The sequence below is a fragment of the Butyricicoccus sp. AF35-5AC genome (assembly GCF_003477715.1).
GTDB classification, from domain to species: domain Bacteria; phylum Bacillota; class Clostridia; order Oscillospirales; family Butyricicoccaceae; genus Agathobaculum; species Agathobaculum butyriciproducens.
On sequence record NZ_QUDX01000003.1, the window covers coordinates 230,687 to 287,964 of the forward strand.

Genomic DNA, 57,278 nt, shown 5'->3' on the forward strand with positions numbered 1-57,278 from the left:
ATGAAACAAAAATTAGGAATTATTCAAGCAATTATGGAGGATCCTTCCTTACTTCTTCTTGACGAACCATTCAATGCGCTTGATGCAGAGTCGGTAGATATTTTGCGAAGTATATTACTTCAATACAAAGAACAGGGAAAATTAATCATTTTAACTTCCCATCATCAAGAAGATATAATGTCAGTCTGTAATCAAGTTATCCATTTACAGGATGGATGCATATTAAACTGATAGCAAAAATATCATAAAGATAATGCCGCTTCAAGATGAGGCGGCATCATTTCTGTTATAAGTGGTTATAATGTATTCTACTAATTCCGGCGTTAGTCCGCATATATCGGCTATTTGATAAAGAGTATAGCCGCATTGAGCATAGTCCTGAATCTCAGTTGCTGGATGCAACAGCAGCGCCATAAAACGGTTCGCTTCTGTTTCCAGCTTGTTTACAGAATAGAGCGTGTTTGCTCTCAGAAATGGTGTATTGCTTTTCGGGTGTAAGATTGCATGTCCTAATTCGTGCGCGCATACTTGCCGCTGTCGCTCTTTTGAAAGGTCTTGATTGATATGTATGAACTTGATTCTGTGTGTGCGGCTGTAATATCCTCTGATACTTCCAAGGGGTTCGTGGAGAACTCGAATACCGAGTTTTGCAGCGATTGTGAACGGGTCTCTGGTATCACATTTTCGGCATAACATATCGACCTTATGCTTTATTGACAATATGCAGCACCTCTATTTCATTTCCGGTACTTTTTTATTTTAAACTTTTGCTTGGCAATCCGTTTGGAAATTTCAAGCTGGTTTTGCAGGCTAATGCGCAGGAGTTCCCGCGTTTCATCGTCGATTGGCTCACCATCAAACATCAGGCTTGCTTCGGCGTCGCCAAGATCACCTAAAATCATATCCAGTCTTTTTGCTATGTCACGCTCGTCCCGCCTTGTCAGGACGGGCGTTTCTTTTTGCTCCATGTTAAGTAAAAATTCAATCGGCACATTTAGGTAATCGGCAATTTTTGAAAGGTTTTTAGTAGAAAGGTTTTTCTTTCGTCCCACTTTGAGATCGGACAGCGATGCACGGCTTATTTTACATTGCCTGCATAGCTCTGTAACTGTAATTCCTTTTTCCGCGCACAATGCAGCTATTTTGTTGTACAACTCTGACATAAAATCACCCGTCCATTTGTAGTATATGCCAAAATTACGTAAAAACGAAATTTTACACGTTGACACTTACGCGACAGAATAATATAATTCACTCATAGATTTCGCTAAAACGTAATTTATAGAACAAATATATAATATTACACTTTTATGTAAATGTCAATAGAAAGGAAGTAGTTGACCATGAAAAAAAGGGAACTTTGCTCGTTTGGTAAAAAAATTAACCATCGGCTTATTGCTCTTGAGCAAAGCAAAGGCTGGCTGATCGAAGAAGTCAAGCGGCACACAGGGTTATATTTTGACCGCTCCTATCTTCGCAAAATCGAAACCGGACAGCTTGCGACGCCGAAAATCGTGGATGCGATATGCGAAATACTTGGCATCGCTGTTCAGGGTGATTATACCAAAAGGAAAGACCAATAAAATGTACTTTTTGAAAAAGGAAAGCGGATTACATATGCACCTTGAAAATTGAATATACAGGCAGCAGATACAAAACTGTTTGCGCCGAGCTGCGGTACCCATGCGCGGGGACGCCGGACAAGTCCGGCAGAGCGGTAAACCATGACGGTACGAAATACGGGGCGGCACCCGTAAAGCGACGACACGCAGACAGATAATGAGACTTCCGCCCAGCCACAGACACAAGCAATGGGGGCGGCTGATGTGAGAACCACGCAGAGGTAAAACGGCCTATGGAATCGTTCGCCAGCGATCATCTGTCTGCTTCCCCACAAGCCGGGGCGTTGAGAACAAATAGGCTTGGCAGCAGGAAAGGATGTGTCTAAAGTGTTTTAAGGTTTTGCGGCAGACGGGAGATTACTGTCTGTCGCGCGTACATCACAACAAGCAGACAGGATGTGAATGAAATGCCAGATTGGGAAATCCAACCAAAGAAACATAAATACGAGGTTGGCGAACGTGTATTAGTGCGGCCCGCAATCATAGATTGTATCTGGGCAAAAACCAGTTGCCGTAAGACCGTACCTGCTACTGTTATCTTTGTCCATCCGGACGACCGGTTCATTGTAGCAGAATATCAGGTATGTGCTTCGTTCTTTGGCAGGACGGTATCTACGATACGGGAAAGTTTTTTAATTCCAAAAGTTCAGTGTTTGGAGTGGGAGTGAAATAAATGTATAAACGTGGTGATGTGTTTTGGGCTGATCTCAGTCCTGTTATTGGTTCAGAACAGGACGGCGTGCGTCCTGTTGTAATTTTGCAAAATGATATTGGAAACAAATACTCGCCTACGGTGATTGTAGCGCCGCTTACAAGCAATTTGCATCGGGACAAGCATCTTGTTACTCATGTGCCCGTCTGTATGCAGGGCTTGCCGCAATATTCGGTTGTGTTGTTAGAACAGATACGGACAGTAGATAAAGCACGACTGGGGAATTTTGTCGGTGTAATGGATAAAGAGACATTGAATAAGATTGATGAAAGTGTGATGTGCAGTTTGGGGCTGACGGATGGATTTAGAACATAGAGCAATCGCCCGTCTGCGGTTGGCAGCGGAAATGAGCGAAGCCTATTACGGTAAGCCATTGATTATTACAGTGAGTGGCGGGAAAGACAGCGATATATGCCTGTACCTTGCCGCCGCTTCCGGTATCCGCTATGAGGTCATGCACAACCATACCAGCGTGGATGCACCGGAGACTGTATACCACGTGCGCGAGCAGTTCCGGCGTTTGGAGCTCGCCGGTGTGAAATGTACTGTCAATTACCCGACTTACAAGGGCGTACCGGTCAATATGTGGATGCTTATACCGCAAAAGCTGATGCCGCCCACAAGAACAGTAAGATACTGCTGTTCGGTGCTGAAAGAAAGCGGCGGCGCTGGCCGCATGATTACGACGGGTGTCCGCTGGGCGGAAAGCGCCAGCCGCCGTACCAAACGCGGCATTTACGAGAGTATGCCGCACGATCTCAGCAAAAAGGTCATTATCAACAACGATAATGCAGATACCCGCCTTTTGTTCGAGAGCTGCAAATTGCAGGCGAAGCGGGTCTGCAATCCCATTGTGGATTGGTCGGACTATGATGTGTGGTCGTATATCCATGCTGAGAGAATACCGATAAATCCGCTGTATTCGTGCGGCTTCCATAGGGTCGGTTGTGTGGGTTGCCCGATGGCAGGACGTCGAATGCGTCTGTTTGAGTTCGGCCGGTATCCCACGTATCAGCGCGCCTACATCCGTGCCTTTGAGCGAATGCTCGAAGAACGTGTTGCACGCGGCAAGCTCGACAGCACATGGCGTGCTGGGACAACTGGCGAGGATATATTCCGCTGGTGGATGCAGGACCGGAATATCGAGGGACAAATGAAGATTGAGGGCTTTGACGGATAGAGCCCAGGTATGTACCGTGCGGATTCCCGCGCGGTTTTATTATATACACGCCAAATTTCAAGGGGGTGGTTCCAGTGTGCTACTCGGTGCATGGTTAATCCATGCAGTATCGGTTTGGAAATAAGTTTGAGATGGAGGGATGAGGAAATGGATTTTTTGAAGAAACGGCTCAAGCGGCTTACGTCGATGGGGCTGGCATTGCTCTTGTCTGCGTCGGCGTTTCCGGCCACGGCCTTTGCCGCGTCGGACAGCACCAGCACGCTTGCCGAAGTAACGGCAAAGTATATCGACGCGGAAAACGGCAAGGAGATTGCCGAGCAAGAGATATATAGCGTAACACATGAGGAACGGCAGCCGCAGGAAATCGAGAACTACACCTACGTCGATTACACGGAAAACGTCGAGTACGTCTACTCCCATAAGGATCTGACTTATATTGTCGGCTACCCGGACGAAAGCGTGCGGCCGGATGCTTCCATGACCCGTGCAGAAGCAACTACGGTCTTTTACCGTCTCTATGACGGCGAGTATCCAGAGTTTGAGCGCCGCATGTCAAACGGCACGTTCGAGGACGTCAAGACGGATTACTGGTTCTACAAAGAAGTCGAAACGCTGTATAACATTGGAATTGTAGACGGCACGGATGAACACAAATTCTCGCCGGATGCGCCCGTCACCCGCGCGGAGTTTGCCGTCATGGCGGCGCGGTTCGCCAATTTGGACTACGAGGGCGGCAATCTCTTTGACGACGTTCCCAACGGCCATTGGGCGTACAGCTATATCAATGCAGCCGCAAACGCTGGCTGGGTAGAGGGCTACCCGGACGGCAGTTTCCGGCCGGATGAGCCGATCAGCCGTGCCGAGGTCGTGCGGCTGGTAAACGGTATGATTAACCGTAACGTCACGCTGGACAAGCTGAAAGAGCTGGGCATCGAATGTCCGTACAATGATCTGGTTGAGAATCACTGGGGTTACTGCGATCTGATAGAAGCCAGCATTCCGCACAGCGCGGAAGAATGGCACGGCCTCAGCTACAATGACGGTATTTACAACATCATCGTTGAAAAATTCATAGACCAGAACGGCAAGGAACTTGCTGAAACTGTCACCACAGCGGGCAAGGAAGAAAGTTCACCCAAGGTCATCCCGGCATACGAGTACCGCGGCTATATCCGCACGATCGTTTATCAGTACACGAACGGTGATGCGATCCCGTCCATTGAAAAGACGGCGAACGCCAAAACCGCCAATGTAGGCGATACCCTGACCTATACGGTGAAGCTGACGAATGATGAAGCAGCTTCTTCCGCGTGGAAAGAAGTCGTCCTCACCGACGAAATTCCGGACGGCTTGACTTTCGCGGATGGCAGCGTGTACGTAGAAAGCAAGGCGGCAAAGCACTCGTTTGAAAACGGATTGCTTTCTGTCCCTCTGGGCGACATTGCCGCAGGTCAGACGGTTTCAGTCACTTTCAAAGCAACCGTGAACAGCGATATGTACAACCAGACGATCTACAACACCGCAGTCGCCGAGGGCGCAAACGGTATCGTTAAGGATGAAAGCGGTAGCGAAACCGGCAAGTATGAGGACACAGACGACGGTGTTTATATCAACAAGGGCGACACCGCGCCCTATGTGGAAAAACGTGCGGACAAGCCTTCCGCCGAGGTCGGCGATAAGATCACCTATACCGTCACGCTCGGCAACGCAGAGGGTGCCGTTTATGAAATCGAAAACGCTTCCATGACCGACATTATCCCGGCGGAACTGGATTTTGTGGACGGCAGCGTGCAGGTAGACGGTGTAAGTACAGGTTATTCATTCGATAACGAGACCCGTACCCTGACCGTGCCGCTGGACAGAATTGCACCGAATACAAAAACGACGGTTACTTTTGCAGCGACCGTCAATGAATCGGCCTACGGCAAAACAGTTTACAACACTGCGGTCATGTCCGGTGACAATATTTCGGACACCGAGGGCACAGACGACGGTGTTGCCATCGGTGACGGTAAAGCCCGCCCCAGCATTGAGAAGTCGGCGGACAAGTCCTCTGCCAAGGTCGGCGACAAGATCACCTATATTCTGACGCTCTCTAACAGCGAGACCGCGACTGTACCCGTAGAAAATGCGGCCGTTACTGATGTTATCCCTGCTGGCCTGACGTTCGAGTACGGCTCGGTCATGCTGGACGGCAGCGGCACGAGTGATTTCACCTATGATGAAAATACCCGCCTGCTGACGGTAAACGTCGGCAGCATTGAGCCGGATACCAGCCGCACGGTTTCCTTTGTGGCGACCGTCAACGAAGATGCCTACAATACGACGATTCAGAACCTTGCCACCCTGACTTCGGACAACACCGAGCCGGTACAGGACAAGGACGACGGCGTTGTCGTTGCAGACGGTATGACCGACCTGTCCATCAACAAGAGTGTTGATAAATCTTCTGCTCGTGTCGGTGATACTCTGACCTACACGGTACAAGTCTCCAATGGTGCGGGTGCAGAGGTAAATATCCGCGACACGGTGATGCGGGATGCTATCCCGGATGGCCTGACCTTCCGCGGCAACGTCACAGTGGACGGCTACTCAACGGTATATCAGTATGACAATGAAAACCGAACCCTTTCTGTTCCGCTGGATGCGATCGCCCCCGGCCAGACGAAAACTATTTCGTTTGATGTGCTGGTGAACAGTGATGCCTACGGCATGATGATTGAGAACACGGCGGTCGCTTCCGGCAGCAATGCGCCGGATACGGAGGACACGGATGACGGCGTCACCATCGAGAACGGCACGCCGGACGGCCGTGCGGGTGCAAAGTCAGCCAATAAAATGACCGCGCGCGTGGGTGATACAATCACCTACACGATCACGCTGGAAAATAGCGCAATGGCAACGGCGGACTGGACCGGCGTTACCGTGACCGATGCTCTGCCGGATGGTGTGACTTTCACAGGCAACGTCCAGAAAGACGGTCAGGCAACGACGGAATATTCCTACGATTCATCTTCACGCACGCTGACGCTCACGCCTTACGCAATCGCACCGGATACGCAGGTGGTGTACACCTTTGATGTGACGGTAGACGAGGGTATGCAGGGCGAATTTATCGTCAATACGGCTATTCTGACGGATGGCAACGAGCAAACGCCGCTTCCGGATGCAGGCGTGCAGATCAACAAGGGCGAAGCCGACCCGATTGTAACTAAGTCCGCGAGCGTGACCAAAGCTGATATTGGCGATATGTTCACCTATGAGATCACGGTCAAAAATGGCGATAAGGCTACTGCGCCGTGGAAAAACGTCGTGGCATACGACACGCTTCCGGCTGGCGTGAAGTTGATCGGCAACGTGTATCTGGATGGTAAGGTGGCGCTGCATAAGCTGAACGGTAACGCGCTGTCCGTGCTGGTGGGTGATTTGGCTGCAGGCGAAAGCGTAGTAATCTCCTTTGATGTGCAGGTACTTGACACAGCGGCCGGTACGACCCTTCAAAACAGCGTGGATGTGACCGGCGATAACGGCATCGGCACGGCAACAGATGACGGCGTAACCGTACCGGAGGTTGAGCCGCAAAACCCTAATGATGCCACCGGCTTCTATGTCACAAAAGATGTGGATAAGACGGTGGTTGATGTAAGTAAGGATGCCGACGAAGTATCCAGAACGGCAACATTTACGGTTATTGTTGGAAATCACAGTGATATAATGTGGGAAAACGTCGTGCTGAAAGATACGCTGGATACCTCTGTGGTAACGCCTGTTTTGCAAAACAATGTTTATGTGAACGGAGTCCTAAGTAATAAATGGAGTTTTTCAGGCAAGGCATTCACTCTGGAATTGGGTGACATTGCACCCGGCCAATCGCATAAAATTTTGCTTACCGTCCGCTTTAAGAACGATGCAGGCGGCAAGACCTACGTCAACTATGCGACCGGAGAGGGCGATAACGGCAATGCTATCGGAAAGTCGCCGGAAGTTGAAATTATCAGCTCAGTTGCTGATTTGATAACTGATATTCATTATCAGCTTTATAATGGTTATGACGAAAATATGTGGCGACCCGCAGACCGTATTTCACTGCAAGAAGCGTGCATCGTAGCATATCGTCTGATTTCCAACGGCGGGAACACGTGGCTGGACCGTGGCACGGTGACGGTGCCGGACTACGAGTTCAGCATCCCCGAAGAAGCAAAATATTTTGTCTCTATCGGTGTGCTGCCCGCAAGCGTATTCGACACAACGAAAATGACCGAAGATGTTGATTACGAAATCAATTATGAGGTTTCGGAAAAAGGCTATCTGCGAATCTGGGCTACCTCGGAACAGCTTAATACGCTTGTGAAGTATATCACTGGCACGAATGCAGGGCTCAGCGGTGATGTGTCCCGCCTGAATTTTGCCAAGCTGATTTGCCAGCTTACCGGACGGGATACCGACCCGGATACCTCGGCTTACAGCGGCCATATCCAATATTTCACGGATAGTGGTTCTTCTGAGGACCTGATTACTGAAGTCTCGCACGAACACGATTATGTGCTTGACACAGACGGGAATGAGTATTGGATTTAACAATTTTATAGGAAAAGGCAATCCCTCGTTTCGTTGTGAAACGAGGGATTTGCTTACCGATTATTTAATTCTGTTATTGTTAGTTTATCAAAAAGCTGCAAAGCGTACACTTTCTCACCTTGGACATAGGCAGAGACAGCAGTAGTTTTTGAACGGGTGTTGAGCATATTTTCTCGATGACCTTGTGAGCCATACCATTTGTTTAAGTTTTCCTGCGCATTGGTTGTAATTAAACCTATGAGTGCATTTTCAGCATTGCATCCATAACCAACAGATGCGAACACCGAGCCATCCGGTCTTGTATGAGAAATATCCCCGTCTCGTTCGTCAACAATCCAGATTTCGCGGGAACGAGTGTCCGCCCATTCCTGTACTTTCAACGAGTAAGTCAGACGTGGCAAACCGTTTTCTTCGCGCAGGTCGTTGATGGCGTCAAAGGTGGCATTGGACAGGTCATAATCCCAATAGCCGCCGTACTCGTCTACCGCAGATTTGCCGATAGGGCGTAGACTGATTTCATCTGTTACGGTCTGGTTATCGTCTGCGGTTTCGTTGTCGGTATCATCCGGCACAGGCTGTCCGTCTGGTGAAACCGGTGTTTCCGGCTCCGTCGGTTCATTTGCGTCCAAGATGTTTTCCGCGTTCATCAGCATTGTTGCGACTTCGGCACGAGTAGCTGTCCCGTGCGGATTTAACTTTCCGTCCGAGCCGCTGACAATGCCCTTGTTGACGCACCAGCTCATGGCGTTTGTTGCGTAACGGGAAACTGATTGATAGTCCGAGAAATCATAGTATTTATCTGGTATAAAGCCGGTATCTGTATCAAGGCCAAGGTGGTCCGCGTAGCGGTACAGGATGGCCGTAAGCTGCTCGCGGGTGATCGCATCATTCGGGCCGAACTGCGTATCGCTGTACCCGGTAACGAGGTCATTCATGCGCGCCCAGTAGACAGGCGCGCTGTAATAGGCGTTTGTATCTACGTCTGCATAGGGGTATCCCCAGTTGCTTTCGGGCATATCAGGTGAACCTGCCAGTCGGTACAGGATGGTCACGATCATGCCGCGGCTGGTAGTTGCGTTCGGGCTGAACGCCGTATCCGATGTACCATTCATCAGCCCGTTTTCGCAAACATAGTTGACCGCATCGTGATACCAGTCCGACGGACGGACGTCCGAAAAGTTTGAAACATTGGCGGCGCCTGCCGAACAGGTAATAGCTGCCGCACACAAGATAGATGTGATTTCTTTTTTCATAAAGTCATACCCCACAATAAAGAACAGAAAAGTTTATCATGGTTTCATTATATCATGTTGCTGTCCGTTCCGGTAGCGGGCATGGCGCACAAAAACCATGTGGGGATTTTGAATTGCAAACGAGATGCAGTAAATTGTTGCTGCATAGATGATAACCAATACGCAGGAGGGCTGTGGTTTATGGATTATAAAATTTTGACGCAGGACGATTTGCTTGAGTTGTTCCCTTTTGGCAAAACCAAGCTAAAATGCCTGCTGGAAGCAGGCGTATTGCCTGTGGTGAAAGTGGGACGGGATTATTTGACGAATGAACGTGAACTTGACCGGTGGTTTGAAGCAAATAAAGGGAAAGAGATATTTTACTGATTGAATTGCCTTTACAGAGGGACGGCGTTATAATATATGCGTTAGCTGTTTATGCTGCCGCCCCTGTTTATTTGATAGGAGCGATACGCATGAATACAGTAGAAAATATCAATAAAGTTAAGAGAATCCGCGGATATGGGGAGGGTAGTGTATATCAGCGGAAAGATGGCCGCTGGGTCGGCAAATATAAGGACGAAAAGATGTTGAAACCGCGTTATGTCTATGGTAAGACAGAAGCGGAAGCAAGACGGAAATTGCGTGAATTTAAGAAAACAATAGTGCATGGCATTACGGATTGTAGAAAAGTATTGCTTAGCACTTATATTGAGCGATGGTTATATACTTTCAAGGCCGCAGCCGTGGAGAATACCAGCTTTGATCGGTTGGAGTCTGTCTATTACACGCATATCAAGCCGACGCTTGGCGGCTTCCAACTTGGGAATATCAAAGCGGTTGATATTCAAACACTGTTAAACCAGAAAAGCACTGAATATTCTTATACTATCGTCAAGATGATCCGGCAGATACTTTCTGAGGTTTTCCAACATGCCTATACTGAGGGTGACATTCTTAAAAACCCAATGGCAAATGTTATCATGGCAAAACGGAGCAAGTTTAAGCCAGAGCGGAAAATGCTGATATTAGAGGATGCAGAGGTTAAACGGTTGGAGGAAGCAGCCAGAGAGAAGTATGGTACAGGCCGTCCGCTTTTTGTTCACGGAAACCTGATCGTATTTATGCTGCATACCGGCCTGCGGTGTGGTGAACTGCTTGCGCTGGAATGGTCTGATATTGACTTTGAAAGCAAGACGGTATCCATAAATAAAAATCTGGCAAAGATCAAGAACAGGGATACCGGAAAAGATACGTCCAAAAGCACCTTACAGGTAAAAGGCACTAAGACATCCAGCAGCAACCGGATTATCCCACTAAATAGTAAAGCAATCAACGCACTTAGGGAATTGCAGATGATTTACAGGCAATGCGGCATCAAAAGCAAATATGTTGCCTGTTCGCAAAAAGGCGGCTTCCTCACTAATAACCGTATGCACAATTTACTTGAGCGTATGTTGAAGCACACGGGGATAGACAAGCCGCTCACGATCCATCAGCTACGTCACACTTTTGCAAGCCGTGCGTTAAATGCTGGCGTAAGCATCAGCGTAGTAAGCAAATGGATGGGGCATGCCAGTATTTCCACCACATATAATATCTACATTCACGCTATGGAACAGGAACGGCTGACAGCGTTAGACGTTCTTGAAGCTATGTAGCGAAAAGGTGTAACATTGGTGTACGCCTCTCGAAAAAACGACTTAAAGCCCAGTAATATAGGCGTTTAAGGGTGCAAGAGGGGGAAAACCGCAGGTTGTCTACCCTCTTGTGCGCCTGCCGCGCGCAGCGGCGCTCCCAGCCGCAGTCTGCGGCAAAAAGGCAAACCGTCTGCACGAGAGGACACTCTGTAACACAGACGTAACTTTACAAATGCGTGCAATCGTGTTATTATAAGATGTACCACGGTAAGGGAGGTTTCGCCATGGCTGTTGACAAAAAGGGCACAAAGCAGATTGCGGCCAACAAAAAGGCATGGCATGACTACTTTGTCGAGGAAAAGTATGAAGCGGGCATCGAGCTTGCGGGTACCGAGGTAAAGTCTATCCGTTTGGGACAGATCAATCTCAAGGATTCCTACTGTTCGTTCAAGGACGGTGAGATTTTCGTGCGTGGCATGCATATTTCGCCGTACGAAAAGGGCAATATCTTCAATAAGGACCCGTTGCGCGTGCGTAAGCTGCTTATGCACAAGCGTGAGATTGTCAACCTGTTCAGCAAGACCAAGCAGGACGGCTATTCGGTCATTCCGCTGGCGGTTTATTTCAAAAGCTCGCGCGTGAAGGTTGAAATCGGTTTGTGCAAGGGCAAAAAGCTGCATGATAAGCGTGACAGTATTGCCGCACGCGACGCAAAACGCGAGATGGACCGCGCGATGAAAGAGCGTAATCGTTAATTAAAAAATGGAAAAGCTGAGAGCAGAATATTCTCCAGTCTCAATTTTCCATTCTCCATTTCAAAATGGGGCCGTAACGGGTTCGACGGGGGTGTTGAAGCCGGGATAGCGGGCCGCAGTGGGGATCTGCGATAAAAGCTCCAACTGTTTATAAATTAAACAACAACAATTATACTCTTCAGGCTGCCTAATTAGGCTTAGCCCGTCGGCTCAGAGAGGACCACGGCTCAGAGACCCGGCGTCGATTAGTGGTGAACGTGTACGAGGTAAGAGTTGCCCTCGTCATGTAAAATGACTCTACCAAAACGGTAAGCCTGTTTGCCGGCGTGCCGCGGCGGGAATTTTAATCGACAAACTGCGCCCGGAGAAGTCCTCGTGGATGCGCTTTCGGACAGGGGTTCAACTCCCCTCGGCTCCACCATAAGTCCACCGTAATTTTGATAGAATTACGGTGGATTTTTTCTATGCTCGAAAACTGCATAAAATCAAGATTTTTCCGTTTCAGCTACATAAAAAGCAACCGCTGCGGAGCATTTTCACAGCGGTTTTTCTGCGATATCAGGTGCAGTGGCGGAACATCTTATCCATCATAATGCGGGCGAAGATGAGTCCGAGCGGCAGCGCAGGAATGATGCCGCTCGAGACCCGACCGCATATCCGACTTGACCATGGCGATGCCGCAGGTCATTTCGGCAATCTTGAGACAGCCTGCGTACACCGGACAGGCCGCCGCGGCCGAAACGGTTGTGCAGAGCACAAGAGTCCGGTAGTGCTTGGACCGCTTACAGCGCACGGCGTTGCCGATACCTGCACCGAAGAACGCGAGTATCATCTCGACCCAGGCGCCGCCGAGTAGAAATGTAAAGGCACAGCGGGCGAGTGCGGTAGCCAGACCGAGCATCAGCAACGAATTGCTCAAGTCGGCTGAGTTTTTAGGTGCTGACACCTGTGCTGGTCAGCGTAAGCGTCTGCGAAAACGCCTGCTCCGATGTTCCATCTGATAACATCGGAGCAGGCGATAAAAAAGGGGAGTCAGCGGGTAGCCTTCAGGCGTGCCATAGCACGGGCCAGAGCCGCTTTGGAGAGATGATATTCACGAATACTCTGCTTCTGGCGCAGCCGTTCTTCCGCGCGCTCTTTGGCGCGTTCGGCACGCGCACGGTCGATTTCGTCAGGACGTTCGGCGCTGGATACCAGAAGAATGCAGTAGTCCGGCATAATTTCTGCGAAGCCGTCGCTGACAACGACCTCGTGCGGTGTGCCGTCTGTCTGGAACCGCACCGTACCCGGACGGAGTGCGGTAACGACCGGCTCATGTCCCGGCTGCACGCCGTATTCACCGTCGAGTGCAGGCATAGTCAAATTGGTTGCCGATCCGGTGTAAAACTGCCGGTCCGGCGTGATGATCTCCAGATAGAAGGTGTTCTCCATCAGAGTGCCCCCATATCCTTGGCCTTTTTGTGGACCTCGTCTACCGTGCCGACCATGGAGAAGGCAGCCTCCGGATACTGGTCGAGTTCACCGCCGAGCAGCGCTTCAAAGCCGCTGATGGTATCATCAAGCGTTACGTAGCGCCCTTCCAGACCGGTAAACTGCTCGGCAACAGAGAACGGCTGCGAGAAATACTGCTGCATGCGGCGGGCACGATCGACAATGCGGCGGTCATCCGCGCCAAGCTCCTCCATACCGAGGATGGCGATGATATCCTGCAGTTCGCGGTAACGCTGCAGCAGCTCCTGTGCGCCGCGTGCGACCTTGTAATGCCGCTCGCCGACAATATCCGGCTCGAGGATACGCGAGGTGGAATCCAGCGGGTCAACGGCAGGATAGATGCCCTGCTCGACAATCTTACGGGAGAGGACGGTCTTGGCGTCCAGGTGGGTAAACGTGGTCGCCGGAGCCGGGTCGGTCAGGTCATCCGCCGGAACGTAGACCGCCTGCACGGACGTGATTGCGCCGTCCTTGGTGGAGGCGATACGCTCCTGCAGAGCACCGACCTCATCAGCCAGCGTCGGCTGGTAGCCGACCGCCGAGGGCATGCGGCCCATCAGTGCGGAAATCTCCGAGCCTGCCTGTACATAGCGGAAAATATTGTCGATAAACAGCAGCACGTTCTGCTTTTTCACATCGCGGAAGTATTCCGCCATGGTCAGACCGGTCAGTGCAACGCGCATACGCGCTCCGGGCGGTTCGTTCATCTGTCCGAACACGAGCGCGGTCTTGCTCAGTACGCCGGATTCCGCCATCTCGCGCCACAGATCGTTGCCCTCACGGGTGCGTTCGCCGACACCGGTGAAGATGGAGTAGCCGCCGTGCTCAGTGGCGATGTTGTGAATCAGCTCCTGAATGAGCACGGTCTTGCCGACACCGGCACCGCCGAACAGACCAATCTTGCCGCCCTTGGCATACGGCGCGAGCAGGTCGATGACCTTGATGCCGGTCTCGAGAATCTCGGTCGTCGGGTTCTGCTGTGCAAAATCCGGCGGCGCACGGTGGATAGACCACTTTTCCGGTGCGTTTACATCGCCCTTTTCGTCGATCGGCTGACCGAGCACGTTGAACATGCGTCCAAGGGTCGCTTCACCGACCGGCGCTTCAATCGTGTGACCGGTGGACAGCACCTCGTCGCCGCGGCCGATGCCCTCACTCGGGGAGAGCATGATGCAGCGCACGGTGTCGCCGCCGACGTGCTGTGCGACCTCCATCATGCGCGGCTGTCCGTCCGGTGCAACGGTAAGCGCTTCATTTATCTCAGGCAGGCTGCCGCCGTCAAAAGCAACGTCCACAACCGGACCTGTTACCTGTACCACGGTACCTTTGCGTTTCATAGTAATTTCCTCACTTTCTATGCGCGTCTGCCGTCTGCGAGAAAGCGGACGGTCCGCGTCGGAATCGGACGGCGGGGCTGCGGTGTTTCCGCGGCGTTGCCCTGTGTGCCGCCGACGATCTCGGTGATCTCCTGCGTGATGGCGGACTGCCGTGCGCGGTTGTAGTGCAGCGACAGCGATTTGAGCATATCGCGTGCGTTGTCGGTCGCGGAGTCCATTGCTGTCATGCGGGCATTCTGCTCGGCACAGAAGGACTCGACCAGCGCGCCGAACAGCTCACCCTTGACGTAGCCGGGTACCAGATGCTCGAGTACGCGGTCTGCCGAGGGCACATACTGCACCATCTGATGATACGGTCCGTGTTCACTCGGACGCGGCTCCCATGGGAATGCGTCAATGTCGAGCGGCAGCAGCTTCTGCACGCGCGGCTCAAGCCGCATAGGCGTTACCATTTCGGTGTAGACAACATACACGTCGTCGAGCTGACCTTCGCGGAACAGACGGATGAAAATATCCGCAATGTCCCGCGCACGGGCAATCGTCGGGTCCTGCACGGTGAACATGAACTCGCCGTCTACGCGAATGTCGCGTTCGGCGAAGTACGCGCGGCCCATCTGACCGATGAGGAACAGCGTTGGATCGTCCTCCTGCGCAAGATGCTTCTCGGCCAGACGCAGCACATTGTGATTATACGCACCGGCCAGTCCCTTGTCGCCCGTGATAACGATGTAGCCGGACTTGCGGCGCTTGACCTCGGGCCGCTTGTCGAAATAAATATGCTCGATTTCAGGGGAATGGTGCAGAATATCGGCAATCGTGGAGCTGATCTTGAGAAAATACGGCTGCACATTGTTCAGCTGCTGCCTTGCCTTGCGCAGCTTGGAGGACGAGATCAGGTACATCGCGTTTGTGATCTTGAGTGTTTGCTGCACACTGTCAATGCGGGTGCGGATCTCCTTTATGCCTGCCATGCTGCGCTCACCTGATCTTTATAGGTTTTCAGGGCCTCCCGGATCTGCTCGGCAGCCGTGCCGGTCAGGGTGACGGTGGACTGAATCTCTGTCAGCAGGGAATTGGGCAGGCTGTCGGCAAATTTCTGCACAAAATCGCGTACCCGGTCGAGCGGAACATCGCTCAGCAGACCGTTGGTCGCAGCATACAGGATAACCGCCTGCCGCCATACCGGCATCGGGTGACACAGCGGCTGCTTGAGGATTTCCATCAGGCGTTTGCCGTGCTCGAGGGCCTGCTGAGTGTCCTTGTCCAGATCCGAGCTGAACTGGGTGAATACCTCCAGCTCGCGGAAGCGGGCAAGATCGATACGCAGGGTACCGGCGGTTTTCTTGATAGCCTTGGTCTGTGCCGCACCGCCGACACGCGATACCGACAGGCCAACGTTGATCGCCGGACGCTGACCGGCAAAGAACAGGTCATTTTCCAGATAAATCTGGCCGTCGGTGATGGAAATAACGTTGGTCGGAATATAGGCGGACACATCGCCTGCCAGCGTTTCGATAATGGGAAGAGCGGTCATTGAGCCGCCGCCGTACTCCGGTGTCAGGCGGCAGGCACGCTCGAGCAGACGGGAATGCAGATAGAATACATCGCCCGGATAAGCCTCACGGCCAGGAGAGCGGCGCAGCAGCAGCGACAGCGTGCGGTAAGCGACTGCGTGTTTGGACAGATCGTCGTAGACGATGAGTACATCGCGCCCCTGACTCATGAAATACTCGCCGATAGCAGCACCGGCATACGGCGCGATATACTGCTGCGGTGCACCGTCTGCTGCGGTGGCAGAAACGATGATGCTGTAATCGAGTGCGCCGTATTTCTCGAGCGTGCCGCGCAGACGCGCCACTGTGGATGCCTTCTGGCCAATGGCAACGTAAATGCAGATCATGTCCTGACCCTTCTGGTTCAGGATAGTGTCGATGGCGATGGAGGTCTTGCCGGTCTGACGGTCGCCGATGATCAGCTCACGCTGACCGCGTCCGATCGGCACCATCGCGTCAATGGCAAGGATGCCGGTCTGCATCGGCTGGTTTACCGGCTCACGCGATACAACACCCGAAGCCTCTCGCTCGATCGGACGGCGCTCGGTCGTTTCAATCGGTCCAAGGCCGTCAATCGGTTCACCGAGGGCATTGACCGTGCGGCCGATCATCGCATCGCCGACCGGAACATCAGCCGCACGTCCGGTGCGGGAGACCGCCGAGCCTTCATGCAGGCCGTCCTCGCTGCCGAGCAGTACCACGCCGACGCTGTCGCGTTTAAGGTCGAGCACGATGCCGTGCACACCGGTGTCAAACTGCACCAGTTCGCCGTAGACGGCGCGGTTTAGACCGTAAACGGTGGCGATACCGTCGCCGACCTCGATGACCGTGCCGGTTTCGTCGCAGCGCGTGCGGTTGTCATATTGTTCAATCTCCTCGCGGAGAATAGATAAAATCTCATCTGAATGGTTCAATGGTTTTCACCCCTTTACAGGTCATGCGCCAGTGCGCGAAGCTGTCCGCGCACGCTTTTATCGTAGGTTACGCCGTCGATTTCGGCAGTAAAGCCGCCGAGCAGCGTGTCGTCCTGCACGATTTCAAACGTAACCGCACAATAACTGTGTCGTGCGCACAGCAGTTTGGCAAGCGAACGCAGCGATTCATCATCCGGTTCGCGGGCACAGCGAAATACGCACAGGCCCTCGCCGCTGTCGCGCAGCTCAAGCAGACGAAACTGCCGGACGATCTCCGGCAGGAGCGCAAAGCGGTTTTTGTCCGCCAGCAGCAGATAGAAGTGCTTCAGCTCGCCCATCGCATCAAAATCGGGCAGGCGGGACAGCACAGCCTTTTTCTCCCGCGCACAAACGGCAGGCGAGCACAGCGCGTCCCATAACGGCGCACAATCGGTCAGATAATCGGCGGTGTGCTGCAGATCGCTCAGCGTGCAGCCGGTATGGCGCAGTGCACCGGCATACTGTACGGCGGTCGAGCTCATCGTGCGGCCTCCGTTTCTTCACGCAGAAAATCGTCGATCATGGCGCGGTCGGTGTCGCTGTTCAGCTTCTGCCGGGATACCTTGGCGGTGGTCAGCAGAACGAGAGCGGTAATCTCCTTTTTCGCGTCACGGAGCATCTGCGCCCGCTCGGATTCCCGACGGCGGGCAGCCTGCTCATCGAGTCGCTGCACAGCGGTCTGCGCCTCTGCGACAAGACGATCGTACTCCTGCTGACCGCGTGCGCGGGCATCCTCGATGATCTGTGCGGCCTCCTGCTTTGCGGAAGCAAGCTGTGCGGCGTGCGCGTTCTGCTGCTGCTCAGCCTCGGCGAGACGTTTGTCCGCCTGATCGAGCGTGTCCGACACCTGCTGCGCACGGTCATCGAGCATTTGGGTAATGGGGCCGAACAGGAATTTCTTCATCAGCACGAACAGGATGAGCAGATCAACAAACACCCAGATAATCTGCGAATTTAGATTGAGGATCATTCGATCTCACCCCGATCAATTCATGAAGATAAGCAGGATACCGATCAGAAAACCGTAGATGGCGGTTGCCTCGGCCAGTGCACAGCCGAGGATCAGGTTTTTGCTGATCTGGCCGGAGGCCTCCGGCTGACGTGCAATGGCTTCCGAGGATTTCGCGGTTGCATAGCCGATACCGAGACCGGCGCCGATGCCGGTCATAACTGCGATAGCTGCACCAATAGCAATACTCATTTTTGTGGTCCTTTCTCAGATAAAACAGTGGTTACTCAAGCGATTCCGACAGAAAAAGTGTTGTCAGGAATACAAATACGATTGCCTGTATCATACCGTCGAATACATCGAAATACAGGCTCAGCGGGATGGGCACAACGACCGGAACGGCCATTTTGACCAGCTCCATGATGACGAATCCGGCGAAAATGTTGCCGAACAGTCGCATGCAGAGCGACAAAGGCCGAATGCCGATCTCCATAATGTTGAGCGGCGTGACGACTGCAACCGGTTCGCTGAACTTTTTCAGTCCGCCGCGCAGACCGTGGAAACGGAACTGCGCGCCGTAGATCAGCAGTGCGCTCATGATCGCCAGACCGGCGGTAACGTTCAGGTCTTTGGTCGGCGGCGTTACGCCGAACAGACCGGCCATGTTCGCCAGCGCAAGATACAGACCTACCGTGCCGAGGTACGGGGCGAAGGTGCGCCAGTATCGGTCGCCCAGTGTGTCGCGGCAGAAGCTGTTGATGAAGCCCACCAGCAGTTCTGCGGCGATCTGCCGCCGCCCGGGGCGCTTGCGCAGTCCGTGCGTCAGCCAGATGGCAAGCAGGGTCAGCACTGCTATGATTGCCCAGCTTACCACAGCGGATTCCGGAACCGGTATTCCGCCGAACAGCGGAATCTCGAACGCAATATGGGTTTGCAGTTCGGCATTCAATTCCGCTTTGATTTCACCCAAAGGGCATCACCTCGTGTTTCGTTTTTGTTTTGCGGTGCCTATTGTAAAAAACTGTCGAGGTTTGCGCAAGCTTACGAAACTAAAAAAAATAAACCCGCGCAAATTGACGGGTTTGCAGAAAAATTGCCGATGGGATTTGATGAATGTTGACCAGTGTGCTATGATATAAAGTATCTTCTTAAAAGGAGTGGATGAATTTGACAAATGCGCGTTCCTCCGGCTCGCTGCACAGGCAGGTGCGTCGGATGCTGGTGCAGTGCATCACGATTGTGCTGCTGCTTGCAATGTCGGTCTGTCTGGGGATTGAGCTGCATCAGGAGGTCCGGACGCGTGACCAGCTGCTGTCCAATGCGGCGCAGATGGCGGCAGACGCGCCGCTGCTGACCGGGGATATTCGGGCAGATAACGCACAGCGGTATTTGGCGCGGACCGTACAGCGTGTATCTGAAGTGGATATGCTCGGTGTGTATGATATGGAGGGCAAGCCGACCGCATTTTACGACCTTGCCTCCGGTGCGGGAGACGTATCCGTGCTGCCGGCCTTGCGGGCAGATACCGTCAGCCGATTGTGCAGCGAGGAAAAAACGGTGTTCACGAGCGACGAGATGCCGAACGGTGCCGACCGCTGTGCGTATGCCGTCGTGCGCGATGAAAACGGACAGGCAGCCGGCATCGTCATGGCAGGGCTGTATCTGCGCTCCTACCATCGGACGGTGCTGCGCGTGCTGCTGTCCTATCTGCTCATCACGCTGTTTGCGCTCGGCATCGGCAGTCTGCTCAGCGTGCGGTTTTCTAAGCGGGTCAAGCGGGAACTGCTGGGCTATGAGCCGGACGCGTTCCGTCAGCTGTTTCTGCAGCGCATGGATATTCTGGATGCATTGGATGAGGGTCTGATGGCGATCGACGAACACAGCATGATCACCTATATGAACCGTGCGGCAGCGGATATCCTCAAGATCAAGGTGAAAGATGCACTCGGTCAGCCGTTACAGACGGTCTATCCGCGCTCGACGATGGCGCGCGTGCTGCAGACCGGAAAAAGCGAGTACAACATCAGTCTGGAGTCCATCAAGCACGTTTCGGTCATTTCCGACCGTATGCCGCTCTGGCGCGATGGAAAAATCGAAGGTGTGATTGCTATTTTCCGCAACCGGACCGAGGTTACACGACTGGCGCAGGATTTGACCGGCGTGCAGCACATTGTCGGTGCGCTGCGGGCGTATACGCATGAGTTTACCAACAAGCTGCATGTGATTCTCGGTCTGTTACAGCTGGGCGAGGACAAGCAGGCGGAGGACTATGTGCTGCATTTAACGCAGACGCGCGCACACTCGATCGGCTATATTTCTGAGCGTATTCGGGAGCCGTCGGTTGCGGCGCTGCTGATCGGCAAGGCGTATCGTGCGGCAGAGCTGGGCATCCGGTTTGTGCTCGACCCGGCGAGTGAGCTGCATGGAGACGGACAGTATCTTCCGGCGAGCAGTCTGATCACCATTCTTGGAAACCTGACTGAGAATGCGTTTGACGCACTGCGGGATGCACCGGAAAACGCACAGAAGGAAGTGACGGTCAGCATTCGCGAGGGCGAGCATGGCATGCTCATCAGCGTGGACGACAGCGGTGCAGGCATTGCTGCCGATAAGCTGGACCGCATTTTCGAGCGCGGCTTTTCCACCAAGGGCGAGGGCAGAGGCACCGGTCTGTCACTCGTCAAGGAGACCGTGGACGCGTTTCACGGAACGATTCGCGTCGAATCCGAGCCGGGAATCGGCAGCTCGTTCATCATTACGGTTGCGGAATCCGCAAACGGACAGCAGTAAGGAGGAAATCCGATGTACACAACGGTTATTATTGAGGACGATCCGATGATTACACGGCTCAACCGCCGGTATATCGAGCAGGACAGCCGGTTTGCCGTCGTGCAGACGTTTTCAGCGGCGCATCCGGCGCTGTTTTGGCTGCAGCGCAACCCGATCGACCTGATTATTTTAGATGTTTACATGCCGCAGATGAGCGGCACCGAGCTGCTGCTGCAGCTTCGCGCAGAAGGTGTGGACGCGGATGTCATCATGGTCACTTCGGCGAATGACGCAAAAACGGTCAACGATGCCGCGCGACTGGGTGCAGTGGATTATCTGGTCAAACCATTCGCATATGAGCGGTTCCGGCAGGCGCTGGACGTGTTCTGCCGCCGGAGAGAGAGCGTGCAGCGCGACAGCTTCAGTCAGGAGGCGCTCGATCATACGCTGTTTCAGGCTGCGGTGCCGACACAGCCTGTCACGCCGCCAAAAGGTTTGCAGAGTCAGACGCTTTCGCGCATTGAGGCATATCTGCGGGCTGCACCGGATACACGGCATACCAGTGATGAGATCGCATCGCATGTTGGCTTGTCAGTTGTCACTGTGCGCCGGTATATGAATTACCTGACTGAACAGCAGGTTATTGGCAGTGAGATGGATTATCGCACCGGCGGACGACCGTGTCTGGTGTATTTTCTGCGGAAATAAATCCTATATCATTCTATATAAGATGAGTGTTGTAAAAATCCTCCGTTTTACGGAGGATTTTTACTTTACATTTCCCGACCTCGATTTACAGAATTATAATAAAAACTTGATGCGCAGGCGATAGAAGCGGCACCGATTATCCGGTCACAATGGAAACCGTTGAAAACAAGAAGGGAGTACAACAGTTTATGTTAGAACTGGAGCATATTCGCAAAGCATTCGACGGCACAGAGGTGCTGAAAGATATTTCGCTGCGTATTGAGGACGATGAAATTGTCTCCATTCTCGGTCCGTCCGGCTGCGGCAAAACCACGCTGCTCAACCTGATCCTCAGCATTATCGACGCGGACAGTGGCTCCATCCGCTATAACGGACAGGATATCACATATACGCCGATGGGGAAACGCGGATTTAAGGCAATACCGCATAATTGGACAAGAGCGATTTGCGAGTAAATTTTGCGTACTGACGAGGCGCGGTTTTGCGGTAATACTTGACGTATTACCGTGAAATCGCAACAAAGTCAGGGCGCGAAATTTCCGCAAAGCGCCGCAGCTTTAATTGTGCGGTGTTGCCTTAACATTGTATTTCAGGATTATGCGCTGTTTCCCAATCTGGATGTGCAGCTGAACATCGAGCAGCTGCCCGCGTGGATTCAGGCAAATGATTAAAGCATACTGAAATACAAAACCCGAAGTGCAGGTTTTGCGCCTGTACTTCGGGTTTGTTTGTGCTGTTTTTTTAATGCTCCGCCCAATCAAGCGACCGTCCAACCGCCTTATCCCAGCCGGAGAGCAGCTTGCGGCGTTTATTCTCGTCCATCGAGGGCGCGTACAGTGTATCGCACAGCCAGAGCTGCTTCAGCTCCTCGCGGCTGTGCCACATACCGGTCGCGAGTCCGGCGAGATAGCATGCGCCGAGCGCGGTCGTTTCGCGGATGACCGGACGGCGAATCGTGCAGTCCGAAATATCGCTCTGGAACTGCATCAGGAAGCTGTCGCGGCTGGCACCGCCGTCCACCGAGAGGGAGGAAAGGGAAACGCCCGTATCGCGCTTCATGGCGGTCAGCAGGTCGTTCACCTGATAGGCGATGGACTCCTGTGCGGCGCGAATAATGTGCTCGCGGGTTGTGCCGCGTGTCAGACCGATGAGGCAGCCGCGTGCGTACATATCCCAGTGCGGCGCACCCAGACCGGTGAATGCGGGCACGAGGTACACGCCGCCGGTGTCCTTCACCTTGTCCGCGTAGTATTCCGCATCACGACTCTCGGAGAAAAAGCGCATCTCATCCCGCAGCCACTGAATGACGGCACCGCCGACAAACACGCTGCCCTCGAGCGCGTACTGCGTCTCTCCGCTGATTTGAATGCCGATGGTGGTCAGCAGGCCGTTTTCGCTCTCGCAGGCCGCGGTTCCGGTGTTCATCAGCAGAAAACAGCCCGTGCCGTAGGTGTTTTTCGCATCGCCTGCCGCAAAGCAGGTCTGACCGAACAGAGCCGCCTGCTGGTCGCCTGCAATGCCTGCAATCGGAATATCGCCGCCCGGCAGGGAAACATAGCCGTATACTTCGCTTGAGGAGCACACGCGCGGCAGCATCGCCCGGGGAATATCGAGCGCGTGGAGCAGGGTATCGTCCCAGTCCAGACGGTGAATGTCGAAGATCATCGTGCGTGCGGCATTGGTCGCGTCCGTGATGTGCACCTTGCCGCCGGTCAGCTTCCACACCAGCCAGGAATCCACCGTGCCGAACAGGATTTCCCCGCGCTCGGCCTTCTCTCGTGCGCCCTCCACATGGTCGAGCAGCCACTTGATCTTGGTGCCCGAAAAATACGCATCCGGAACCAGACCGGTCGTGCGGCGGATGTGCCCGGACAGACCGTCCTGCACCAGCCTGTCCACAATATCCGCTGTGCGGCGGCACTGCCAGACGATAGCGTTGTGAATCGGCCGTCCGGTATTTTTATCCCACAGGATGGTCGTCTCGCGCTGGTTGGTGATGCCGATGCCCGCCACATCGGCCGGAGAAACATCGGCTGCCGACAGCACCTCGAGCATAGCCGCATACTGCGTGGACCAGATTTCCATCGGGTCCTGCTCGACCCAGCCCTCGTGCGGATAGTGCTGGGTCAGCTCATGCTGCCGGATGGCGAGAATATTCTGTTCGCTGTCAAATAAGATCGCTCGTGAGCTTGTTGTGCCCTGATCGAGCGCCAGTATATATTTTCCCATAGCGGAAACTCCTTTTACTCTTTGCATCTATCATACCGTTGCGGACGCAGATTGTCAATCGCTGCAAATTTGACGGTGCGGTGCATTTTGTGGTAAAATCAGTGCGAAAAATGCATAGAAGAAGGGGATTGCATGAGAATTTATGAATACGGCGAGCCGAATGCGAAAAACGTGCTGCTGCAGCCGGTTGGGGACCACGACCTGCCGGCCATCGAGAACGAAATTCGTGAGATCAAGCGGCTGACTGCACAGCCGTTCCGTTTGATTGCTGTCAAGGTTGAAAGCTGGAACGATGACCTGTCTCCGTGGTGCGCACCGGCGGTTTTCGGTCATGAGGACTTCGGGGACGGTGCTGCAGCACTGCTCCGCGAAATCATGCCGCTGTGTGAGGACGCAGACAGACGATACATCATCGGCGGATACTCAATGGCAGGGCTGTTTGCCCTGTGGAGTGCATACCGGACCGACCGTTTTTCCGGCATTGCGGCAGCCTCGCCGTCTCTGTGGTTTCCGGAATTTCTGGAGTATATGCAGGCGCATGATCTGCACAGCGCTGCCGTCTATCTCAGCCTGGGCAACCGCGAGGAAAAAACGCGCAATCCGGTGATGTCCACCGTCGGCGACCGCATGCGGGCGGCGTATGCGCTCCTGCAGGAGAAAAACGTAAGCTGCACACTGGAATGGAACAGCGGCGGGCACTTTCAGCAGCCGGACCGCCGCACGGCAAAGGCGTTTGCGTGGGTGCTGGAACACTTATTTTGTTAAGGCATAACTTGTACTTGAGAAGTTTGTCGGATTCCTGTATAATAATAAATAAATGTTACCGGTTGACTACAACCGGTAACGGAAGTACTTTGGAAAGGGAATAGAAATTATGTTGGAAACGATCAACTCCGTTATCGCAGCAATATCAGGCGTGCTGTATCAGCCATGGTTTGTGCCGTTGTTTCTGGTAGTCAGCGGCATTTACTTCACGTTCCGATGCAAGTTCATCCAGATTCGTCTGTTCAGGGATGCGTGCAGGGTCATCATGGAGAAGCCGGAAAGCGAGGGAAGCATTTCCTCGTTCGGCGCACTCATGATCTCCACCGCGTCGCGTGTCGGCACGGGCAACATCATCGGTGTATCCACGGCAATCTGCCTCGGCGGACCGGGCGCTATCTTCTGGATGTGGGTAACCGCACTGCTCGGCGGTGCAACCGCCTTCATCGAGTCTACGCTCGCGCAGATTTACAAAAAGCGTGCACCGGACGGCAGCTGCTACGGCGGTCCTGCGTACTACATGCGCGATGCACTCGGCAAGCGCTGGATAGGTGTCATCTTCTCGGTGCTCATCATCCTGATCTACGCAGTCGGCTATAACATGCTGGCGGCGTACAATCTGCAGTCCACATTCTCGGTGTTCAAGTTCTACCATCCGGTTATCACGCCGGCGTTCATCGGCGTCATTCTGGCGTTCCTGTTCGGCGTAATGGTACTCGGCGGCGCAAAGCGTCTGGCAAGCATCACCGAAATCCTTGTTCCGTTCATGGGTATCCTGTATGTACTGGTTTCGCTGCTCATTATCTGCCTGAACATCAGGAATGTACCGGGCATGTTTGCGTCCATCTTCCGCAACGCATTTGACTTCCAGTCCGTGATGGGCGGCTTCTCCGGCAGCTGCATCATGTACGGCGTGAAGCGCGGTCTGTACTCGAACGAAGCAGGTATGGGCTCTGCACCGAATGCAGCCGCAACCGCATCTGTTTCCCATCCGGCCAAGCAGGGTCTGGTGCAGATGCTGTCCGTATTCATCGACACGCTGCTCATCTGTACGGCAACGGCGTTCATGTGTCTGTCCACCAGCGTTGTTCCGACCGAGGAAATCGCCGGTGCGGTTTATGTACAGAATGCTATCGCATCCACGCTCGGTACGGCAGGTCCGGTGTTCCTTGCTGTGGCGATGATGCTGTTCGCGTTCACCACGCTGCTCGGCAACTACTCATACTGCGAGGGCTGTCTGGAGTTCATCCTGCATCGCAGCATCAAAAAGCATGAGCTGCTCCTCTTCCGCCTGTTTGCTACGGCCATCGTGTTCATCGGTGCGATTGCAAACGCCGGTCTGGTCTGGGATACTGCGGATATGCTGCAGGGTATGATCGTCGTAGTCAACGTGCCGACCATCCTGATTCTTGGCGGCACGGCCATCAGGTGCCTGAACGATTACGTCGCAAGCCGCAAGCGCGGTGAGAATCCGGTATTTCATGCGAAGAACATCGGCATCAAGGAAGAAACTGATTTCTGGAAATAAGCGCATAAGCAAAGGACTGCTGCACAAGGATAAAACCTGTGCAGCAGTCCCTTTTTGTTATGCGCTTGTGTCCTCCTGTGGCGGATTTGCCGTTAAATCACGGAAATGCTGCAGGCGTGCCGTCCACAGCACGGTATCCTGCGGTTCATCCGGCGAGATCGAGAGATTGTTCTTCGTCCAGTCCGCGAGAAACGCACTGAATTTCTCCGCACCGACACAGTTGTAATGCAGTGAGTCGTAGAAGTCGCTTTCCGGATCTGCGGCAATCTGCGCGGTGTAGTCGCTGCAATTCAGTGTCGATACACCCTCGCGTCCGTCAAACTGCGCGGTCAGCCTGTCCCAGTCAGCGTCGTGCAGACGCTTTGTCGGAGCACGGTACAGCACCAGCTGAATATTGTTCCTGCGGCAGAGCGCGTAAATATCTTCGAGGGCATCCATGTTGCGTGCCCAGTCCTCCGGGGCAATATCAACCGTTTCGCAGTCGTCCGGACCCTTGTCCGTGCCGCCGGACAGAAAGGTGTAGCCGGCCAGCATATCCTCGGTGTACGGCTGCACGTCCTCGCTCTTGAGGGTCGTCCAGCGGTCGTGATAGAAGTACAGCGGAAACAGCAGTCCCTTGCGGACCTCGGGTTCGGCATTAAAAAAGGTCGCGTGCAGACGATTGATGCCCCACGGCATCTGACCGATGTTGGTCTTGGTGAAGCCCATGTATTGGTGGAACGCTATACCGGTGCACTCCACGAAAACCGCTTTGGGTGACTGCGTGCGCAGGCTTTCCTTTAAGTAATCCAGTGTCAGCGGAAGCGGCTGCTCGGGTCCGGCCTGCACAAAGGCGGTCAGACCGGAATTTTCCCAGTATACGGCAGGTACCACATCGCAGTAGGTGACGGACGAGCCGAAGAACAGCACATCGATCGAATCCGTCTGCTCCTGTTCGTACATGCCCCAGACCGAGCCGTAATCATGCTGCTGCGGTGTGAGATAATGGGTCGCACCGGCGAGGATACCGCCGAGCACTGCCGCAGCGGCGAGGAAGGCCGCCAGTTCTCTCTTGAAAATATGTTTCACGGCGATTCCTCCTTAAAACTGGAAATAGACGAATTCCTGCGGGTTAAATCCGGTGCCGTACGCGCCGCAGACGGCCGTCACTGCCAGCAGGATAACCCAGACCGCGTACCGGAGCCAGACGGTCTCCAGCAGCTTTTCCCGCAGCGGGAACCGGTCACCGATGATGTCGGTCAGCACCAGTCCGATGAGGCTCACGGCAAGCACATGCAGCGCACGCTCGGTCAGACCGAGATGTGTCAGGTCAAGCGGGAAGCATGCGCCTGCTGCCGTCACGATGCGTTTGATGATAGCGCACGCATGCGAAGCAGAATCCGCGCGGAAGAATATCCACGCAAACGTGGAAAGGCCGAAGGTGATAATCACACGGATGATCTGCAGCCAGCCTGCGTCCCACGGAATGTGCAGTGCAGCGCACAGGCGCTGCTTTGCCGGTGTCAGCAGGCCGCCGATAACCTGAAAAACGCCGAACAGCAGTCCCCAGAGCACATATTTCATGGCGGCACCGTGCCACAGGCCGCTCAGTGCGAACACGATCAGCACGTTGATGTAGGTGCGCGCTTTGCCTTTGCGGCTGCCGCCGAGCGGGAAATATAAGTAGTCGCGGAACCAGGTGGACAAGGAAATGTGCCATCTGTGCCAGAATTCCTTGGAGCTTTGCGCCATGTACGGTGCGTGGAAGTTTTCCATCAGCGTAATGCCGAACAGCCGCGCGGAGCCGATCGCCATATCGGAGTAGGCGGAAAAGTCGCAGTAGATCTGCAGGGCATATGCCACTGCGGCGAACGCCAGCTCCAGACCGGAAAACTGCGCCGGGTCGGCGTACGCGGTGTTGACCAGAATCGCCAGATTATCTGCGAGCAGCACCTTCTTGACTGTGCCCTCGATCAGCCGTTCGGCGGCAAAGCGCACATCGTCCGCGTTTGCGCGACGCGGCTGTTTGATCTGCGGGAGCAGGCTCTTCGAGCGCTCGATCGGGCCGGACAGGATTGCCGGAAAAAAGGTGGTGAACAGCGCAAAATCGAGGAAATTGCGCTCGGCTTCACGACCGCGGTACACGTCGATCATATAGCCGCAGATGACGAACGTGTAGAACGAAATGCCGATCGGCAGGGCCAGCTGCGGCAGACTGAGCTGCACACCGGTGCAGCCGAGCAGCTCTCCGAAAAAGCCGAGGTATTTGAATAACCCGAGTGCGCCGAGGTTGAGCACAAGCACCAGCGTGAGCAGACCGCGCTTACGCTCGGTGCGTTCCAGCTTTTGCGCCGCAAAGAAGTTGAAGGCAACGGTCAGCGCCAGCAACGGCAGAAATTTCACACCGCCGATGGCGTAAAAACAGATGCTCAGCAGCAGAAGAAAGGGTTTCTTGGCCTTCTGTGACAATGGGTGGTAAATGAGTGCGCCTATCACCAGAAAGACGATATAAGCGAATGAATTTGGTGTCACGTTTATTTCTCTCCGTCCCCGAAATTATTTGTTGTAGCCGGTCACGCCGTTTTTATTCATCCAGGTCAGCTTGACCTGAAGCAAACGGGCGATCGCCGGATTTTCCTGACCGTGCCGGACTGCATACAGCCGCTGCAGCTCAAGCAGGTCATTGTAGGTCAAATACGGATAATCCTGCCCGGAACAGGTGCCGTCCGGCTTGTAGGAGTAGTTCAGATCACCGTCCGGCTTGTACCACAGCAGTTCGCTCTGCTCAATGCCGCGCACCATGCGGTCAGCGAGAACGGCGTAGCTGTCCTCATTCACTGCGTCTGCCATCCGGTACAGGAATTCGGCTTCGGCGGCATGATGGTTGAGCGAAGCGTGTGTCGGCGAGGACTCTCCGTTCGGGTGCCAGTAATCCTGCACGAGCCATCCCTCGTCATCGCCGGCCCCGAAGGTGAAGTGATGCTGCTCGGCAAAGCTGACGAGAAAATCCGCATATTTGCGGGTCTTGTCCAGCCAGCCGGTCACACCGAAGTTTTCGGCTGCGTTGATGTTCGCCAGCCAGAAATCCGTGTTGAAGCGGGTGTCGTAGTAGCCGGGTTCGATGCCGTAATCCGTCTTGAGCCAGGTGCTGCCTGCCTGAGAGGGGATAAAGCCGTACTCGTTCTGCTGCTCGCGCATCAGGTCGATCATCGCCAGACCGATCGCGCGGGAGGCCGGCTGATCGGTGTCGTTTGCCATCTTGCCGGCAATATGTGCCGCCGGAAGCGAGTAGAAATAGTTCTCATCGAACGGATAGTAGGTCGAAGGTGCGATATAGTAGTAGCCGTTGTAGCACCAGCGGTTGGTGCCGATCAGGCTGTAGTTCGCCCAGCGGCTGAGCATGGACGGGTCGCTCCAGTCGATGAGCGTCTGCTGAGAAGTCAGCAGCAGATAGTCACTGTAGGTGCCCTGCGTAAGAGCCGCGACCTGTACGGAGAACCGGAAGCCGGAAGCTGTCCGCTCGATTTTCAGAGAGCCGTTTTTGCCCGGGAAATACTCGATCATGCCGTTGTCTCGCGCGGCATAGGTCATCGGCGTGACGAGAATGCTGTCCGCGCCGTCCACCCGCAGGAAGTACATGCCGCTCGGCAGCGTACCCGCAGTGAGCGGCTGCTGTTTCCACGAGGACGCTGCGGTGTCGTACCAGCGAACCGTGCCGGACGTGCCCTTCATCTCAAACTGCGCGGCTGTGTGTGCGGGTGCGTCCAGCACGGCGGCAGAGTGTCCCATCTCGACCGCGCAGCCCTGACCGTCCGTGTAGCGGCGGGTCGCTCGATGAACTTCGGTCAGGTCCTGTTCGGTCTCGCTGCGCGTCACGTCGCCCAGTTTGGTGGTGAAGGCTGTGTAGGAATGGGTCTGCGGCGGCTTCGGCGCATCGGTTTCCCGCTGCTGGTAGGAGACCATCGGTGCAAAACGCTGCAAAATAGTCGCCAGCTGTGCGCGGGAGACTGTGCGCTGCGGAGACAGTGTGGTCGCGGTCGTGCCGGTGATCAGTCCCTCGGCGTTGGCCCACTGCATGGCGGCCTGCGCATACGGATGAATCGAAGAAGCATCCGTGTAGCCGGAGAGCACGCTTTGTGCCGTCACATCCAGCTTTTTGTATTCGGCAAAGCGGTACAGCATAACGGCGAACTGCTCGCGCGTAAGTGAGGTGCCGGGGCGAAATACCGTGTCGCTGTAGCCGGTGATGATGCCATTGGACACACCCCACCGAACCGCGGTCAGGAAGGACGCGTCCTCCGCGACATCCTGAAAGGTAAGCACTGTGTCAGCCACAGGCGCATGCTCCATGCGGTACAGCGCCTGCACCAGACAGGCGCGGGTCGCAGGTGCATCTGCGGCAAAGGTGTATTCCGAAATGCCGTCCATCAGATTGGACTGTACGGCGAATTCCATGGCCTGCTCGGCCCAGTGCGGCTTTAGATCGGAATAATCGGCGGCAGCGGTGCCGGTCAGCATCGAAAGACTGAGCATTACGGCCGCCGCGGTATAGCGATGTTTTTTCAAAAGAGTAAACCTCCGTGATTGTTTTCGCGCAGAAAATCATGCGCGTGGTTTATACACTTTCACAATTTATCATTATAACACCGCGGCAGGGCAGGCCGCAATAGCAATTCTTTGCAATATCAGCAGAGAATCACTGCAGATTCTCGATGAGTTTACGGCAGGTATCGGCGGACAGGCTGCTGTACAGGTGATAGACGATGTCATCTTGCGTCCAGAGGAGCGTGACCGTGCCGTTTTTCTCGATCATCGTAACCGGACTGCCGTGCAGAGCAAATTCGGTAACAGATGCGTTTTCCGTGTCTACAAACTTGTGTGCCTCTGAAGTATCTGTAATCCGGGTGCAGGTCAGGTCAAGAAAATCGGTAGTGCTTTCGTAGGTGACGGTATAGCCGTTGGGCGTGCTGCGCTCATCGGTTTTGTGCATGGCATCCGGCAGGCCGGACAGAACCGGCGGCGTGAACGCCTTGCTGCTGGTTTCGGACGGCAGGGCAGACGAAAAACGATAGTCGGTCAGGTCGTTAAACACGCGCACGACAGTATTGATTAGCGATACGCGGTATGACTCTACGCTCATCGAGCAGCCGAACGAAACCGCAGCGGAAAGCAGCAGAACAGCGGCCGTGCGGCGCGCAAGACGAAGGCTCCGGTTGAACGCCGCAGAGTGCTTTTGCGCACGCATCAGACGGCGCATTTCGCGCCGGAATTTTCGGGAGAAACGGTGCTCGGGCAGCGCATCCGGCGTGCAGGCTTGCAGCCACAGTTCGCGCGCTTCGGCGGCCTGCGCGGACAGCATTTGGACTTGTCTGCGTCCGAGTCGATCATTGCCAGATAGAGAAACATTGTTACGCCTTCCTGCCTGTTATTTTAGCAGATTATAGCATATTGTGCCTGATTATGCAATCTGAAGAACGGATTTACAGGCTGTTCTTCTCATGTCGAAAAAATTTCTAGGGCAATACCGCACAATTAAAGCTGCGGCGCTTTGCGGAAATTTCGCGCCCTGACTTTGTTGCGATTTCACGGTAATACATCAAGTATTACCGCAAAACCGCGCCTCGTCAGTACGCAAAATTTACTCGCAAATCGCTCTTGTCCAATTATGCGGTATTGCCCTATTTTTTTGCGGAAGAGTGTCACAAAACCGGAAGGGCATTCGTCTATATAGTATGAGCAGGGCAGGAGAGCCGGAAAGGAGGGATTGCGTGGATAGTGAAAACTGGACTTGATTGATTCACAAACCAGCCTGTTGGCTGCCGTGCCGGCCAATGACGAGATTTGCAGAGAACGCTATCCGACATTTCAAATGGCAAGGCAGGCGGCAGACAGTATAAATGACCAGACATACATAAAGGAGGCGCGATTCAGTTGAACTATTTTGGGCTGCACCGTGTGGCTGCTCCCGCATGAAAAGGATAGAGCGGCGGACTTGTTGTGGGGACAAATCCGCCGTAAAACGGAAGAGAAAAGTGATACAGTCGCAGACTGAGCTTCTGTGACTGTTTTCGCCTGCTTGCAGAATATACAAAGAATTTTGAAAAAAGTTGTTGACATTTCCGAGGGAATATAATATACTAAACAAGCGCTGTAAAAACGCCTCTGTAGCTCAGTCGGTAGAGCAGGGGACTGAAAATCCCCGTGTCGGTGGTTCGATTCCGCCCGGAGGCACCATTTTTTAATGAGTGCCATTGGCACTCATTAAAAAATAATACCTCCGTGCTGAGAAATCGAAAGCTGGCTCTTGGAAATATGCCGGTGGCATATTTCAACCAGCGTGGCTTTTTCCGCAGAAAAAGCGATTCCGCCCGTGAGCGTTAAACCCGAAGCGTCCGGTGACTAATCGGCACTGACAAAAATCGCGTTAGCGCGAAAATAAACTGAATATGCGGCTGTAGCTCATCTGGTAGAGCGCCACCTTGCCAAGGTGGAGGTAGCGAGTTCGAGCCTCGTCAGCCGCTCCAAATCAAAGGGCACCGATGTCATTCGGTGCTTTTCTTTTTATCCGCAGCACACTCGCTTCCTCCACCTTCATAAAATCGGAGGTCGGGGTCCCCGTGAAAGCCTGCGGCTTTTGCGGGGTGTGGATGCGAGTTCGAGCCTCGTCAGCCGCTCCAATTAGAAGCACCGAGTAAAATCGGTGCTTTTGTTTTACCCAAAACCGCCGGCCGCCGCTAATTCTTTGTCGGTTTACTGCTTCATCATGATAATACAATAACCGCTTTGCATGAAATTCCTCTTATCAGAAAATGAAATTTATGAAAAAATACAAAATTCACGTTTGCAGCAGAGAAACAAACGTAAACTGCGAAAGAACGCTTGTGACACCCCGCCAAATATGCTATAATGAGCCTATATTTATTAGGTTTACAGTTTACAGATAAGGAGCTTTCGACGTGAAAAATCGCGAGCAAATTCGTAATTTCTCCATCATTGCACATATTGACCACGGCAAATCTACGCTGGCAGACCGTCTGCTGGAGCAGTGCAAGGCCGTTTCCGTGCGTGAAATGGAGGAGCAGTTACTCGACAATATGGAGCTTGAGCGTGAGCGCGGCATTACCATCAAGGCGCGCGCTGTCCGCATGGAATATACCGCGGACAACGGCAAGACCTACGAAATGAACCTGATCGACACCCCGGGTCATGTGGACTTCAACTATGAGGTTTCACGTTCTCTGGCGGCGTGTGAGGGTGCGCTTCTGGTCGTTGATGCGGCACAGGGTATTGAGGCGCAGACGCTCGGCAACACCTATCTTGCCATTGACGCCGGTCTGGAGGTCGTGCCGGTCATCAACAAGATCGACCTGCCGGCGGCAGACGCGCCGCGCGTCAAGAAGGAGATCGAGGATATCATCGGCATTCCGGCAGAGGACTCGCCCGAAATTTCCGCAAAAATGAATATCAACATTCACGAGGTGCTCGAGCGTATCGTAACCGATATTCCGGCGCCGGAGGGCGATGCGGATGCGCCGCTGCGTGCGCTCGTGTTCGACAGCCAGTACGACCCGTACAAGGGCGTTGTCGTTTACATGCGCCTGCTTGACGGTAAGATCTGCCCGGGCATGAAGGTCAAAATGATGGCCACCGGTGCCGAATTTCAGGTGCTTGAGTGCGGCTATATGCTGCCGCTCGGTCTGTCTCCGCAGCAGGAGCTGTGTGCGGGTGAGGTTGGCTACTTTACCGCCTCTATTAAAAAGGTGTCCGACACCCGCGTGGGCGATACCGTTACCGGTGTGGAAAATCCGACGCCGGAGGCGCTGCCCGGCTATCGTCCGGCACGTCCGATGGTATTCTGCGGCATTTACACCGAGGACGGCTCCAAGTATCCCGATCTGCGTGACGCACTTGAAAAACTGCAGCTGAATGACGCGGCACTGTCGTTTGAGCCGGAAAGCTCGGTCGCACTCGGCTTTGGTTTCCGCTGCGGCTTCCTCGGTATGCTGCACATGGAGATCATTCAGGAGCGTCTCGAACGTGAGTTTGACCTCGATCTTGTTACCACCCTGCCGAGTGTTATCTACGAGGTCAGCAAGACTGACGGCACCGTGCAGCGCTGCGACAATCCGCACGACTATCCGAGTCCGGATGTCATCGAGGAGGCCCGCGAGCCGTATGTTAAGGCATCCATCATGACGCCGCAGGAGTTCGTCGGCAATATCATGCCGATGTGTCAGGACCGACGCGGCATCTTCAAGGATATGCAGTATCTGGACTCCAATCTGGTCGAGCTGCACTATGAAATGCCGACCGGTGAGATCATTTATGACTTTTTCGACGCGCTCAAGGCTCGTACCAAGGGTTATGCGTCGCTCGACTATGAATTTATCGACTACCGCAAGAGCGATCTCGTTAAGGTCGATATGCTGCTCAACGGCGATCAGGTGGACGCGCTGTCCTTTATCGCGCACCGCGACAAGGCCTACGGCCGTGCCCGCCGTATCTGTGAAAAGCTGAAGGAAAATATTCCGCGCCAGCTGTTCGAGGTGCCGATTCAGGCAGCCATCGGCGGCAAGGTTATCGCCCGCGAGACGGTCAAGGCGCTCCGCAAGGACGTACTGGCTAAGTGCTACGGCGGCGATATCACGCGTAAGAAGAAGCTGCTCGAAAAGCAGAAGGAAGGCAAGAAGAAGATGCGTGCGCTCGGCACGGTTCAGCTGCCGACCGAGGCTTTTATGGCTGTGCTTAAACTCGATGAGGAAAACTAACGCTGCAACAGGCGGCAAGCTGCTCGGCCTCTACCTGCACATCCCGTTCTGCGTGAAAAAGTGCGCGTACTGCGATTTTTATTCGGTCACGGATGCGTCGCTCAAAGCCGATTACACGGCGGCGCTGATTCGTGATATAAAGGCGTACGGCGAACGCTGCTCCGGTTACACGGTCGATACCGTGTATATTGGCGGCGGCACGCCGACCTGCCTTGGCGCAGACTATCTCAGCAGGATTTTACAGGCGGTCGGGGCGTGCTTTGCGATTGCGGAAAACGCCGAAATCACGGTGGAATGCAATCCGGAGAGCACGGATCAAGCGGTGCTGGAGGCCATGCACGAGCACGGCGTCAACCGGCTCTCGTTTGGCGTGCAGGCGGCGCATGACACCGAGCTCAAACGCATCGGCCGTATTCACGACTTTGCGCAGGCACAGACAGCCGTAGAACTCGCGCGGCAGTGTGGCTTCGCCAACATCAGCCTTGATTTGATGTACGGCCTGCCGGACCAGACGCAGGCGCAGTTTCTCGACTCGGTGACACAGTGTTTGACGCTGAACCCGCAGCATTTGTCGTGCTACGGACTCAAACTGGAGCCTGCAACACCGATGGGACGTGAAAATCCGGTTCTGCCGGATGATGATACGCAGGCAGATACCTATCTTGCCATGTGCAGGCTGCTCGGCAGGAACGGCTTCGAGCACTATGAAATATCAAATTTCGCAAAACCGGGTTTTCGTTCCCGGCATAATTTCAAATACTGGGATCTTTCCGACTATCTCGGACTGGGACCGGGTGCCCATTCCTTCCTGAATGGCCGCCGGTTCGCGTTTGCCCGGGATATCAGGGCTTATATCAGCGGTGAGAGCATCCCGCAGGACGAGGAGGAGGTCTCGGACTTCCGGCGGCAGGGCGAATACCTGTTGGTGCGTCTGCGGACCTCGGACGGTGCGGATATGCACGATCTCGAAAACCGATACCATGTCAGCACGGCTCCTTACGAGCAGGTATTCCGCATGCTGGAAAAACACGGTCTTGCCGCCCACGAGGGTACACGGTGGTATCTCACCGAACAGGGGTTTCTGGTTTCCAACAGCATTATCAATGCTGTGGTGGAAGCCGGAGAATAATTGAGAACGACGGATTCTCAATTTTCCATTATTCATTTGTTTGTGATAAATTAACATATACGCAAAAATGGAGGAATCAACATGCGCGCAGTAATCACAGTAACAGGCAAGGACCGCACCGGTATCATCGCCAAGATCTCGAACACGCTCTATGAGCATCAGGTCAACATCATCGACATTTCTCAGAATGTAATGGACGATGTATTTGCAATGGTCATGCTGGTAAACATTGATAAGTGCACCGTAGACTTCAACACGCTCATCGACCTGCTTGACAAGGATGGTGAGGAGCTCGGCATGAAGATTCACACCATGCATGAGGACATCTTCGACGCAATGCACAAAATCTGACAAATTGATGGAATCGAGAGCAGGTAACCGATTCTCAACTCTCAATTTTTCAGGAGGTTTAGTTAAATGTCTATGATCAACACGAAAGATATTCTGGAAACCATTAAGATGATCGAGGAGGAGCACCTCGACATTCGTACCATCACGATGGGCATTTCGCTGCGCGACCTTGCGGCGGACGACATTAATGTGCTGGCGGACAAGGTATACGACAAGGTAACGCGCCGTGCGGAAAAGCTGGTTGCCACCGGCGAGCAGATTGAGCGCGAGCTGGGCATCCCGATCATCAACAAGCGTATTTCGGTAACGCCGATCGCCATGGTCGGTGCGACCTCCTCGGCGAACAGCTATGTGCCGCTGGCCAAGGCGCTTGACCGTGCCGCTGCGACTACCGGCGTTAACTTCGTCGGCGGCTTCTCGGCTCTGGTGCAGAAGGGTTTTGCCAAGGGCGATGAAATCCTTATCAACTCCATTCCGGAGGCAATGGCGGAAACCAATCTGGTCTGCTCGTCGGTCAACGTTGCGTCCACCAAGGCGGGCGTCAATCTGGATGCCATCGGTCTGATGGGCCGCATCATCAAGCAGACCGCAGAACTGACCAAGGACAACGATTCCATGGGCTGCTCCAAGCTGGTCGTTTTTGCCAACGCGGTAGACGATAACCCGTTCATGGCCGGTGCGTTCCACGGCATCGGTGAACCGGAGACCGTTATCAACGTTGGCGTTTCCGGTCCGGGTGTTGTGCAGTCCGCAATTCGCCGTGCAGGTGACTGCTCCATCGGCGAGGTTGCCGATGTGATCAAGAAAACTGCGTTCAAAATCACCCGTATGGGTCAGCTGGTTGGCGCACTGGCAAGCCAGCGTCTGGGGGTTCCGTTCGGCATTGTTGACCTGTCTCTCGCACCGACGCCGGCGATCGGCGACTCGGTTGCGCGTATCCTCGAGGAAGTCGGTCTGGAGGTCTGCGGCGGCTGCGGCACGACCGCAATCCTCGCTATGCTGAACGATGCCGTTAAGAAGGGCGGCGTTATGGCATCCTCGAGTGTCGGCGGTCTGTCCGGCGCATTCATTCCGGTTTCTGAGGACGAGGGCATGATTGCGGCGGCTCAGGCAGGCGCACTGACCCTTGAGAAGCTCGAAGCAATGACTGCGGTATGCTCGGTTGGTATCGACATGGTTGCTGTTCCGGGTGACACCACCGCCGAGGTCATCTCCGGCCTGATCGCGGACGAAATCGCAATCGGCGTTGTCAACACCAAGACCACCGCTGTCCGTGTTATCCCGGCCATCGGCAAGGGAGTCGGCGATATGGTCGAGTTCGGCGGCCTGCTTGGCTCGGCTCCGATCATGCCGATCAAGACCGGTTCTCCTGCGAAGTTCATCAACCGTGGAGGTCGTATTCCGGCTCCGATTCAGAGTCTCAAGAACTAACTGCATAAAGCGCATAAAAAACAGCTCAGCAATGTCTGAGCTGTTTTTATGCTATGCCGGTGAGACGAAAAGACGCCCGCTCAAAACCACGCTTTCGAGCGAATACTGAAGAAAAACCGCGCCCTGCGGGCACATTTTTTCTTCCCTTGTATAAAAAGTCAGGTACACGCCTCGACTTTTTATGAATTTGCTCCGCAAATTCTATTTTATGCGTGCTGCCGCACGAAGCGTAAAAATTAAAATAATACTTTTTTGACAGACTGACGCCCGCTCGAAAATGAGCGGGCGTTTATGGTTTTTACCGATTCTCGTTGCCTTTCTGGCACATGGTAGTGAAAATCACGCCTGCACCGGAGACAACCCCTACGGTTATCCACAGTTTGGATGAGCCGCCGGACAGGTGCTCCTTGAAGCTGTCAGCCGTTGGAATATCGTTCTCTGCAATATCTGCAGCCGAAGCCTCGTTATCCCAGGTTTCACCGGCCGGAATCGGTCCATCAGGAATGTCGATAATGATCGGCTCGTAGGAAACCTCCGGAACATCGGAATCCGGACGGTTTACAGATAAATCGGTCTCATCGTTTGAGATCTCTGAAACGAAAGCAGCGTCCGTCTCCGGAGAATCTTCTGCTGCAAAAGCGCTGATGCTGAGCATATTCAGACTCAGGCTGGCGGTGGTCAGCAGAACCAGAAAACGCTTGCCTTTTCCCTTCATGAGTTCTCCCTCACTTTCGCATGAAATCAGAAGCATAAATCAATGCCGTTGCCTTAAACATAGTTTATCAGACAGCGGATACAGAAAGAGGGTATATTTTGCGAAATGACAGCATTTACCTGAAAAAATGAACAAGGCGTTAAAGCGGGCAACGAACACGGAAAAAGCCGTTCTGAGGTACAGAACGGCTTTAGAAAAGTTATTCCCACTGCTCCCAAACATCGGGCTGGTAGCCGACAGTTGCCTGACGGCCGTTGCGGACGATTGGCGTTTTCATCAGCGTGCCGTCCTCGAGCAGCTTTTCCTTCTTGTCCTCGTCGTAGGCGAGGTAGGAAAGCGACGCATAACTCTTGCTTTTCTGGTCGAGCAGGTTGTCCAGTCCACCGACAGCCTTCAGCACGCTGTCCAGTTCACCCTTGGACATGCCCTTTTGCGCAAGGTCGATCATCTGGAATTTAATGCCGCGTTCTTTGAACCAGCGCTGCGCCTTTTTGGTGTCAAAACACTTATTTTTTCCGAAAATCTGTATATTCATGCCGTAATCTCCTTTGCTCTGCTGTTTGCATTATAGCAGAACTGGGAGAGGAAAACAAGGGCAATACCGCATAATTGAACAAGAGCGATTTGCGCAAAGCGCCGCGGCAGCGCGACCGGAGCCTGCGCAAGGAACCGCAGCTTTAATTGTGCGGTGTTGCCCAAATCCTATTGCGGTCGGCGCAGGTGCAAAACGCCGCAGGTGCGTGTGAACGGATACAGCAGCACACAGACAAGTGCGGCGCATCGGCCAATCTCACACAGGAGGAGAGGCACTGCGAAGAATACCTCGCCGTGTCGGGCAAAATTGCCGATGGCAGCCAGTCCGGCGGCAGTGAATGCCGGATAGGGGAGCAGGGCAGCGGTGTTAGCTCCAAGCAGCAGCACTGTGCGCAGCAGCAGGAGTGCGAGCAATGCACCGCCTGCGCTGAGTCCGCGTGACACGCTTGCGGACAGCTTGGCCTCCGGCAGAGATAACGCCAGTACGACCGATACCGGCAGCAGGGAGTACAGAATATGCCGGAATTGCGGCAGCAATACTGCTGTCGGTGCGGAAAAGTTTGCGGGCGTAAGCTGCGTGAGTGTCAGCACACCGGAGAGCAGGAGTACCGCACCGGCAAGCCACGCAATCGGCAGTGCCCACATGGCACAGCGGTTGAGCCCCATTGAGGCCGTGAGCAGGATGCAGACTGTCAGCAGCACAACTGTGCTGCCGCATGAGCGTCCGGTGAACACGGTCTTCTGCAGGAAAATGCTCATGCGGGCGATGGATGCCAGCAGCGGAAACAGCGAGGTCAGGGCGAGCACCCATTGTGCAGGAGCTGAATGCCGAACCCGGTCGGACAGCCTTGCCGCTCCGATACCGGCCAGTGCACAGACCGTACACGCGAGTGCAGCGGCGTACACGCTCTGCCCGTCGGCGGGAAGATACAGTAATTCACTCATCGGCAGCAGGGCAAACAGCGCCGTACACCACCGCGGAAACAGCCGCTCACGCATAGGTGCCACCGCCAATCTCACCGTCTAAAAAGCAGTTCAGCCGTTCGTTTTTGAACACTGCTGTACCTGCCGGTGCCGTCTGTCCGAACGCATCCACGCGCAAGGCCGGAAGAATGGCTGTGCCGTCTGCGTGCAGCACATCGGTGACGCGGTACAGCGGCATATCCGGCAGAATACCGTCCTGCGCGGAGCGGTCAAGCAGCTCGCTGAGCGCGTACACCTCGTTATCGTTCTCCAGCAGCTCGGCGGCAGAGCCGTCCCGCACGACGGCTGCCCGCAGGCTGAGCCGCACATCGTTTTCACGGCAGAGATAGTCCGCCAGCGGAAGAATGCTCTCGGAAACTGCTTCCTCACTTAAAAGCAGCACCTGTGCATGGCTCAAATACAGGTCTCCCGGCAGGATACTGCGCAGATTGTGCAGCGCGTCCGTCACATCGGTTCCGGTAGCGGACAGGTAAGCCGGAGCGGCGGTGTCATCCGGCGAGTCCTGCCGCACAACCTCGGCGGTCAGGCAGTATACACCGTTTTTGCAGTCGAGCGCAAGTGCGGACACCGGCGAAACCTCTCTCGCACAGCCGCACAGCAACAGCAGCAGCGGCAGGAGTCTGAGCAGCTTCACGGGCGTTCCTCCTTCGACGGGCGTTTGACGGCAAAGCGGTCGCAGCGCATGAAAAACCATGGATAGCGAAGCCAGGTGTCCTCATGCTCGGCGGAGATGCGCGGCACCAGATTGAGCAGATACGGTACCGAGCACGAGTGCATGCGGCACAGTGCCGCGAGTGTTAATCCGAGTGCAAGACCAACGCCGTACAGTCCCCAGGAGGCTGCAGCAGCGAGCAGCACGAAGCGAAGCCACAGGGCAGCGGTCTGCAGCTTGGGCACCATCAGACCGGTGACACCCGCGATAGCGACTACGATAACGGTCGGTGCGGCGGCAAATCGCGCGGAAACCGCTGCGTCACCGAGCACCAGACCGCCGACAATGCTCATCGTCTGTCCCATGGCACCGGGCGTTCGCGCTCCGGCTTCCTTGAGTGCCTCGAGCACGAACAGCATGAGCAAAATCTCCCAACCGATGGGAAGGGGAACGCCGCGCTGTGCGGCGGAGACAGCGAACAGCAGCCGCGCGGGCACTAATTCTCGGTGATAGAGCATGAGTGCGGCGTACATGGCGGGAAACGTGATCGTGAATACAAATCCGATGACACGCAGGATGCGCGAAAGATTTGCCTGCAGAAAGCTGATATAGTAATCGTCGTTGGACTGAAAGCACTCCTGAAACAGAAACGGCGCTGTGAGCGCTACCGGACTGCCGTCCACGACAAGGACACACCGACCCTCCAGCATACGGGAAGCGGCAACGTCCGGCCGTTCGGTCGTGCCGAGTGTCGGAAACGGCGACCAGCGGTGGTCGCGTATGCGCTCGGCAAGATAGTTGGAGTCGAGCACGCTGTCGATATCGAGCGCGGTCAGACGTGTTTCCAGACGCTCAACCAGACTGTTTTCACACAGTCCGGCGATATAGCACAGGCACACGTTGGTGTTTGTGCGGCTGCCGACGCGCATAAACCGGAATTTCAGCCGAGGGTCATTCACGCGACGGCGGATGAGCGCCAGATTGGGCATAAAGCACTCGGTGAAGCCCTCTCGCGGGCCGGAAAGCACGCGCTCGTTTTCCGGCTCGGCGGTGCTGCGCTTGTCGAAGCCCTTGGTGTTGACGAGAACCGGACGTGCATCGCCGTCAGTCAGTACAATGGCGTCGCCGTAGAGAAAGGCGGCAAATACCTTGTTCATATCAGTTTCCACGCGGCATTCGTCAGCCTGGAGCACAGCGGCGGCGAGTATATCGGCGGAAAGCCGCGGCTGCTCACAGCGCAGGATCGGCCGCACAAGGCTCTGGTTGATGGCAAGGGAATTTACCATGCCGTCAAAGAAAAACAGCGCACAGCGCAGTCCGTTTTGACCAATGGCACGCCGTATGATAAGCGTATCGTCGTTCCGGAACAGCTCCTGCATCATGCGGATGTTCCGTTCCAGATCGGCGGTAAATGTGATCGTTTCCATAGTTTCACCCCAAGTTAGGGTGCGCACTATGATAAAAATTATTCGGAAAGTTATCTTGCAGGGCGGGGTGGCCTCATTCCGCCCTGCGGTCAAGTGGTCAATTCGGCCGAAAGAACCTCGCCAAATAATCTGATTCCCTTCAGCGCTTCTGTCATCGTATTGCCCGACGAACCTACCTCCACCAGAAACGCGCTGTGCGTTGCATGCTGATTAAAACGCTGGGTCCGCAGATTAAGCGGACGCATGAGCGTCGGATAGGTGCGGTTGAGCCGGTACTGCAGCGATGCTGCACGATTCAGGTTCTCCTGCCAGTCCGGATGATACAGGCCGCCGTCATCTGTGCCGACCACAAGCATAAGCTGTGCGGTTTCCTCGCCGTTTATCGTGCAGGAGGTCTTGTAGGCGCGGCCGTCATCGGTCAGGATCGAGTCGCGGTGCACGTCAATGACGGTTGTGATGGATGGATATTCTGCCAGCGTGTCCTCAACCACGGCAAGTGAGCGGTCATACGCACCGGTGTACACGGGCGAATCGAAAATTTCGCGGATATGTACGGCCTCAATGCCGTTGTTCTCGAGGACCTTCTGCAGCTCGTCACCGACGCGCACTACATTATAATTGGTATCGGTCGTGCGCTCGGTCTCGGTCGGTGTATACGGAAAAGCGGCATCCGGCGTGTAGCTTTCGCTGCCATGTGTGTGATAGATAAGCACCTGCGGTCCGTCACCGCCTGCGGAAAGATGCTCGTCTGCGGCGAGACAGTCTGCCGCATCCACATCATACGAGGTCTCGTTGTTGATGGAGACCGTGGCGGCCTTGTCAGCGGCCGACAGCACCGGATTGTCGTTCTCGGTGTCGGACGAGGGCACATAGGCGCTCTCCGCAAGCGGATTCTCCGCCTGCTCATCCCGCGCTGCGGCAGCCGTGCGCGGCGTGTACACCTCGGCGGTATCATCCGGCGAAACGCCGAATTCGAGCGCCATTGCGCGGGTGACAAAGCCGCTGTTGTGCGCCAGACCGGTCAGTGCCTTTTGCGCAATCGGCTCGCCGCCTGCCCGGGAAAAAATCAGCAGCGACAGCGCCAGACAGAGGGTGATGACGGCAGGCAGGCGGATGCCGCCTCTCGATCGGAATTTCTGATGTTTACGCCGCTTCATTGCGCCATCCTCCTTGCTGTTTCATGCTATCTATCATACGCCGTACAGCGTGCGAGTATGCCCGAAACCTGTCACGAGAGGTACAGGTCGATATCGGCAACACTGAGGTGCGGATGCAGCGCCATGTTGACTGCATAGCCGATCATGCGGGAGATGTCAGCGACCTCGCGGTCAATATCGCGTGTGGTGATCATCACCGGCTGAGAAAGGTCGTCCAGCGCTTCACAATCAGGCTGCCCAAGCTGACTGCTGATCTCATGTGCGAGCGTTGCGCCGTCCACCACGGTCGGCACACCGACGGCGATAACCGGCACGCCGAGTGTTTCCTTGTTGAGCGCTGCGCGGGCGTTTCCCACGCCGGCCCCCGGCGTAATGCCGGTATCTGCCAGCTGAACCGTACGCAGCAGCCGCGACAGCCGACCGGCGGCAAGCGCATCCACGGCGATGACAGCGGCAGGGCGCACGCGATCGAGCACACCGCAGATGACCTCGCCGGTCTCGACGCCGGTCTGTCCGAGCACACCCGGAGCCAGTGCGGAAACGGGCCGCCAGTCCGCGAAAATAGCGGGTGACTGCGCGACCAGATGCCGCGTGGCAATGACATGGTCGGCGGTCTGCGGACCGATGGCATCGGGGGTTATCATGCGGTTGCCCAGTCCGGCGATGAGCACCGCACCGTCATTCGGACGCGGCAGCAGTTCGCGCAGCAGCGTGCTGAGCGCCTTGCAGGCACGCGGAAACGCGTCCTCCTCGCGGCGGATGAGTGCATCCAGCTCAAGCGTGAGATAGCGCCCCTGCGGCTTGCCAATCTCGCGGGCGGCATCCTCTGAGAGAATGCGTACCTCGTGTACGGCGAAGCCCTCAAGCGTGCGATCGGACTGCCGGACATGCGGCAGGGCAGCGGCTGTTTTATGGTTTTCGATCGCCTCAACGGCCAGATCGGTGCGGAAAGCCATGCACAATCCCTCCTTATAAGGATAGTTTTTTCGAGGGAAAAGTTTTTATGCAGAAAATGAAAAAAACACTTGCTTTTTTTGTGAGAAGATGATAGAATAATATCACTGTTGAATAGAAAACAAAGGAGGTGTTTTCAGAATGCCCAATATTAAGTCTGCAAAGAAGCGCGTTAAGGTTAACTCCGTAAAGGCGCTGAACAACCAGATGGCTAAGAGCGAGCTCAAGACCACTCTGAAGAAGTTTGATGCTGCGATTGCTGGCGGCGATAAGGCTGAAGCAACTGCTGCTTACACGACCGCTGTCAAGGCTGTCGATCAGGCGGCTGCCAAGCACCTCCTGCACAAGAACAATGCGTCCAACAAGAAGAGCAAGATGACTACCAAGCTCAACGGCATGGCGTAAGTTCTGGTATAGAACATCGAAACCGCAAGTTTACCTTGCGGTTTTTCTTTTTGCGTCATTTAGATATTTATCGAAATGTGTTGACAAACGCAGAAGCTGTGGTATACTGAAAACAATTAGATGGCCATCTAATTAACAGGATAGCGAAAAGGACGGTGAACGGAATGGACATTACCATTCTGATTTGCGCGATTGCGCTGATTCTGGCGGCCATATTGGTGATCTGGCAGGCAAAAGCGCTTGCAAGGTGCGATTTGATTTGCAAATCCTGCGGCACGAAGCAAAATCTGCCGTGGAAGCGGCTGGTTTTCCGCACGCATGTGGGAAACGACTGGCAGCTGTATTGTCCGGTCTGCGGACGCAAAACGTGGTTTACCGCACGAAAGAGGGGACAGTAATGGGGTTTCAGCAGAGCTTTAAGGCGCTCAGCGATCCGGTGCGGCGCGAAATCCTGTCGCTGCTGCGGCGCGGACCGATGGCGGCGGGCGATATTGCGGCGCACTTCGAGGTGTCGGGCGCAACCATTTCGCATCACCTGTCCGTCCTGCGGGATGCGGGTCTGGTGTTGGATGACAAGCAGGGCAAGTACATTTATTATGAGTTGAATATGTCGGTCGTGGATGAGATTCTCGAATGGATCAGCGCCTTGAAAGGAGATGGCAGGAATGAAAAAAATCAGTAGACTGCAGGTGACGGCGTGGGTGCTGTCGTTGCTGCCGGCGGCAATGACAGCGGCGTTTTACAGTAGGCTGCCCGCGGAAATTCCCATGCAGTGGGATCTTGTCGGTCATGTGAGTTACGAAACCAGATGTCATTTGTGGATCGTGGCCGGTATGGCACCGCTGTTTGCGGTTCTGTTCTACTTTCTGCCGCGGTTTGACCCGAAAAGCAAAAACTACGACAAATTTTCCGATGCCTATATCGGGTTCCAGATCATGATCGACCTGTTTCTGACCGCAATGTGCGGCATCTGCATTGCGGAAGCACTGCATCCGGGTACGGTCGATGTGCCGACAGTCGTATGTCTGCTCGTCAGCCTGCTGGTGATGTGCCTCGGTAATATTATGCCGAAGTTTCGCATGAACTGGTACTGCGGGATCAAAACGCCATGGACGCTGTCGAGCGAAACTGTCTGGACGAAAACGCATCGTGCGGCAGGCCGTATGATGTTTGCGGCGGGTATTATTGGTGCTGCAGGCTCGTTCGTTCCGAATGAGATTGCAAAGTTTGTGCTGGTGCTTGCGCCAACGGCGGCGGCAACGATTATCCCGACTGTGCTGAGTTGGCGATGGTACCGCGCAGAACAGCAGTGATAGACGAAAAATGGACTTTGAAAGCGCGGTTTGGTGGAAAACCGCGCTTTTCTTGTATAAAAAGGTTAAAATTACAGAATGGTTACAACAAATTTAGTCATATTTTAACTTGTAAAGTGGGGAACAGTGTGCTATAATTTTGAAGCAAGTTTACATAGGTGGGGAATACACCCTATCTATTATAACCACTGGGCAAGGAGAATATTATGAAAAGAACGCGAAAGCTGGTGACCGTTGCGGTGCTGGCGGTTGTGGTGGTCGTAAGCGCGATCACGGCAGCCTATGCACTGAGCGCGAACACCACGGAGACGTATGCGTATCTTCCTGAACACTCGGTTTACTTTTATGATACAGCAGGAGAATACGCGTGGGCTTCCCGCGAGGTTGATACGCTTGCCGTTGCAGGCGTAATCAAGGGCAGCGGAACCCATCTGTTTTATCCGGGCAATGCCATTACCCGAGCGGACTTCATCGTTATGCTCGACCGCGCCTATGGCATGAGTGAAGCGCTCGACAACGGTCAGGTCAATTCAAACGGCTCATTTGTCGATGTGCCGAGCAGCGCCTATTACAGCAAGGCGGTTATCGCGGCGAAAGCCTTCGGCATAGCGGCGGGCACCGCGACCGGTGAGTTTCAGCCGCAGCAGAACATGACCCGTCAGGACGCAATGGTGTTCCTCAAACGCACGATTGACCGCACGGCGCTCAAACTGGGCACCGGTTCGGTGAGCAGCTTCTCGGATGCGAGCAGGATTTCCAATTACGCGAAGCCTTCCGTCAGTGCACTGGTCGGTGCTCAGGTGATCGGCGGCTCGAAAGGAAAGATCAATCCGCTTTCCAAGGTAACGCGTGCGGAGATGGCGGTGATGTTCTATCGGGCAACGCATTTGACCGTGCAGGGCAGCGGCGCTGTGTATCAGAGCCGCGGCGATCTGGTCAATCTGTGTATCGGCACGCAGAATTACTGCGATGTTGTGATCGAGAACTATGATCCTTCGGTGACGTATACCGGTCTGATGGAGTATACGGATTTCCGACGAGTCGGCGGTGTTAGCTACGTTTCGCTGAGCGGCAAACGCGCAATCGACCGCACGGTAGCGTACACGAACGGCGTGTTCACCTTTGCAGACGGTGAGGGTACAGTGAGCATTCCGGCGGCCGCCGATTGCGTAGCTATCGATGTCAGCCAGCCGTACCATCAGCTGAATGCGCCGACAAGCACCGGCAGTACCTACCGGCATTGCTATCCCTCCATCGAGGACGGTGCGGTTACTGCGATTTATTATTCCAAGGTATAACGAAACCACCCTGCTTTCGCAGGGTGGTTTGAGACTGTCGAAAAACTCCGTTTTTCGAGCAGCCTCTCGATTGAAACCACGCTTTCAATCGAATCTTGACGAAAAGCCGCGCCCTACGGGCACAATTTTTCGTCCCTTGTATAATTCCCGAGGTACACAAGGTGAATTGCCGCATAGCGGCAAAAGAGGGTGGCCTGGGCCACGCCCCCGGGAATTATGAATTTGCTGTGCAAATTCTATTTTATGCGTGCTGCCGCACGAAAGGTAAAAACGATAGATTGGCTTTATCGACAGACTGAAACCACCCTGCTTTCGCAGGGTGGTTTTTCGTTGTTAAATGCGTGGGCGGAAACTGGAGAAACGTTACGTTCATTCTCCATTTTCCATAAAAAAGACACCTCCGCTGTGCGGAGGTGTCTTTTTTATACATTTGGAGATGAATGGATTTTTGGAGAGAATTGCAGGATTTGAGAATTAAAATTACTCAGAAACCAGCGGGGTGGACAGGTAACGGTCGCCGGTATCAGGCAGCAGAGCTACGATAACCTTGCCGGCGTTCTCCGGACGCTTGGACAGCTCAACAGCAGCCCACAGAGCAGCACCGGAGGAAATACCTACGAACAGACCCTCGCTGTGAGCGAACTGGCGAGAGGTTTCAAATGCATCCTCGTTTGCTACACGAATAACTTCGTCGTAAACCTTGGTATCGAGTACATCCGGAACGAAGCCGGCGCCGATACCCTGAATCTTATGCGGGCCGCCCTTGCCGGTGGACAGTACCGGGGAGGTATCCGGCTCAACAGCTACTACCTTGACATTCGGGTCCTGATCCTTCAGGTACTTGCCGGTGCCGGTTACGGTGCCGCCGGTGCCTACGCCTGCAACGAAGATGTCAACCTTGTGACCGGACTGCTCCCAGATCTCGGGGCCGGTGGTTGCGTAGTGTGCAGCCGGGTTTGCCGGGTTTACGAACTGACCCGGGATGAAGCTGTTCGGGGTCTCCTTAGCCAGCTCGTTTGCCTTTGCGATCGCACCGGACATGCCCTTTGTGCCTTCGGTCAGAACCAGCTCAGCGCCGTAAGCCTTCAGCATGTTGCGGCGTTCAACGCTCATGGTTTCCGGCATGGTGAGGATGATGTGGTAGCCGCGGGAAGCTGCAACTGCTGCCAGACCGATACCGGTGTTGCCGGAGGTCGGCTCGATAATGGTTGCGCCCGGCTTGAGCGCACCGGACTTCTCAGCCTCGCTGATCATGGCGTTTGCGATACGATCCTTAACGGAACCGGCCGGATTAAAGTACTCCAGCTTTGCGAGAATCTGTGCGTTAGCGCCAGCCTTAGCTGCAAACTTTTCAGCCGCATACAGCGGGGTGTTGCCGATCAGATCGGAGAAGCTCTTTTTAATATCAGACATGGGATAAACCGCCTTTCAAAATTAAGAAAAATTAGAATGTGATGTTAGTAAGGAATGATGGGAAAACTCAGTCGATGCAACATCGACACATTCGCCGGATCGTCATTGAGATCACGCTCCTAAATTCACTTTATTCATATGTGTTTTGTATGAATTAAATATACAACCGAAATTCCCATTTGTCAATAGGAATTTTGAAAAAAGTCAAAAAATTTCCGCACCCGGAAAAATGGTGCGGAAACATACTGTTTAATGGGTAAGATCCCAGTCGATAGGGTCGATGCCGTGCGCTTCGAGAAACGCATTGCACTTGGAGAAGTGCTTGCAGCCGAAAAAGCCATTGTACGCCGACAGAGGAGAGGGATGCACGCTTTCGAGCACAAGGTGCTGCGGTGCGGTGATGAGTTTCTTTTTGCTGCGGGCATTGCCGCCCCAGAGCAGAAAGACGATCGGCTGCTCATGCTCGTTCAGCTTTTCAATGATATGGTCGGTGAAGGTCGTCCAGCCGAGGTTTTTGTGGCTGTTCGCCTGCCCGCGGCGTACGGTCAGAGTCGTGTTCAGCATGAGCACACCGCGCTCCGCCCACTTGGTGAGCGTGCCGTCCTTGGGAGGCACAATGCCAAGATCACTCTGCAGCTCCTTGAAGATGTTCTGCAGGCTCGGAGGCGGCTGAACACCCGGCTGAACCGAAAAGCAAAGCCCGTGCGCCTGTCCGGGACCGTGATATGGGTCCTGCCCGAGGATGACGGCCTTGACCTTGGAATACGGCGTGTACCGCAGAGCGTTAAAGATGTTCTCTGCCGCCGGATAGATGGTCTGCTCGGCGTATTCCTTTTTCAGCCAGTAGCGAATGCGCTTGTAATAATCCTGCTCAAACTCACCGGCAAGGATCTCGTCCCAATCGTTGCCAAGATGTACCATGCGATCACTCCAAAATTGTTTTCTTCTCTTTAGTATAGCATAGGGAAGGGGGTGTGTCAAAATTGAGAATGGATAGGGAGCGTCCTATCGCGCAGACAGTTCGTCCTATCCGGGCTGCACCGGTCGCAGACACAGGTTTTCCGGTGTGCCCGAACTGCGAAGGTGGTTCGCCATTTCCGGGCGAGGATTACGCCGCTGCGGCGGCGGGGACGTTTGCCGTGTCCACGGCAGGGGACAAAAAGGGTAGACACCTACGGTTTGCCCGTAGGCTGCTAAACCTTTTTCCCGCGCCGTGCGCGGATTTAATGAGTGCTACCCTCTTTGAACACCCGTTTCCCTTAGTAGTATAGCACGGTGGTAACGATAGAGAGGAGACCGCTCCGAAAAAGAGAACGGCAGAGGATTTTTTCTACCGCGTGGTATAGCACATTTACGCAGTTCAGATAGCATACTGCTACAGCTAATTAGGGTCTACGCAAGCGCGGCACAAGGTGAACCGTCTGTGTAGCAGTACGTTATCTGACACTGCGAATCGGTTGCGAAAGATACGGAAGAAAAAATCCTCTGCCGTACTCCTTTTCGAAGCGGTCACATATAGGCAATCTGCACCAGATTAGGAAGCAAGGGAAAGGTAGGAGTTCAAAGAGGAAGGAAAACCGCAGGTTGTCCTTCCTTTTTGCCCCCGCTGCGGGCGCCGCGACGTTCCCGCCGTCCGCAGACGGCGAATCCCCACCGCCGAATCTCAGCGAAAAACATCCCGCCCGTTAGGGGCGAACCCGCCTGCGGCAGTTCGTGCGCCCCGGTTAACCGGTGCAGAGAAAAGACGGACGTTTGAGCGGCTTGATGACCGTTTTTGAATAAACCATGAATTTTGTAAAGCCCTCTTGATTTTTTCTGACTTTGGGATTATTATATCAATGTTGGCACTCGATGATTGAGAGTGCTAATACCGAACAACAAACACAGAGGTGTATGTAATCATGGCAACCAAGCAGTTTAAGGCAGAATCCAAGCGCCTGCTCGATTTGATGATCAACTCTATTTATACGCACAAGGAGATTTTCCTGCGTGAGCTGATCTCCAACGCATCCGACGCAACGGATAAGCTCTACTATAATGCAATGAAGGAAGGCAAGACCGGTATCACCCGCGACAGTCTGCCGATCGAGCTGACGCTCGACAAGGCAAACCGCCGCTTTATCATCGAGGACCACGGTTGCGGCATGACTGCCGAGGAAATGGAGAACAACCTCGGTACGATCGCGCATTCCGGTTCGCTGGCGTTCAAGAACGAAAATGAAAAGCAAGACGATATCGACATCATCGGCCAGTTCGGCGTTGGCTTCTATGCGGCCTTTATGGTTGCAAAGCATGTTGAGGTCGTATCCCGTGCGGCAGGCAGCGACGAGGCCAACCGCTGGGAGTCCGACGGTGCGGACGGCTACACGGTTGCACCGTGCGAAAAGGCAGAAAACGGCACGAAGATCGTGCTGACCATCAAGGATAATACGGAGAACGAGAATTACGATGAATTTCTCGAGCCGTACCGCATTCAGGGTTTGGTAAAGAAGTATTCCGATTATATTCGCTACCCGATCAAGATGGATATGACGCGCTCCCGCATGAAGGAGAAGCCGGCGGATGCAGGTGACGACTACAAGCCGGAGTGGGAGGAGTACACCGAGAATGAGACCCTCAATTCCATGGTTCCGATCTGGAAGAAGTCCAAGAAGGAGCTGAAGGACGAGGATTACAACAGCTTCTATACGCAGAAGTTCTACGATTATCAGCCGCCGCTGTGCCATATCCATTCCAGTGTGGAAGGCGCGGTAACGTACACAGCAATGCTGTTCATCCCGTCTCACGCGCCGATGGACTACTATACCAAGGACTATGAGAAGGGTCTGCAGCTGTACTCCAACGGCGTGCTCATCATGGACAAATGCGCGGATCTGCTGCCTGATCATTTCAGCTTTGTACACGGCATGGTCGATACGGCAGACCTGTCGCTCAACATCTCCCGTGAGATGCTGCAGCATGACCGCCATTTGAAGGCCATCGCGCAGAGCCTTGAGAAGAAAATCAAGAGCGAGCTGCTCAAGATGCAGAAGGACAAGCGCGAGGATTATGAGAAGTTCTGGGCAGCGTTCGGCCGTCAGATCAAGTACGGCGCCTATGTTGAGTACGGCGCGCACAAGGAGCTGCTGCAGGATCTGCTGATGTACCATTCCTCCACGGAGGACAAGCTGGTATCGCTCGCGGAGTACGCTTCCCGCATGAAGGAAGACCAGAAGTATATCTACTATGCTTGCGGCGAGACCATCGACAAGATCAAGCTGCTGCCGGTAATGGAAACGCTGTCCGACAAGGGCTACGAGGTGCTGTGCATGGATGACAGCATTGATGAGTTCTGCGTCAAGATGCTCGCTAAGTACAACGATAAGGAATTCAAGTCCATCGCGGATGCAGACCTCGGTCTGGACAGCGAGGACGAGAAGGAAGAGATCAAAAAGCTGAGTGAGGACAACAAGGATGTCCTCGAAGCACTCGGCAAGGCGCTCGAGGGCAAGGTTAAGAAGGTCGAACTGACCAGCCGCCTCAAGAGCCATCCGTGCTGCCTGCGTGCCGAAGGTCCGGTAACGCTCGAGATGGAGAAGGTGCTCAACCAGCAGGCTGCTGTCAACGGCGGTCAGAGCGTACACGCCGAGCGTGTTCTGGAGCTGAATGCCGAGCACCCGATCTTTAAGAAGCTGTGTGCGCTGCAGGCGGAAGGCTCGGATAAGGTAAGCACCTATGCGGATATCCTGTATACGCAGGCGCTGCTCATCGAGGGTATGCCGGTGGATGATCCGGTGGCTTACGCAAATGCTGTTTGCAATTTGCTCTCCTGAGATATATAATAATATAGTTAGTATATAGATAGTATATACTTGGGATAAAAGAGTGAATGATTGATGGATTGAGAATAGCGATGCGGCGCGGCTGCGTCGATACTACATTTTATTTATGAACAAAACCGGAAGGTGATGAAACATGAAGAGAATGCTGTGGATACTCAATCCGCATGCGGGACGCGGTGCAATGAGCGGAAAGATCATCGACTGTGTGACCGCATTTCAACAGGCAGGATATGATGTGACGATTTATATCACGCAGGGTGCGCAGGATGCAACGCGTGTTGCACGGGAGCGTGCGGGCGAGTTCGATCGCATTGTGTGTGCAGGCGGTGACGGTACGCTGAATGAGGTGATTACCGGTCTTATGCAGGTGGAGAGCCGTCCGGTTCTCGGTTATGTGCCTGCCGGTACGACAAATGACTTCGCGTTCAGTCTGGGCATTTCCAAGGTGCCCGCTGAGGCGGCGGTTATTGCGGCAGGCGACACGCTGCAGGCGCTGGACATCGGCCGCTTCAACGATCGCTATTTTAACTATGTTGCGGCGTTCGGCGCGTTTACCGAGGTCTCTTACGAGACACCGCAGCAGACCAAGAACATTTTCGGGCGTGCTGCGTATATCATCGAGGGCATTAAGGCACTGACCAACATCAAAACCTACCACATCCGCGTGAACAGCGCGGAAACGCAGATAGAGGACGATTTCATCTACGGTATGGTGACAAACACGGTGTCGGTCGGCGGCTTCAAGACCATCCGGCCGGATGGCGTGGCGCTGGATGACGGACTGTACGAGGTGCTGCTCATTTACCCGGTCGAGAATCCGATGGAGCTGCAGTGGCTGGCGAATGACCTGCTGACGCATAATGTTGAATCTAACCGCTTCGCGTACTTCCGCACGTCAAAAATCAGTTTTTCGTCCGATGACGAGGTGACGTGGACACTGGACGGCGAGTTCGGCGGAGCATTGCACAATGTGCAGATTACCAACTGCAGCCGTGCGATCACATTTGCCACCGGCAAGGAGCCGGAAAGCAAAGAATCATAAGAAAAGTCCTGCAGAATGCTGGCTTAACCGTGATAAGGAACGAATGCAGCCGTATTACGGATAGCCGGCGGATTCAGGTGTGCAAGGACAACAAACGTAAAGACAACCGCCCATTTCCGAAAGGAAGGGGCGGTTGATTTTTGCTGTTTATCAAAAGTAAACTGATTCAATTTCATGGACGAGGTGGCAATCTCCGTATCGGCAGAGCCCGGGATCATAGAAAAAACGGCGTGACTTTCACGGTCACACCGTTCTTTGCGACACAATAATTACTTGTCACGATTCAGTGTCAGCTCTGCGGGATTTTTATACGTTGGGTGCAAGCAGGATGGGCTGAAGCTGTCTGCCGTTCATGGCCGCGTCAATGGCGGCGGGAATCAGCGTCATGTCTGCGACAAGTGAACGCGGTTTGCTGTGCGGTGCATCCTGCCGCAGCGGTACGAAATAGTAATGCCGGCGATTTAGCAGCGTGCCGAGATTGGCGGCGCTGCCGGACAGACCGTCGTTGGTGGAGACCGCCAGCACGACCGGACGTTCTCCGCGCAGATGGCTTTTGACCGCCATGGTCGCGGGCGTGTCCGTCAGACCGTGCGCCAGTCTGGCGAGTGTGTTGCCCGTGCACGGCGCAACGATCAGTATATCAAACAGCGCCTTCGGCCCAATCGGCTCGGCGGAAACAATGCTGTCGATAGGGGGGACGCCGGTGAGTGCGGTCAGCTCCTGACGCCAGTGCGCGGCTGTGCCAAAGCGGGTGTCGAGTGTGCCGGCGCTGTCGGACAGAATCGGCGTAACGGAATCGCCGCGCTCGATGAGTGCTTGTATAACCGGTATGACCTTGGCAAAGGTACAGAACGAACCGGTCAGTACAAAGCCAATGCGGAGTTTGCTCATAAGATGCCCTCCTCGTGCAGAATGGTGTCCACGGTATCGAATACCGCACGTGCAGCGCTGAGCGGTGCTACCTTGCCCGGAAGAGACAGTGCGTGCAGCACGCGGCAGCCATCCGGAAGCAGGGTATCGGCGGCAACACCGCCCGGCAGAGATGCAAGATCAATGATGAAGCAGGGCGGTTTCATGTCGGATAGTACCTCGGTTGTCAGGATCGGAGCGGGTACGGTGTTGAAAATCAGGTCAAAACCGGCAAGGTGACCGGCGAGCCTGCGTGTATCCAGTGCGTGCAGTCCTGCGGCAGCGATGCGTGCGAAATCACGCGTACAGCGTGCGGAGACCGCAACCTGTGCATCGAGAGCGTACAGCTTGCGTGCAAGAAGCATGCCGATCCGTCCGGCACCGATCACCAGACAGCGTGCATTTTGCAGCGTGAACGCAGTCTGCTCCATCGCAAGCTGAAGTGCTCCCTCGCAGGTAGGGAAGGCGTTAGCGATTTGGCGCATAAACGGGTTTGCCTTCGCATAGACTGCAAGCGAAGGAGGGATAGCCATGAAACTGACCGAACAGGAGCAGGCCGCTGTTTCGCGCGGCATGATCGAGGGTCTGCTCCGCGCTTTGCGCGCGGAAGGTATGCTGCCGCCCGAGCGGCTGGAGCTGGTGCTCGAGCTGTTGTGCGCAGGCCGCTGACGTGCTGCGCGTGGCCGCCTATTGCCGCGTTTCCACCTCACAGGAGGACCAGAGAAACTCGCTGGAGAATCAGCGGCGATATTTTTCGGAGTACATCAGCCGTCAGCCGGACTGGGAGCTTGTGGAGGTTTATGCGGACGAGGGCCTGTCCGGTACCTCATCCGACCGGCCCGCCTTTCGGCGCATGCTGGCAGCGGCAGCAGAAGAGAAAATTGACCTGATTTTAACCAAAGAGGTCTCACGCTTTGCCCGAAATACGGTTGACACGCTCGCGTACACGAGGCTGCTGCGCCGTCAGGGAGTCGGTATTGTATTCATTGGAGATCATATCGACACCCGCCAGAATGACGGTGAATTTCGTCTTACCATAATGGCAAGCGTAGCGCAGGAGGAGAGCCGCAAAATCTCTGAGCGCGTCAAGTGGGGGCAGCAGCGCTCGATGGAGCGCGGTGTGGTGTTCGGGTGCAACAATATATACGGATTTACCCTGCAGGGTGGGGAACTGACGGTAAAACCCGAGCAGGCGGCAGTCATCCGCGAGGTGTACCGCCGTTTCTTGATGGATGGCAAAGGCACTTACATCATCGCACGGGAGCTGACCGCCGAGGGCATCCCGCCGCCAAGCGGAAAAGGAAAATCGTGGTCGTCTACGATGGTGCTGCGGCTGCTCCGGGGCGAGAAATACTGTGGCGATCTTCTGCAGCGCAAAAGCTGCACGCCGGATTTTCTCGATCATCGCAAGGTGAAAAATGAGGGGCAGTCACCGCAGGTTTATCTGCGGGATCATCACGAGGCGATTGTGCCACGCTCGATGTTCGAAGCTGTCCAACGGGAACTCGACCGTCGGCAGGCAACCCGCAAAGCCGGCAGCCGACCCTCCACACGGTATTGGTGCTCCGGAAAAGTGGTCTGCGGACTGTGCGGCAGTCGGCTTGTGCCGCGCAGGGGCGCACAGGCGGACGGTGGTCTGCGATGGGTGTGCGGGAAACGGGTGCAGCACGGCGTGGCAGCGTGTGCGGCTCCGGCAGTTGGGAATCGAATTTTGCTGGACTGCATGAAGCAAATCACACAGGATTTGCCAATTGATATAGAGGTGGTATTGCGGCAGACCTTACGCGCGATACCTGATCTCACACGCACCGAAAGACAGCGATTCTGTACGATTTTACGGAAAAAGCTGTACAGTAACACGGTTTACAGTGCGCTGCTCGATCATATCACTGCAACAGGGGAGGGCTTGACTGTATATCTGCACAGCGTGTCCGAACCGCTGCATTTCGACCTTTCAGGCAGAGAAAAACCGTCCGTGCAGCGCACGGACGGCTGAACACTATTCGCTTTTCTTTCCGCGTTCGTCGTAATCATCGAGGAACGAGTGAAGCACGCCGCCGGTCTTGTAACCGGGCATCATATCCAGATTTACCGAGTGGATGCTGTTGAAAATGCTGCGCTCGATATTCGGGTTGTCGCGGCGCAGACGGCGCAGCAGAATCTTGACCTCCTGTCGCTTGGAACCGCCTCCGCCGTTGTCGCACATCGTACAGTTTTCGGTGAAGCGGCACGCGCACTGGATAAATTCGAGGTCGTTATACTGCTTCCACGCGAGGATATCCTCCTCGTGAATGCAGTACAGCGGACGAATCAGCTCCATGCCTGCAAAGTTGGTGCTGTGCAGCTTGGGCAGCATGGCCTGCATCTGCGAGCCATAAAACATACTCATCACGGTCGTTTCAATGACATCGTTGAAGTGGTGGCCGAGCGCGATCTTGTTGCAGCCAAGCTCCTGTGCCTTGCTGTACAGATAGCCGCGGCGCATCCGCGCACACAGGTAGCACGGGTTCTTCTCGCTGTTGTTGGCAACCGCGAAAACATCGGTCTCGAACACGGTGATCGGGATATGCAGCAGCGCGGCGTTGCTCTCAATCTTATTGCGGTTGATCTCGTTGTAGCCGGGGTCCATAACGAGGAAAACTACCTCAAACGGCACCTCGCTGTACCGCTGGAGCAGCTGCATCAGCTTTGCCATCAGCATGGAATCCTTGCCGCCGGAGATGCACACGGCAATCTTGTCACCCGGCTGAATCAGCTGATACTGTCGAACCGCCAGTGTAAACGGGTTCCAGATGGTCTTGCGGAATTTTTTGATGATACTGCGCTCGATCAGCTCGTGCGGCTGTAAATCTCGTTTCATAATGATGCTCCCTGTATTACTTGACTAACTCGTGATAGCACGCGTCGAAAACGGACAGAAATTCGTGGATTTCCGCATCTGTGGTAAGGTGGCTCAGGCTGATGCGCCATGAGGACAGTGCATTGCGCCGGTCGCGGC

General features: G+C 54.5%; 56 protein-coding genes, 2 tRNA genes and 1 other RNA gene (2 of these 59 running past the window's edge). 29 read left to right on the forward strand and 30 right to left on the reverse strand.

Going from position 1 to position 57,278, the window contains the following annotated elements; genetic code table 11:
• Positions 1-231 carry the end of an ABC transporter ATP-binding protein gene (locus DWZ82_RS06290; RefSeq protein WP_117555250.1) on the forward strand. It extends 399 nt beyond the left edge of the window, so 231 of the gene's 630 nt are visible here — the last part of the coding sequence; its start codon lies off the left edge, out of view; it ends in the stop codon at positions 229-231.
• A gap of 30 nt (positions 232-261) precedes the next feature.
• On the opposite strand, the gene DWZ82_RS16025 is transcribed toward DWZ82_RS06290, so the two are convergent.
• On the reverse strand, positions 262-696 hold the full coding sequence (locus DWZ82_RS16025; protein WP_110437197.1) for an ImmA/IrrE family metallo-endopeptidase: 435 nt from the start codon (positions 694-696) through the stop codon (positions 262-264).
• Positions 697-737: 41 nt separating this feature from the next.
• Positions 738-1,163 carry a helix-turn-helix domain-containing protein gene (locus tag DWZ82_RS06300; protein WP_118479577.1) on the reverse strand — a complete coding sequence of 142 codons (426 nt, stop codon included), beginning with the start codon at positions 1,161-1,163 and terminating at the stop codon, positions 738-740.
• A 180-nt stretch (positions 1,164-1,343) separates the two neighbouring features.
• Here DWZ82_RS06300 and DWZ82_RS06305 point away from each other — a divergent pair, with 180 nt between their 5' ends.
• The 4 genes from DWZ82_RS06305 to DWZ82_RS06320 all read left to right on the forward strand — a co-directional run bounded on the left by DWZ82_RS06305 (position 1,344) and on the right by DWZ82_RS06320 (position 8,092).
• On the forward strand, positions 1,344-1,583 hold the full coding sequence (locus DWZ82_RS06305; protein WP_117492475.1) for a helix-turn-helix domain-containing protein: 240 nt from the start codon (positions 1,344-1,346) through the stop codon (positions 1,581-1,583).
• Between the two features lie 712 nt (positions 1,584-2,295).
• Positions 2,296-2,649 carry a type II toxin-antitoxin system PemK/MazF family toxin gene (locus DWZ82_RS06310; RefSeq protein ID WP_117492473.1) on the forward strand — a complete coding sequence of 118 codons (354 nt, stop codon included), beginning with the start codon at positions 2,296-2,298 and terminating at the stop codon, positions 2,647-2,649.
• A complete protein-coding gene (locus DWZ82_RS06315; RefSeq protein ID WP_118285583.1) occupies positions 2,633-3,514 on the forward strand; it encodes a phosphoadenosine phosphosulfate reductase family protein in 882 nt (293 codons plus the stop codon). The genes DWZ82_RS06310 and DWZ82_RS06315 overlap by 17 nt, the downstream gene beginning before the upstream one ends.
• 147 nt (positions 3,515-3,661) lie before the next feature.
• Positions 3,662-8,092 (forward strand): S-layer homology domain-containing protein, encoded by a 4,431-nt coding sequence (locus DWZ82_RS06320; protein WP_158557315.1) that lies wholly within the window; start codon positions 3,662-3,664, stop codon positions 8,090-8,092.
• A 53-nt stretch (positions 8,093-8,145) separates the two neighbouring features.
• Here the strand turns inward: DWZ82_RS06320 and DWZ82_RS06325 are convergent, their stop codons facing one another.
• The gene (locus tag DWZ82_RS06325) at positions 8,146-9,345 is read right to left on the reverse strand and encodes an S-layer homology domain-containing protein (protein ID WP_117492470.1); all 1,200 of its coding nucleotides are present in this window, start codon (positions 9,343-9,345) and stop codon (positions 8,146-8,148) included.
• Positions 9,346-9,525: 180 nt separating this feature from the next.
• Here DWZ82_RS06325 and DWZ82_RS06330 point away from each other — a divergent pair, with 180 nt between their 5' ends.
• The 4 genes from DWZ82_RS06330 to ssrA all read left to right on the forward strand — a co-directional run bounded on the left by DWZ82_RS06330 (position 9,526) and on the right by ssrA (position 12,140).
• Positions 9,526-9,711 carry a helix-turn-helix domain-containing protein gene (locus tag DWZ82_RS06330; RefSeq protein WP_110436195.1) on the forward strand — a complete coding sequence of 62 codons (186 nt, stop codon included), beginning with the start codon at positions 9,526-9,528 and terminating at the stop codon, positions 9,709-9,711.
• Between the two features lie 89 nt (positions 9,712-9,800).
• Positions 9,801-10,985 (forward strand): tyrosine-type recombinase/integrase, encoded by a 1,185-nt coding sequence (locus tag DWZ82_RS06335; protein ID WP_117492469.1) that lies wholly within the window; start codon positions 9,801-9,803, stop codon positions 10,983-10,985.
• Between the two features lie 263 nt (positions 10,986-11,248).
• Positions 11,249-11,719 carry an SsrA-binding protein SmpB gene (smpB, locus tag DWZ82_RS06340; protein ID WP_117490323.1) on the forward strand — a complete coding sequence of 157 codons (471 nt, stop codon included), beginning with the start codon at positions 11,249-11,251 and terminating at the stop codon, positions 11,717-11,719.
• A 67-nt stretch (positions 11,720-11,786) separates the two neighbouring features.
• Positions 11,787-12,140: a transfer-messenger RNA gene (gene ssrA, locus DWZ82_RS06345) on the forward strand.
• A 159-nt stretch (positions 12,141-12,299) separates the two neighbouring features.
• Here the strand turns inward: ssrA and DWZ82_RS06350 are convergent.
• The 9 genes from DWZ82_RS06350 to DWZ82_RS06390 form a co-directional block, all read right to left on the reverse strand.
• Positions 12,300-12,638 carry a threonine/serine exporter family protein gene (locus tag DWZ82_RS06350; RefSeq protein ID WP_442861217.1) on the reverse strand — a complete coding sequence of 113 codons (339 nt, stop codon included), beginning with the start codon at positions 12,636-12,638 and terminating at the stop codon, positions 12,300-12,302.
• 113 nt (positions 12,639-12,751) lie between these two features.
• Positions 12,752-13,150 (reverse strand): ATP synthase F1 subunit epsilon, encoded by a 399-nt coding sequence (gene atpC / locus DWZ82_RS06355; protein WP_118479579.1) that lies wholly within the window; start codon positions 13,148-13,150, stop codon positions 12,752-12,754.
• On the reverse strand, positions 13,150-14,547 hold the full coding sequence (gene atpD / locus DWZ82_RS06360) for a F0F1 ATP synthase subunit beta (protein WP_118479581.1): 1,398 nt from the start codon (positions 14,545-14,547) through the stop codon (positions 13,150-13,152). The genes atpC and atpD overlap by 1 nt, the downstream gene beginning before the upstream one ends.
• Positions 14,548-14,564: 17 nt before the next feature.
• Positions 14,565-15,518: an ATP synthase F1 subunit gamma gene (gene atpG / locus DWZ82_RS06365; protein WP_118479583.1), complete on the reverse strand. Its 954-nt coding sequence runs from the start codon at positions 15,516-15,518 to the stop codon at positions 14,565-14,567.
• Complete coding sequence (atpA, locus tag DWZ82_RS06370) at positions 15,506-17,014, reverse strand: F0F1 ATP synthase subunit alpha (RefSeq protein WP_118479585.1); 1,509 nt, start codon at positions 17,012-17,014, stop codon at positions 15,506-15,508. The genes atpG and atpA overlap by 13 nt, the downstream gene beginning before the upstream one ends.
• Positions 17,015-17,028: 14 nt before the next feature.
• A complete protein-coding gene (locus tag DWZ82_RS06375; protein ID WP_118479587.1) occupies positions 17,029-17,535 on the reverse strand; it encodes a F0F1 ATP synthase subunit delta in 507 nt (168 codons plus the stop codon).
• Positions 17,532-18,023 carry a F0F1 ATP synthase subunit B gene (gene atpF, locus DWZ82_RS06380; RefSeq protein WP_118479589.1) on the reverse strand — a complete coding sequence of 164 codons (492 nt, stop codon included), beginning with the start codon at positions 18,021-18,023 and terminating at the stop codon, positions 17,532-17,534. Before atpF ends, DWZ82_RS06375 begins: the two co-directional genes overlap by 4 nt.
• Before the next feature lie 15 nt (positions 18,024-18,038).
• Positions 18,039-18,254, reverse strand: coding sequence for an ATP synthase F0 subunit C (gene atpE / locus DWZ82_RS06385; RefSeq protein WP_110436420.1), 216 nt, complete (start codon positions 18,252-18,254; stop codon positions 18,039-18,041).
• A gap of 31 nt (positions 18,255-18,285) precedes the next feature.
• Positions 18,286-18,972 (reverse strand): F0F1 ATP synthase subunit A, encoded by a 687-nt coding sequence (locus DWZ82_RS06390; protein ID WP_118479591.1) that lies wholly within the window; start codon positions 18,970-18,972, stop codon positions 18,286-18,288.
• Between the two features lie 191 nt (positions 18,973-19,163).
• Here DWZ82_RS06390 and DWZ82_RS06395 point away from each other — a divergent pair, with 191 nt between their 5' ends.
• The 3 genes from DWZ82_RS06395 (at position 19,164) to DWZ82_RS15565 (ending at position 21,934) form a co-directional block, all read left to right on the forward strand.
• Complete coding sequence (locus tag DWZ82_RS06395; RefSeq protein ID WP_118479593.1) at positions 19,164-20,792, forward strand: sensor histidine kinase; 1,629 nt, start codon at positions 19,164-19,166, stop codon at positions 20,790-20,792.
• Between the two features lie 12 nt (positions 20,793-20,804).
• Positions 20,805-21,479 (forward strand): response regulator, encoded by a 675-nt coding sequence (locus DWZ82_RS06400; RefSeq protein WP_118479595.1) that lies wholly within the window; start codon positions 20,805-20,807, stop codon positions 21,477-21,479.
• Positions 21,480-21,667: 188 nt separating this feature from the next.
• The gene (locus tag DWZ82_RS15565; RefSeq protein ID WP_118479697.1) at positions 21,668-21,934 is read left to right on the forward strand and encodes an ATP-binding cassette domain-containing protein; all 267 of its coding nucleotides are present in this window, start codon (positions 21,668-21,670) and stop codon (positions 21,932-21,934) included.
• A gap of 286 nt (positions 21,935-22,220) precedes the next feature.
• Here the strand turns inward: DWZ82_RS15565 and glpK are convergent, their stop codons facing one another.
• Positions 22,221-23,708, reverse strand: a complete 1,488-nt coding sequence (gene glpK / locus DWZ82_RS06410) for a glycerol kinase GlpK (RefSeq protein WP_118479597.1) — start codon at positions 23,706-23,708, stop codon at positions 22,221-22,223.
• 132 nt (positions 23,709-23,840) lie between these two features.
• Here glpK and DWZ82_RS06415 point away from each other — a divergent pair, with 132 nt between their 5' ends.
• Entirely contained in the window at positions 23,841-24,473 is a 633-nt protein-coding gene (locus tag DWZ82_RS06415) for an alpha/beta hydrolase-fold protein (protein WP_118479599.1), read from the forward strand.
• A 109-nt stretch (positions 24,474-24,582) separates the two neighbouring features.
• Complete coding sequence (locus DWZ82_RS06420; protein ID WP_118479601.1) at positions 24,583-25,998, forward strand: alanine/glycine:cation symporter family protein; 1,416 nt, start codon at positions 24,583-24,585, stop codon at positions 25,996-25,998.
• A 57-nt stretch (positions 25,999-26,055) separates the two neighbouring features.
• On the opposite strand, the gene DWZ82_RS06425 is transcribed toward DWZ82_RS06420, so the two are convergent.
• The 4 genes from DWZ82_RS06425 to DWZ82_RS06440 form a co-directional block, all read right to left on the reverse strand.
• Positions 26,056-27,066, reverse strand: coding sequence for a hypothetical protein (locus tag DWZ82_RS06425; protein WP_118479603.1), 1,011 nt, complete (start codon positions 27,064-27,066; stop codon positions 26,056-26,058).
• Between the two features lie 12 nt (positions 27,067-27,078).
• Entirely contained in the window at positions 27,079-28,509 is a 1,431-nt protein-coding gene (locus tag DWZ82_RS06430) for an MBOAT family O-acyltransferase (protein ID WP_147356912.1), read from the reverse strand.
• A 24-nt stretch (positions 28,510-28,533) separates the two neighbouring features.
• Positions 28,534-30,543, reverse strand: a complete 2,010-nt coding sequence (locus DWZ82_RS06435; RefSeq protein ID WP_118479607.1) for an S-layer homology domain-containing protein — start codon at positions 30,541-30,543, stop codon at positions 28,534-28,536.
• 130 nt (positions 30,544-30,673) lie between these two features.
• Positions 30,674-31,336: a DUF4367 domain-containing protein gene (locus DWZ82_RS06440; RefSeq protein ID WP_118479609.1), complete on the reverse strand. Its 663-nt coding sequence runs from the start codon at positions 31,334-31,336 to the stop codon at positions 30,674-30,676.
• 799 nt (positions 31,337-32,135) lie between these two features.
• On the opposite strand from DWZ82_RS06440, the gene DWZ82_RS06445 reads away from it, so the two are divergent.
• The 6 genes from DWZ82_RS06445 (at position 32,136) to DWZ82_RS06470 (ending at position 37,656) form a co-directional block, all read left to right on the forward strand.
• Positions 32,136-32,211: transfer RNA gene (locus DWZ82_RS06445), tRNA-Phe, on the forward strand.
• Positions 32,212-32,425: 214 nt separating this feature from the next.
• Positions 32,426-32,501: transfer RNA gene (locus tag DWZ82_RS06450), tRNA-Gly, on the forward strand.
• Between the two features lie 432 nt (positions 32,502-32,933).
• Positions 32,934-34,745, forward strand: coding sequence for a translation elongation factor 4 (gene lepA, locus DWZ82_RS06455; protein ID WP_110436966.1), 1,812 nt, complete (start codon positions 32,934-32,936; stop codon positions 34,743-34,745).
• The gene (gene hemW, locus DWZ82_RS06460; RefSeq protein WP_118479611.1) at positions 34,732-35,874 is read left to right on the forward strand and encodes a radical SAM family heme chaperone HemW; all 1,143 of its coding nucleotides are present in this window, start codon (positions 34,732-34,734) and stop codon (positions 35,872-35,874) included. Before lepA ends, hemW begins: the two co-directional genes overlap by 14 nt.
• Before the next feature lie 81 nt (positions 35,875-35,955).
• Entirely contained in the window at positions 35,956-36,225 is a 270-nt protein-coding gene (locus DWZ82_RS06465; RefSeq protein WP_118285197.1) for an ACT domain-containing protein, read from the forward strand.
• Positions 36,226-36,297: 72 nt separating this feature from the next.
• On the forward strand, positions 36,298-37,656 hold the full coding sequence (locus tag DWZ82_RS06470) for a PFL family protein (protein WP_110437238.1): 1,359 nt from the start codon (positions 36,298-36,300) through the stop codon (positions 37,654-37,656).
• Positions 37,657-37,954: 298 nt separating this feature from the next.
• Here the strand turns inward: DWZ82_RS06470 and DWZ82_RS06475 are convergent, their stop codons facing one another.
• The 7 genes from DWZ82_RS06475 to gpr all read right to left on the reverse strand — a co-directional run bounded on the left by DWZ82_RS06475 (position 37,955) and on the right by gpr (position 44,081).
• The gene (locus DWZ82_RS06475) at positions 37,955-38,371 is read right to left on the reverse strand and encodes a hypothetical protein (RefSeq protein ID WP_118479613.1); all 417 of its coding nucleotides are present in this window, start codon (positions 38,369-38,371) and stop codon (positions 37,955-37,957) included.
• Between the two features lie 199 nt (positions 38,372-38,570).
• Positions 38,571-38,906: an arsenate reductase family protein gene (locus DWZ82_RS06480; RefSeq protein ID WP_118479615.1), complete on the reverse strand. Its 336-nt coding sequence runs from the start codon at positions 38,904-38,906 to the stop codon at positions 38,571-38,573.
• A gap of 167 nt (positions 38,907-39,073) precedes the next feature.
• On the reverse strand, positions 39,074-39,904 hold the full coding sequence (locus DWZ82_RS06485) for a hypothetical protein (protein ID WP_118479617.1): 831 nt from the start codon (positions 39,902-39,904) through the stop codon (positions 39,074-39,076).
• Complete coding sequence (locus DWZ82_RS06490) at positions 39,897-40,523, reverse strand: Ger(x)C family spore germination protein (RefSeq protein WP_118479619.1); 627 nt, start codon at positions 40,521-40,523, stop codon at positions 39,897-39,899. Before DWZ82_RS06490 ends, DWZ82_RS06485 begins: the two co-directional genes overlap by 8 nt.
• Positions 40,520-41,968, reverse strand: coding sequence for a spore germination protein (locus DWZ82_RS06495; protein ID WP_118479621.1), 1,449 nt, complete (start codon positions 41,966-41,968; stop codon positions 40,520-40,522). The genes DWZ82_RS06490 and DWZ82_RS06495 overlap by 4 nt, the downstream gene beginning before the upstream one ends.
• Positions 41,969-42,057: 89 nt before the next feature.
• Positions 42,058-43,125 (reverse strand): stage II sporulation protein P, encoded by a 1,068-nt coding sequence (spoIIP, locus tag DWZ82_RS06500; RefSeq protein ID WP_118479623.1) that lies wholly within the window; start codon positions 43,123-43,125, stop codon positions 42,058-42,060.
• A 71-nt stretch (positions 43,126-43,196) separates the two neighbouring features.
• Positions 43,197-44,081, reverse strand: a complete 885-nt coding sequence (gene gpr, locus DWZ82_RS06505; RefSeq protein ID WP_118479625.1) for a GPR endopeptidase — start codon at positions 44,079-44,081, stop codon at positions 43,197-43,199.
• A gap of 139 nt (positions 44,082-44,220) precedes the next feature.
• Between gpr and rpsT the strand changes: the two genes are divergently transcribed.
• From rpsT to DWZ82_RS06530, 5 genes are all read left to right on the forward strand, one after another.
• Positions 44,221-44,484, forward strand: coding sequence for a 30S ribosomal protein S20 (gene rpsT / locus DWZ82_RS06510; protein WP_110436956.1), 264 nt, complete (start codon positions 44,221-44,223; stop codon positions 44,482-44,484).
• 164 nt (positions 44,485-44,648) lie between these two features.
• The gene (locus tag DWZ82_RS06515; protein WP_118285191.1) at positions 44,649-44,882 is read left to right on the forward strand and encodes a hypothetical protein; all 234 of its coding nucleotides are present in this window, start codon (positions 44,649-44,651) and stop codon (positions 44,880-44,882) included.
• Positions 44,882-45,166: an autorepressor SdpR family transcription factor gene (locus tag DWZ82_RS06520; protein WP_118358725.1), complete on the forward strand. Its 285-nt coding sequence runs from the start codon at positions 44,882-44,884 to the stop codon at positions 45,164-45,166. Before DWZ82_RS06515 ends, DWZ82_RS06520 begins: the two co-directional genes overlap by 1 nt.
• Positions 45,150-45,797 carry an SdpI family protein gene (locus DWZ82_RS06525; RefSeq protein WP_158575110.1) on the forward strand — a complete coding sequence of 216 codons (648 nt, stop codon included), beginning with the start codon at positions 45,150-45,152 and terminating at the stop codon, positions 45,795-45,797. The genes DWZ82_RS06520 and DWZ82_RS06525 overlap by 17 nt, the downstream gene beginning before the upstream one ends.
• Positions 45,798-46,003: 206 nt before the next feature.
• Complete coding sequence (locus tag DWZ82_RS06530) at positions 46,004-47,095, forward strand: S-layer homology domain-containing protein (protein ID WP_118479629.1); 1,092 nt, start codon at positions 46,004-46,006, stop codon at positions 47,093-47,095.
• 480 nt (positions 47,096-47,575) lie between these two features.
• Here the strand turns inward: DWZ82_RS06530 and cysK are convergent, their stop codons facing one another.
• Both cysK and ung read right to left on the reverse strand, forming a co-directional pair.
• Positions 47,576-48,508 (reverse strand): cysteine synthase A, encoded by a 933-nt coding sequence (gene cysK / locus DWZ82_RS06535; protein WP_118479631.1) that lies wholly within the window; start codon positions 48,506-48,508, stop codon positions 47,576-47,578.
• Between the two features lie 249 nt (positions 48,509-48,757).
• Positions 48,758-49,429 (reverse strand): uracil-DNA glycosylase, encoded by a 672-nt coding sequence (gene ung, locus DWZ82_RS06540; RefSeq protein WP_117751594.1) that lies wholly within the window; start codon positions 49,427-49,429, stop codon positions 48,758-48,760.
• A 980-nt stretch (positions 49,430-50,409) separates the two neighbouring features.
• Here ung and htpG point away from each other — a divergent pair.
• Positions 50,410-52,320 carry a molecular chaperone HtpG gene (gene htpG, locus DWZ82_RS06545; RefSeq protein WP_110436949.1) on the forward strand — a complete coding sequence of 637 codons (1,911 nt, stop codon included), beginning with the start codon at positions 50,410-50,412 and terminating at the stop codon, positions 52,318-52,320.
• Between the two features lie 142 nt (positions 52,321-52,462).
• A complete protein-coding gene (locus DWZ82_RS06550) occupies positions 52,463-53,371 on the forward strand; it encodes a diacylglycerol/lipid kinase family protein (RefSeq protein WP_118479633.1) in 909 nt (302 codons plus the stop codon).
• A gap of 306 nt (positions 53,372-53,677) precedes the next feature.
• Here the strand turns inward: DWZ82_RS06550 and DWZ82_RS06555 are convergent, their stop codons facing one another.
• Positions 53,678-54,262 carry a dipicolinate synthase subunit B gene (locus tag DWZ82_RS06555; RefSeq protein ID WP_118479635.1) on the reverse strand — a complete coding sequence of 195 codons (585 nt, stop codon included), beginning with the start codon at positions 54,260-54,262 and terminating at the stop codon, positions 53,678-53,680.
• Positions 54,259-54,765 (reverse strand): NAD(P)-dependent oxidoreductase, encoded by a 507-nt coding sequence (locus tag DWZ82_RS06560; RefSeq protein WP_158575111.1) that lies wholly within the window; start codon positions 54,763-54,765, stop codon positions 54,259-54,261. Before DWZ82_RS06560 ends, DWZ82_RS06555 begins: the two co-directional genes overlap by 4 nt.
• 46 nt (positions 54,766-54,811) lie before the next feature.
• On the opposite strand from DWZ82_RS06560, the gene DWZ82_RS15140 reads away from it, so the two are divergent.
• Together DWZ82_RS15140 and DWZ82_RS06565 are read left to right on the forward strand one after the other, a co-directional pair.
• Positions 54,812-54,949, forward strand: a complete 138-nt coding sequence (locus tag DWZ82_RS15140; protein WP_158575112.1) for a hypothetical protein — start codon at positions 54,812-54,814, stop codon at positions 54,947-54,949.
• 1 nt (position 54,950) lies between these two features.
• Complete coding sequence (locus DWZ82_RS06565; protein WP_118479639.1) at positions 54,951-56,276, forward strand: recombinase family protein; 1,326 nt, start codon at positions 54,951-54,953, stop codon at positions 56,274-56,276.
• Between the two features lie 3 nt (positions 56,277-56,279).
• On the opposite strand, the gene DWZ82_RS06570 is transcribed toward DWZ82_RS06565, so the two are convergent.
• Positions 56,280-57,140, reverse strand: coding sequence for a tRNA 2-thiocytidine biosynthesis TtcA family protein (locus tag DWZ82_RS06570; RefSeq protein ID WP_118479641.1), 861 nt, complete (start codon positions 57,138-57,140; stop codon positions 56,280-56,282).
• A 16-nt stretch (positions 57,141-57,156) separates the two neighbouring features.
• Positions 57,157-57,278: the end of a cysteine desulfurase family protein gene (locus DWZ82_RS06575; protein WP_118479643.1), read on the reverse strand. 1,000 nt of this gene lie beyond the right edge of the window; 122 of the gene's 1,122 nt are visible here — the last part of the coding sequence; the start codon falls outside the window, past its right edge; its stop codon occupies positions 57,157-57,159.

Coding starts and splice junctions, on each gene's coding strand:
- DWZ82_RS16025 (WP_110437197.1), bottom strand. CDS start 696: ATGTTATGCCGAAAATGTGATACCAGAGACCCGTTCACAATCGCTGCA.
- DWZ82_RS06300 (WP_118479577.1), bottom strand. CDS start 1,163: ATGTCAGAGTTGTACAACAAAATAGCTGCATTGTGCGCGGAAAAAGGA.
- DWZ82_RS06305 (WP_117492475.1), top strand. CDS start 1,344: ATGAAAAAAAGGGAACTTTGCTCGTTTGGTAAAAAAATTAACCATCGG.
- DWZ82_RS06310 (WP_117492473.1), top strand. CDS start 2,296: ATGTATAAACGTGGTGATGTGTTTTGGGCTGATCTCAGTCCTGTTATT.
- DWZ82_RS06315 (WP_118285583.1), top strand. CDS start 2,633: ATGGATTTAGAACATAGAGCAATCGCCCGTCTGCGGTTGGCAGCGGAA.
- DWZ82_RS06320 (WP_158557315.1), top strand. CDS start 3,662: ATGGATTTTTTGAAGAAACGGCTCAAGCGGCTTACGTCGATGGGGCTG.
- DWZ82_RS06325 (WP_117492470.1), bottom strand. CDS start 9,345: ATGAAAAAAGAAATCACATCTATCTTGTGTGCGGCAGCTATTACCTGT.
- DWZ82_RS06330 (WP_110436195.1), top strand. CDS start 9,526: ATGGATTATAAAATTTTGACGCAGGACGATTTGCTTGAGTTGTTCCCT.
- DWZ82_RS06335 (WP_117492469.1), top strand. CDS start 9,801: ATGAATACAGTAGAAAATATCAATAAAGTTAAGAGAATCCGCGGATAT.
- smpB (WP_117490323.1), top strand. CDS start 11,249: ATGGCTGTTGACAAAAAGGGCACAAAGCAGATTGCGGCCAACAAAAAG.
- atpC (WP_118479579.1), bottom strand. CDS start 13,150: ATGGAGAACACCTTCTATCTGGAGATCATCACGCCGGACCGGCAGTTT.
- atpD (WP_118479581.1), bottom strand. CDS start 14,547: ATGAAACGCAAAGGTACCGTGGTACAGGTAACAGGTCCGGTTGTGGAC.
- atpG (WP_118479583.1), bottom strand. CDS start 15,518: ATGGCAGGCATAAAGGAGATCCGCACCCGCATTGACAGTGTGCAGCAA.
- DWZ82_RS06375 (WP_118479587.1), bottom strand. CDS start 17,535: ATGAGCTCGACCGCCGTACAGTATGCCGGTGCACTGCGCCATACCGGC.
- atpF (WP_118479589.1), bottom strand. CDS start 18,023: ATGATCCTCAATCTAAATTCGCAGATTATCTGGGTGTTTGTTGATCTG.
- atpE (WP_110436420.1), bottom strand. CDS start 18,254: ATGAGTATTGCTATTGGTGCAGCTATCGCAGTTATGACCGGCATCGGC.
- DWZ82_RS06395 (WP_118479593.1), top strand. CDS start 19,164: ATGAATTTGACAAATGCGCGTTCCTCCGGCTCGCTGCACAGGCAGGTG.
- DWZ82_RS06400 (WP_118479595.1), top strand. CDS start 20,805: ATGTACACAACGGTTATTATTGAGGACGATCCGATGATTACACGGCTC.
- DWZ82_RS15565 (WP_118479697.1), top strand. CDS start 21,668: ATGTTAGAACTGGAGCATATTCGCAAAGCATTCGACGGCACAGAGGTG.
- glpK (WP_118479597.1), bottom strand. CDS start 23,708: ATGGGAAAATATATACTGGCGCTCGATCAGGGCACAACAAGCTCACGA.
- DWZ82_RS06415 (WP_118479599.1), top strand. CDS start 23,841: ATGAGAATTTATGAATACGGCGAGCCGAATGCGAAAAACGTGCTGCTG.
- DWZ82_RS06420 (WP_118479601.1), top strand. CDS start 24,583: ATGTTGGAAACGATCAACTCCGTTATCGCAGCAATATCAGGCGTGCTG.
- DWZ82_RS06440 (WP_118479609.1), bottom strand. CDS start 31,336: ATGCTGTCCGCGCAGGCCGCCGAAGCGCGCGAACTGTGGCTGCAAGCC.
- hemW (WP_118479611.1), top strand. CDS start 34,732: ATGAGGAAAACTAACGCTGCAACAGGCGGCAAGCTGCTCGGCCTCTAC.
- DWZ82_RS06465 (WP_118285197.1), top strand. CDS start 35,956: ATGCGCGCAGTAATCACAGTAACAGGCAAGGACCGCACCGGTATCATC.
- DWZ82_RS06470 (WP_110437238.1), top strand. CDS start 36,298: ATGATCAACACGAAAGATATTCTGGAAACCATTAAGATGATCGAGGAG.
- DWZ82_RS06475 (WP_118479613.1), bottom strand. CDS start 38,371: ATGAAGGGAAAAGGCAAGCGTTTTCTGGTTCTGCTGACCACCGCCAGC.
- DWZ82_RS06480 (WP_118479615.1), bottom strand. CDS start 38,906: ATGAATATACAGATTTTCGGAAAAAATAAGTGTTTTGACACCAAAAAG.
- DWZ82_RS06485 (WP_118479617.1), bottom strand. CDS start 39,904: ATGCGTGAGCGGCTGTTTCCGCGGTGGTGTACGGCGCTGTTTGCCCTG.
- DWZ82_RS06495 (WP_118479621.1), bottom strand. CDS start 41,968: ATGGAAACGATCACATTTACCGCCGATCTGGAACGGAACATCCGCATG.
- spoIIP (WP_118479623.1), bottom strand. CDS start 43,125: ATGAAGCGGCGTAAACATCAGAAATTCCGATCGAGAGGCGGCATCCGC.
- gpr (WP_118479625.1), bottom strand. CDS start 44,081: ATGGCTTTCCGCACCGATCTGGCCGTTGAGGCGATCGAAAACCATAAA.
- rpsT (WP_110436956.1), top strand. CDS start 44,221: ATGCCCAATATTAAGTCTGCAAAGAAGCGCGTTAAGGTTAACTCCGTA.
- DWZ82_RS06515 (WP_118285191.1), top strand. CDS start 44,649: ATGGACATTACCATTCTGATTTGCGCGATTGCGCTGATTCTGGCGGCC.
- DWZ82_RS06520 (WP_118358725.1), top strand. CDS start 44,882: ATGGGGTTTCAGCAGAGCTTTAAGGCGCTCAGCGATCCGGTGCGGCGC.
- DWZ82_RS06525 (WP_158575110.1), top strand. CDS start 45,150: ATGAAAAAAATCAGTAGACTGCAGGTGACGGCGTGGGTGCTGTCGTTG.
- DWZ82_RS06530 (WP_118479629.1), top strand. CDS start 46,004: ATGAAAAGAACGCGAAAGCTGGTGACCGTTGCGGTGCTGGCGGTTGTG.
- cysK (WP_118479631.1), bottom strand. CDS start 48,508: ATGTCTGATATTAAAAAGAGCTTCTCCGATCTGATCGGCAACACCCCG.
- ung (WP_117751594.1), bottom strand. CDS start 49,429: ATGGTACATCTTGGCAACGATTGGGACGAGATCCTTGCCGGTGAGTTT.
- htpG (WP_110436949.1), top strand. CDS start 50,410: ATGGCAACCAAGCAGTTTAAGGCAGAATCCAAGCGCCTGCTCGATTTG.
- DWZ82_RS06550 (WP_118479633.1), top strand. CDS start 52,463: ATGAAGAGAATGCTGTGGATACTCAATCCGCATGCGGGACGCGGTGCA.
- DWZ82_RS06555 (WP_118479635.1), bottom strand. CDS start 54,262: ATGAGCAAACTCCGCATTGGCTTTGTACTGACCGGTTCGTTCTGTACC.
- DWZ82_RS06560 (WP_158575111.1), bottom strand. CDS start 54,765: ATGCGCCAAATCGCTAACGCCTTCCCTACCTGCGAGGGAGCACTTCAG.
- DWZ82_RS15140 (WP_158575112.1), top strand. CDS start 54,812: ATGAAACTGACCGAACAGGAGCAGGCCGCTGTTTCGCGCGGCATGATC.
- DWZ82_RS06570 (WP_118479641.1), bottom strand. CDS start 57,140: ATGAAACGAGATTTACAGCCGCACGAGCTGATCGAGCGCAGTATCATC.